Below are 55,058 nucleotides of genomic sequence, written 5' to 3'. Positions count from 1 at the left end.
GGCGAACTGGTCGAACGGCAGTGAGGCCTCGCCGAACCGCTCGCCGTTGCCCGCGGTGGAGACGACGACGCCGTCACCCCAGTCCTGGCCGCTGTCGTTGTTCGGGTTGAAGAAGTACACCCGCATGACGTCCTGCGGGTCCGGCGCGGCCCGCAGGATCGTGATCGCGTGCCAGCCGACGTAGCGGGCGGCGCTGTCGGTGACGGCGACGCCGGCCGGCTGCGGATGGATCAGCGGCTGCCCGCCGTTGTAGGAGGGGTGGTAGCTGGCGTGGAACTGCCGCAGGAACTCGTCGAGGTCGACCAGGTTTCCGGTCGCGACGTCGACGTTGATGTGGAACCCACGGGGCGCCCACCAGCCGTGGAACTCGGGGTTGATCCACCGGTGCGGGTCCCCCGGCCGCGCGGCGCAGCGCCGCCCCATCTCGGCGTAGATCCGGTCCAAATGGGGCACCACGAGCAGCGACACGGGGTCCAGGTCCATCGGCAGCGTGCTCGCGACTCCGCCCACGCTGTCCTTCGACGAGATCGGCTGACCCTCGAAATGCATGAGGATCTCGTCGTCGCGGGCCGCCCAGACCACCATTTGCAGCAGGTAGTCCGGGTCGTTGTACGACCACATCGACAGCGCGCGGGCCGACTGGCAGGTGGGGTTGTCGCCCTGGCCGACGCCGAGCGGCTGGCCCAGCATCGAGAGCACCCCCGCGACCAGACGTGCCTGCGGTCCCGGCGCATCGCCGAAAACCGTCGTCAGCCGCTCCTGCGCGACCGGGGAGAGCTCGAGCGCCAGTTGGCGCCACAGCGCGGGCACCAGCGGCGGCTCGTAGAGGATGCCGCGGTCGAGCAGCAGCGCGAGCCCGTAGACGCTTTGCGCGGTCTGCGGGTGTACCGCCACCTCGATCAGCCGGTGCACCAGTTGGCTGTAGCGCAGCAAGCAGTTCCGGCCGGTGTCGGAGAGACCGAGCGCCTCACCGACGAGGTAGTCGCTCTCGCGCAGGAGGAACCGGAGCAGCTCCGCGTGGTAGGGCGACACCAGGCCGGTGTCGTGCATCGCCCGCGCGAACCCCGTCGCCTCGTACTGCAGGCCGCCGGTGTCCATCGCCTCGAGCCGGGAGCGGAAGACGTCGACGCCCGGGTCGTCCCGGCACGCCTCGGTGGTCCCGAACAGACTGGTGATGAGCCGGTCGATGCCCTGCCCGGACGACACGCCGAGAGCGACGTCCGGGTCGTTGCGGTAGACCGCGATCCGGGTGATCAGGGACTGCACCGCCTCGACCTGGATCGGACGCTGGCGCAGGATTCGCCAGATCTCGTCGACCAGGTTGTCCAGGACGCTGTCGTAACCGATCTCGTCGGCGAGATGGCGGAACAGGTCCCGGATCAGCTGTGCGGTCCGGCCCTGCTGGGTTCGCTCCGCCTCGCTGGGCGGGGTGAACAGGAGCTCCAGGTTCGTCGCCAGTACCTGGGACAGGAACTGGCGGGCGTCCTCGGCGGGCAGCGTCGGATGCGCGAAGTCGCCACGGGCGACAGCGAGCATCCGCAGCTCGCTGGTCGCCTCCATGACTACGGTGTCCGCTTCTCCGCTGTGCAGGCTCGCGCTGACCAACGCCGGGATGAGGATCTCCGGTGAGGCCCAGTCCGTTCCCTGGAAGAGTCCGGCTTCCTCAAGGGCCTGCGCCCTGGCCTGGACCGCCGCGGCACCGCCCGGCTGAACGAGCACCCGCCGCAATGCTTCCAGGACCCGCCGCAGCTTCGTGTGCTTGCCGAAGTCGCGGGTTTCGGCCATGGCCTGGATGGCGTCGTCGAGTGAGGTCACGCGCTTGTCCAGCGTCGTGGCCGCATCGCTGACGTCGACAGTCGGTTTCAAAGGGTTCCCTCTGGTTGGCCTCCTGCGTCCACGGGGTCGTCAGACGTAGAAGTCGAGCTCTTCCTGCTTCTTCAACAGGTCGCGCATCCGGTAGGGGTCATCACCGAAGAAGTACACCAGGCCCCAGTGGGTGCCGAACGCGGTCCTCTTGGTGACAGTCTCCTCGATCGGCGTCGAGAGGTCGTGCGACTCGTAGTAGTCGTCGTCCGCGGTTTCCTCCGGGATCTCCAGGGCGCTGACGACGCGGCGGCGCGGGTAGACCCCGAAGCAGCCGGCGACTCCGGACGCATCGACGACCTCACGCGGGAAGAAGGCGTCGATCTCCTCCTCGGTCGTCTTCGGGTCGAACGCCAGTACCAGCCCATGGTAGGCGTTGAACCCGTAGGCCCGCTCCAGCAGCTCGAACACCTTGAAGCCCGGCGGCCGGTAGGCGACCTCGCCGAAGTACATCTCGCCGTCACTGGTGACGAAATACTCCGGGTGTACGAAGCCGAACTCGATGTCGAACGTCTTGATGAGCTTCTCGATCTGCGCCGTGATCTGCGGCCGGTACCGCTCCAGTTCCGGGGTTGCCGGCACGAATACCGAGTATCCCAGCGTGACGTACTCGGAGATGTTGAGGAACTTGATCTTCCCGTTGTGTACCCACGCCTCGACCGCGAACTCCCAGCCGTCGAGATGGGATTCCATGAGAACCGGGAACTCTTCCTCCGGAATCGTGTCGACCTCGTCCGGGGTGCGGATGACGCGGTGTCCGAGGCATCCTGCCTTGTCGAACGCCTTGAGATGGATCGGGTCGTTCGGGTCGCCGTCCAGCTTGAGCAAGGTCTGATTGACGCGCTTGAGGAAGCGGGTCACGTCGTCCCGGTCGTGGGCTTCCTCGAAGATGCCGACCCGGATGCCGCCGAGTTGAGCGCGGCGCTTCATCAGAGCCTTGTCCCGCAGCAGCATGGCCTGACCGTACAGACGCGGGTTGTCGAGGAGGACGGAGTTGATCGCCCCTGCCCATTCGACCGTCTCCTCGTACAGCGGGATCGCGACGTCGACACCCTCGTTCTGAAGGGTCTCGGCGATCTCCATGGAGCGATCGTTGAGCCGTTCGAAATTCCACGGCACGTAGGGGATGTCGTGTTCGACGCAGTACTTCTCGGCCCACTCCGGCGCCACGACGATGTATCGCCGGTCGAACCGGTCGAGGGCTTCCACCGCGTTGAGACTCCAGCCAAGAAGCGCTACATAGCCTTTGTCCTGGTTCTTGGTGGCCGGTTCGCCCTGTGTCATAGACGGTTTCTCCTTCGGCGCAAGCGCTCGTCGACGGCGTGGCTGGCACGGCCGTGCCCGGCCATCTGCCGCGCAAGCACCTCCTGCCCGAGGTCGGGCACCTCATTCCCACGTCATTCCCACGTCATTCCGAGGCGAACGACCACTGCGGTTCCGGCGGCTTCGGGCTCACCTCCGGCAGCCGGCAGTTCGGCCCCGTGCTCAGCAACTGACGGCAAGTCCCACCCTGGCCGTATCCGTTCGGCGTGACGGCGCGATTCGTACGCCCCACTACCCGGCGCCGCCGCAGGTCGGCGTCGTCGTACGCCAGGTCCAGGAGGACAGGCTTCGCCGCCGACTTCGGTGAGGACTCGCGCCTTGCCATGAGGCTGGTGATCCGGCTTGCCCGCACCCATCTGGGCCAGCAAGCACCTCGGGAACCCCGACACACGCCGGGGTTCTACGCTCTTGACATGAGTGAACAGGGCCCGGCAGACGAACAGATACAGACCGACCGCCTCTCACTGCAACGACCGGCCGAAGCCGACATCGACACGATCCTCTCGATCCACAGCGACCCCGAGACCTGCCGCCACAACCCCTCCGACGCACTCGCCCGGCTCGACGAGGCGAAGATGCTCTATCAGCGCTGGGACGCTCAGTGGCAGCAGTACGGCTACGGGTACTGGGTCGTGCGCCGCCACAATTCGCCCCAGAACCTGGGGTTTTGCGGATTCAAAACGATGGAGCTGCACGGCATGAAGACCCTCAACCTCTTCTACCGATTCGCCCCATCGGCATGGGGCCACGGCTTCGCCACCGAGGCCGCAACCGCGATCGTTGCCTGGGCGTCCCAGGACGTTCCCCACCTACCGCTGATCGCCCGCGTCCGACCGGCCAACATCGCATCCCAACGCGTGGCCATACGCGCCGGCCTGACCCGCGCGCCACACCTCGACACCACTGGATACGACGGCCTCGACTGGATCTACGCGGCGAAGCACCTCTCCCCCAGCAGGGAAGCCCCTTCAGAGGGACCACCGGGGACGGGCACTCCCCTGACAGACGCGGACGCTCCCCCACTACCAGCGGGGCCGCACGCAGCTCGAGACCACGCAGGGTCGAACCCGCGCAGCGACGGGCAGAGATGAGGAGACGAGTACCCTATTTCCGCGTGCCCGGGCCCCGCACGTACAGGAGTTGACCCATGCTCAGCAGCAGCCGTCCCCATCTCACCCTGGAGCAGCACGCGCGAGACGGCGCATGGGTCGTGGTGGTCCGCGGCGAGGTGGACGCTGAGACCATTTTCCCGTTGCACCGGGCAACGCGGGCGGCGGCTGCGGCAGTGCCTACCCTCGTACTCGACCTCGGCGCAGTGACGTTCGCGGATTCCTCCGCGCTGAACCTGCTCATCACTCTCCACCACACCACCACGCTGCGCGTCGCCGCTCCGCAACCCCAGCTGCTGCACTTGCTGAGCGTCACCGGCGCCGACCAGATCCTGAACATCTACCCGACGACAGATCACGCCTGCGCGCCCACGGCCCGATGACGTGCGGTGCGGCAGCGTTGCCCTACCGAGCCGCAACGCCGGAGCGTCATCTACGGTGCGGGTGCGGGTGCGGGTGCCGGCGGTTTGGTCCCTGGTGGCGGTAAGCGGCCTCAACACGTCACGCGACCGAGAAGCGGCCCAGGCGGCATCCGTGCTTTGCTCGACGCGGGAGTCAGGTGCCGACCGTGCCCCGGTGCACCCTGGCTCATCGGCGCGGCCTGTGCGATGACTCCGCAGGTCTGTCAGCAGCCCGTTCTCTGGCCGTGGCGTGGGCCGGGGCACCCTGCGCCGGTCATCCCGTGAGCCTTCTGCGCCAGTTCAGTTCCGTGATCTCGATGGCTTTGTCCGCGGATCCGTCCCACTGCGCGGACAGCCCGGCCCTCGTGAGGGCGCCGACGACTTCTCGGCCGATACGTGTCGTCTGCTCGGCGGTGCCGTCGAACCCTCCGTAGTAGAGCGAGAGTCCGCCGCCGTCGGCCGCGGCCTCGGTGCCCTGCGCGTGGAAGAAGACAAAGCCCCGCGCGTCCGCGGGACCGCTCCCGCCGATCTCCGCGAGACCGCAGCCGCGGCAGCAGGTGAAGTTCTCCCGCGCCGTGATGCCGCTCGACTCCAGCGCGGCGAAGGCCTCTTGCAGACGGTCCGGGTCCATCGGGCCCGCCCACTGCGCCTGCTCGTCGAGGCGTTCCAGCCAGAGCTGGTCCACGAGCAGGCGCGCCTGGGGCCGGGACACGGGCCGCTCGTCGCCGTCGACCAGCCACTCCTCGGCGGCCTCGGTGAGCTCCCGCCGCGCGAGGTAGCCGCAGCGCAGCAGCGTCCGTACCCGCTCCTCGACCGCGCGCCGCACCTCGGGGCCGAGCTCCGGCACCTCGGTCCGCGGCGGGTCTTCAAGCCGCGCCCATTCGATGCCGGCGTCCCAACCGCTCTCCTGCCGGGCCCAGCCGATCATCGCGTCCGCGACGGTGCCGGGCTCCGGCACCCGCGTGACGAACAGGTGCCCGGCGTCCATGCCGGTGCGGTGCTGGAATTCATAGGGCCCGCCGGGCTCGTGGGCGACCTGGATGAAGACGTCCGGCAGGTCGGGCACTCGCTGGACCACCAAGAACTGGTCGCCCGCACCTCCGATGCGGCACACCAGATCACGCAGCCGCTCCGCGGAAATACGCGTGTGCGTCTGCCAGTTCTCCGTCTCGACCTTGATCTCCAGCATGGCGCCAAGCCTGCCACGGACACCGCGCAACGACAGGGGCGGCCCCTCGGCCAGAGCCCTGCGTGCATGCCTGTCTCGTCCACGTCTTCGCCATCACGCGGCTCTCCCACGGCCTGCTGGGGAGCCTGGACTGGCCCAGGGCCGCCCAGACCGCAGTACTTCTACGGGAATCATCGTTACGGCAGTTGGCGACGAGCTCGTCGTCGAGAACCCCAACGGCCACACGCGTTTGACCACTGCGCTGGTTCTGGCGGCGGGCCCGATGCCCTTGGGGAGCACCTGCGTCGAAAGGGCGCGTTCAGGTGCTCGGCACCGGGACCGGCCTGGCCAGCACCTGGTCCAGGACCTCGGTGAGGAACCGTGCCGGATCCGTCGCCGGCTCCGTGGCGCGCATCGCGACGATCCCGTCCGGACGGACGAGCAGCGCCCCTGCGTCCGGGAGCCACGGAACCGCGACGCGCTGCACGGGCAGTCCGACGTCCGCCGCGGCGCTGACCCAGCGGTCCCCGGCGGCGCCCGCCAGCAGGGTCCACCGGGACGCCACCAGGTCGAGCGTGGAAACCCCGTCGATCCACGCGTGAGGCACCCGTGAACCCGGCGATCCGTCCAGGACCAGATTCAGGTCCACTGTGGACGGGAGTTGCGGCCGCGGGGCGACAATGGCGGCCGAGTCGTACCTCTGGCCGAGGTGCACGACCGGCGCCGCCCACACCCCCGATGCCGCCCGGGCGGCGTCGGCCTTGGGCCCGCGTCCCCAGTGCAGCTCCGGGTCGGCTTGCCTGCGCATCGCCTGGTCCAGCGTCGTCGCGGCCACCGGTTCACGTTCGTGCGCGTAGGTGTCGAGCAGTCCGGCCCCGGCCTCGCCGTGGTGGACGGCGGCCAGCTTCCACGCCAGGTTGTGTGCGTCGGCGATCCCGGTGTTGAGGCCGAACGCGCCCAGGGGCGACACGGTGTGCGCGGCGTCGCCCACGAGGAACACGCGGCCGACAGCGAAACGTTCGGCCGCTGCGCTCCGGGGCCGCCATGGGAGCACGCTGCGCACCTCGACGTCGAGGGCCGGATCGCCCACCGCCAGCCGGACGACCGCGGCGCAGCGCTCGTACGTGAAATCGTCGGGGTGTTCGCCGCCATCGACGTCGCAGGAGACGTGGAAGACCCAGTTCGTCTCGCCGTCCACGGTGGCTAGCAAGCCGGGCGCCTCCGGCGTGGTGATCGTGCAGGTGGCGAAGGACATTCCCCGCAGGTGCGGTCGGAGGTCGGCACGGAACAGTATGTTGATCTTCGACTTGCCCAGGTCGCCCGGCCCGGAGGTGCCCACACCGAGTGCGGTTCGCACGGTGCTGTGCGTGCCGTCGGCGGCGACTACACGCGCGCACCGCAGCGAGTAGCGACCGTCAGGCCCCTCCAGTTCGACGTCGACCCCGTCGGCATCCTGCGCGATGTCGACCAAGCGGGTCGTCCAGCGCAGGTCCGCGCCGCGGACTGCCAGGTCGGCTGCTACGACGGCGTCGAGCCGGTCCTGGGCGCAGACACCGCGCAGTCTGAACGGCGTCACGTCCAGTTCGTCTGCGGACGGGGTCGGCATGGGCACGGTCGCGACGTCACCCGCACCCATCTCGACGACGGTCCGCGCCACCGCCTTCCCCGTGGCGCCCCGGAGGTCGACCGCGGCGGCGTCGACGGCGGCGTCGAGCCCGAGTTCGCGCAGGACCTCGACGGAACGCGGGCCGATGCCGGTGGCCCGTGGGTGCGCCGATGGCCCGGACCGGCGTTCGACGAGCACCGCGGGGACGCCGTGGTGGGTGAGCAGTGCCGCGGTGAGCAGGCCGACGCTGCCGCCGCCGACCACGAGCACCGGCACCGGCACCGGCCCTTCTGGGTACATCGTTCCCGTCATGGCTACACCGTAGCCAGAAGGTAGGATGCGGGTCAACGAGGAAAGGAACCGCCTCCGATGACCGAACCCGTTCCCTCGTCGGTGTGGACCCGGCCACGCCCCGAGCCGCGTCGACGCGCGCCTGGAGTGGACCAGTACGTGGCCGCCGCGCTGGCCGTCGCGGACGCGGAGGGATTGGCGGCGGTGTCGATGCGGCGGGTCGCGGGCGACCTCGGTTCCGGGACCGCCTCGCTCTACCGGTACATCACCAACCGCGACGAGCTCGTGGACCTGATGGTCGATGCGGCGCAGGGCGAGGATCCCCTGCCCGAGCCCACCGAGGACTGGCGTGCCGATCTCGGTGCGGTCGCGCACGCGTCGCGCACGACGCTGCTGCGGCATCCCTGGTTGGCGGGTGAACTGGCGGGGAGGCCCGCGCTCGGCCCCAACTCGTTGCGGCGGTCCGAAGCCGCCCTGCGCGCCGCTGTCGCCCTCACGCCCGACATCACCCTCGCCTCGCAGGCGCTCAGCGCTGTGCACTCCTACGTACTGGGTTCGGTCGCCGCCCAGCAGGCCCTGCGCCGGGCGGAGCAGCGCACCGGGCTCAGCGAGGAGGAGTGGCAGCGCAGCGTCGGCCCCTACATCAGCGAGGTCCTCGCGGCGGGCCAACACCCGATGCTCGCCCGCCGCGTCCTCGAAGCCGAGGAGCTGGACCCCGACGTCGACTTCACCTTCGGCCTTGACTGCCTGCTCGACGGGCTGGCGGCCCGGCTGGACCGCTGAGCGGTCGGTGGGCGTAGCCGTTCACGGCCCCCGAGGTGGCGGACACGGCACGGGCCGCCTGCCAGGCTGACGGGCGGGCGGGGACGCGCCGACCGCAGCGAGCGGACGGCGACACCCCGACACCGCGCTCGTAGGATGCCGGGGTGCCCAAGCCGATACCGATGAGCCGTCGCAGGTGGATTGCCGCGTGGGCGGTGCTGTGCGCCGGCGGCCTCGCCGCCACCGCCGGACTGAACTCCTCCGCGCCACGGGACCCGCTGCCGGAGGAGACCGTCAGCGCCGAGTGCGCCGAGCAGATCGCGGACATCGAGCAGCAGCTGGCCAAGGCCGAGCAGGAAGGCAAGGAAGACGGAGTGCTGGCCTTCTCACGAGTCCACGACGCCAGTGACGACTGCGACGACGAGCTCCGCAAGCACTTCGGCGGCGATCGGTGAGCCGCGGCACCTGGCTCGCCGCGTTGGCGGGGATGTCCCTCGTCGTTGCCGTGGCGCTCATCGCCGAAGGCACAACGTCGCAACCGGAGCCGCGGCCCACGCCCCCGCGGGTCTACTCCTCCTGCCTGGTGGCGGACACCGATCCGATGCCCGCAGACGACGACCCGTGCGAAGGCCGCTGACAACCCATCTTGCAACCTCAGAATCGAAGGTTCTGCTGTGGTTGGCAGCCAGGATCTTCCCGGCGAGTTCGCGGGGGTCTGACGGTGTGATGTCCTCTGCGCGGGTCAGGCTGCTCTTCGTGCCGCGTCGTGCAGGTGCTTGACCATCCAGAACTCCTCGACGCGGGCGCCGTCCCCGGTCATCGCCGTGACCAAGGAGCTGAGGATGTCCGGGAGATCGTCCGTTGGGGTGGGCAGATGGTTGGCGACGCACTGGGCGAGAACATCGAAGACGATGGCCTGGCGGAAGACGAGGTGGGAGGGGCGTTCCCACTCGGGTTCGAAGTCTTCCGGCTCGCCGATCAGCAGTGCGCGAGCCCTAGGGTGCGCTTGGTCGCGTGCGGCAGTGAGGTCCTCGCGCAGCCGCAGTCTCGCACTGGCTGGGAGGGTGGCGGCTGTCAGCGCTGCTGAGGCCAGGGGATGTTCGCGTAGGCCGGCATGTGCGAGGGCCAGGTCCAGGGCGTGGCGCCGCATCGGCTGCAGCAGCGAGGGTCCCAGTCCGGCCAGATAGCTGATGAAGGGCTCCCGCTTGAGCAGGGGTGAGTCGATGAGGCCCTGCCCCAGCAGGTACTCCGGCACCCGCGTGATCTCCACAGCGCGGTGTGGGCCGCATACCCAAGAGTTGTCGAATCGTGCACCGGTCGCGCGCTCGACAGCCGCCAGACCGGCGCCCCACAGGTTGTCGTCGTCTTCCAGGTTCAGGCCTTCCAGCAGGGGCTTCCAGGCGTCGGGGCGCGCTCCGAATGTGTCCTCGGGCACGAGCATCTCGAAGGCGGAGGAGATCAGTCCGTCCTCGGCCAGGCTGAGTTGGGAGACCGCGTTGACGTTCCAGTAGGCGCTGGCGGTGCGGCCGTGCCGGGAGAGCGGGCGCAGCACCTCCTCGCGAGACCCTTGATGGTTGTTGTTCTCCACGACGATGACGGCAGGTCCTGACCGGGAGACCAGGATGAGCTCCCTCTCGTAGTGCTCGCGCAGTTCCTCCAGTCGCAGGGGGCGGCACTGCTCGGGGCTGCCGCCGAAGAGCCGGATGACGGCGTCCTCGTCGCCGCCGTGCACAGCCGTGAACGTGGCAGCCTCCGCTAGTCCTAAATCGGTGAGGAGGCCCTGGAGATGCTGGGGTGAGGTCATACGGGGATTGTCGACTGCGCCACTGACAGTCGGGACCCGGTCTCGTCGAGCGCGCTGACCTCGTCAGGAATGTGGGGCACTCCTCGGAGGCGTCTTGAACCTTTGATCCGGAGGTTCCGAGACGGTGTCTGAAGGTCTGCGCGACCGTCCCAGCCGCAGGATGGCGAAGCCCTCGAACCGATATCGGCGAGTAGGCAGCCGAGCCCTCCAGATCGGCGGGCACCCGTCTCGACTCGACGCAGGTCGGCGATGCCTTAGCGGCGTTCGGTGAAATCTCCCCCCGTCCGGAACAGCCCGGAACAGTCCGGAAGTGTCCGACCTCGGGCGTTCGCCCTGCCAGGTTGCCTTCATTCTGCTGCCGTGCGCTGCTGCGCCAAGTCAGTGGCGACGAGCCAAGGAGGAACCGTGACCGAACACCGAGGCACTGCTCATTCCTTTCCCGCTCCTCATCCCCACGGCAGGAAAGTGGTCTTCAGCGAGTCGATCTGGGAGACGCAGATGGGCTACGCGCGAGGCATGCGCCATGGCGACCAGATCTTCATTGCCGGCACCGTCGCCGCGGATGGTGCCGGTGAGCCCCAGGGCGACGACGCCTACGAGCAGACGCGTTTCATCATCCACAAGATCCAGCGCGCCCTGCGCGAGCTGGGCGCGGATCTTGACGACGTGGTCAGCACGGTGACCCATCTCGCCGATTTCACCTACTTCGACGACTACTCCCGGGCCTTCAAAGAGTCGTTCGGCGTCATCACGCCGGTGAACACCACGGTCCAAGCCGCCCTCGTACGCCCGCAGTTGCTCGTCGAGATAACCGCGACCGCCGTCGGCTCGGACGCGACATGACGGAGATTCTCATTCATCCGCCGCGATCCGCCCCCACGGGCGCGGTCCGGGTGCCGTACTCCAAGCCCCATATGCAGCGTGCGATCCTGTTCAGCCTCCTGGCCAACGCCCCCAGCGTCGTGGTGCACCCGGCCTGGTCGTCCGAGGCCGAGAGCCTGCTCCGGGCCGCGCAGGCATTCGGCCTCGACGTCGGGCAGCGCGACGACCATCGGCTGGTCCTCACCGGGGTCGGCAAGTCCCTCTCCCGCCACAAGGCACCGTCGCCGCTCTCGATGGAGGGCTCGGCGTTCAACTTCCGTACCGTAGCGGCGCTCGCCTGTCTGCTCAGTGAGGAGTCAGTGCTCGAAGCCGACGCCTCCATGCTCGCCCGGCCCGTCCTGGAGCACCTGCGTTTCGTGAAGGATCTCGGCGCCGACCTCGAAGACCTCAGTGACGCCTCCCATCTGCGGGTGCGGGTGTCCGGCGGCAGCGGGCTGGGCGGCGAGACGACCGTCGACACCCTGCACAGCTCCCAGGTTCTGACCTCGGTCCTGCTCATCGCACCGCTCGCCGAGCGCCCCGTCCGCATCCACAGCACCGGCCCTCGGCCGGTGGGCTCCGGATATGTCGACCTGACCCTCGCGATGATGCGAGAGCACGGCATCGACGTCACGACCGACGGCGGGAGCTATACCGTCCACCCCGGGTCGTACCAGTCAAGGCTCTACCATCTGGCCTCCGACTTCACCGCCCTGTCCTACCCGGCGTGCGCCGTACTGACCGGAGGCGGCGGCGCCGTCACCATCCTCGACTACACCCCCTCCACCCTGAGTTCGGAGGGGGAATTCCTGACCGTACTGAACCGGCTCGGCATCTCCGCCCGGCACGACCCGGTCGAGCAGACTCTGCGGTTCGCGTGCACGGCACCGGAGGGGCGGCACGTCGAGATCGACGGACGCAACATCCCCACGGTCGTGCCCACCCTCGCCGCGGTCGCCCCGTTCGTGGACGCCCGGGTGACCCTGCGCAACGCGGCACACGTGAACAACCACAAGAGCCGCCGCATCGAGGTGATGCTCGACGAGCTCCGCAAACTGGGGTGCGAGATCTCACCGACGTACGACCGCACGGGCAGCGTCGACGGCTTCACCACGCCGGGACGCCGGCGCCCGGCCGGGGGCGTCCCGCTCAGCGGCCACGGCGACCACCGCATCTTCATGAGTCTGGCCACGGCCGCGCTCGGTGCGCAGCGGCCGACGCCGGTGGACGGGGCCGAGTACCTGCACGCGAGTTACCCCGGCTACCTCCGATCGCTCGACTCTCTCGGGATCCGCTGGGAGTGGACCGAGCCCGAGCTCGGCACCGCACAGCGCACCAGCTCCTGATCCGTTGGAACCCAACACACCACGAAGGGAAGGAAGTCGGCGTGGAGGACTTTCTCCAGTACAAGGAAGTGCACGTACACCCAGTGGGCAAGCTCGGCGGCACCCTCACCCCGCCGGCGTCCAAGAGCTATTCGGCCCGTGCGGTGCTCGCGGCCACCCTGGCTCCGGGCACCAGCCGCATCGACAACCTCGCCGACAGCCTCAACGTCCGCGCCATGATGGACTGTTGTGAGGCGCTGGGCGCGCGGATCCGCCGCACGGACACCGGCGCCTTCGACGTCACCGGACCGGACCGGCTGCGCGACGGCACCACCCTCTCCCCCGGCAACTCCGGCATCGTCCTGCGCCTCCTGCTCGGTGCGACCGCGCACCTGCGCCGGACCACCTTCATGACCCCGTACGTCGAATCGCTGGGCCGGCGCTCCAACCAGGAGATGGTCGACGCGCTGCGCACGCTCGGAGTGCGCTGCACCCTGGACGGCGACCACGGCCGACTGCCGATCACCCTGGACGGTTCGGGCGTGCACGGCGGCACGGTCGCCGTCTCCGGGCGCCGCAGTTCGCAGTTCCTCAGTGGCCTGCTCTACCTCGGCGCGCTGCTCGACGCACCGCTCGAAGTGCGGGTCGACGACGAGTTGAAGGCCCGGCCCATGGTGCGGACGACGCTGCGGGTGCTGCGGTCCGCGGGCATCCGGATCGACACCGACGAGGAGCTGATGCACTACCGCATACCCGCCGACACCGGCTACCACCCGGCGCAGTACGTCGTGGGCAGCGACCCGGCGAGCACCGCGGCCCTCCTCGCTGTCGCCGCCGCCGTCGACTCCAGCGTCGAGATCCGGCACAACGGCCTGGAGGAACTGGGCGGCGTGCTGGAGTACTTGGCGCAGATCGGAGTGCCGGTGACCGCGCACGAGAGCAGCCTGAAGGTACACGGCGGCGGCGACCTGGGCCCGTGCGACTTCGACGGCTCGAAGGCGCCCGACGCGGTGCTGCCGCTGGCGGCGCTCGCCGCGCACGCCGACGGCACCAGCCGCTTCTACAACATCGAGCATCTGCGGTACAAGGAGTGCGACCGCATCAGCGACTTCCGGCGGGAACTGCAGCGCGCGGGCATCTCGGCCGAGGAGGAGCGGGACACCCTCATCGTGCATGGATCGCGCGCGGGCTCACCCGGCGACGCCGTGGTGGACAGCCACTACGACCACGCCGTCGTCATGGCCATGAGTGTCATCGCGCTGCGCAGCAGGTCGGGAATGACCATCAGCGATCCGCAGTACGTCGCGCAGACCTATCCGGGCTTCTTCGACGACCTGCAGCGCGTGGGCGGCACGGTCACCGCCTAGGACCTGTCGGGAAGGAGTGGTTCGGCATGTGTGGAATCGCGGCAATCATGGACCTCCACCGGGACACCGAGAGCGCCGGTCGGACGGCGGCCCGGGAGGATGTCCTGGTGTCGATGCTCGACCGGATCCGATATCGGGGGGATCCGGAGAACTTCGCCGAACGCTGGAGCGGTCCTGGCGTGGCCCTGGGCACCAACCGCCTGGCGATCGTCGACCGGGCGCACGGCCGCCAGCCGCAGTGCGATCCCAGCGGACAGGTGCAGCTCGTCTACAACGGCGAGCTGTACGGCTTCGGTCGGCTGCGCGATCAACTGCGGTCCCGCGGCCATGAGTTCCGTACCTGTTCGGACACCGAAGTCGTGCTGCACGCCTACCTGGAGTGGGGTGACAGCTGCGTGGCCAGGCTGGACGGCATGTTCGCCTTCGTCCTTTACGACGGTCGGCGCCGCCACTTCCTGGCGGCCCGCGACCACGTGGGCATCAAACCGCTCTATTACGCGGCCGAGGAGGGGACGCACTGCTTCGCCTCCGAGCAGAAATGCCTGCTCGAGCACGGCACCCAGATCCGCACCGTGCTGCCGGGCACCTATGTGACCGAGACCGGGACCACCCGCTATTACGGCCTCGGGGAGCCGGCGGGCAGTCCGCTGCCGAAGCGTCAGGCGGTGGCACGCTACCGGGAATTGTTCGACGACGCCGTACGCAAACAGGTCGACACGGACCTCCCGGTGGCGGTGACCTTCAGCGGGGGTGTCGACAGCGCGGCCGTACTGCACACCGCGATGAAGTACCACCCCGACGTCACCGCGGTCACCATCGGCCTGGAGGGTGCCGCCGATGTCGAGGTCGCCCAGCGGTACTGCAAGGAGTTCGACGTCCCGCACCTGGTGGCGCGGTTGGACCGGGCGGCACTGATCGACGTCATCGACGACGTCGTGTACGGGGCGGAGTTCTTCGAGCCGATCGACGCGATGGACACCTGTGTCGGCTACTTCGCCTTCCTGCTGGCCAAGGAGAACGGCTTCAAGCTCGCGCTGTGCGGTGAAGGCAGCGACGAGGTGATGGCCGGATACGACCTCTTTCGCAGCCACCCGGATCCGCAGGACCTGATGCGCTACCGGGTGGGCAATCTGCACCGCACGGACCTCCAACGGGTGGACCGGTCGAGCATGCTCAACTCGGTCGAGACCCGCGTGCCGTTCATGGACCGCGCGCTGCTGGAGTTCGCCTACGCCCTGCCGATGAGCCTGAAGATGCACGAAGGGCAGGAGAAGTGGCTGCTCCGGGCGGCCTTCGCGGACAGCCTGCCGGACTACGTCAGGCAGCGCCCGAAGGTGCGGATGCCGGACGGCAGCGGGATGCAGAACACCCTCGTCGAGTACGCACGCGAGGCGATGACCGCCACCACCGGACCGGGCTCTCCGCACCCGGACGCCACCGGGCCACACGCCGGCGGTGACGGCCCGGACATGCAGACCCCGGAGGGCGTCTTCTTCCTGAGCAAGTATCTGGCCGCCGGGTTCCCCATGCCGAAGGAACGGTTCAAGCGGGCCGGATTCGACTATTCGGCCAACGGCTACTTCGAGTTCATCTCCTGACCGCCACGACCGGAACTGAGGAAGGAAGGGCCCATGCCCGTGCCAGGACAGGCCATCGCCATCGTGGACCCGGTGTCGGGGGCGGTGCCATACGGCGCAGAGACGACGGCCATGGGGCTGCGGCCGCTCGCCGTCATGACCCAGGAGTTCCGCACTCCGTACGTCGCCGACTCGTTCCTCGGGAACACCTTCAGCGAGATCCACCGCCACACATCGGTGGCCGACACTCTCGCCTTCCTCAAGGACCGGGGGGTCGCCGCCGTCGTCCCGGGCACCCAGACCGCCCTGGACGTCACCGACCTGCTCGCCGAGGGACTGGGGCTCATCGGCAACCCCGTGGCGAGCATCCGGGCACGTACGGACAAGCGGGTCATGAAGGAGTACTGGCGGGAGCACGGAGTGGCCTGCGCCGACCACATGGAGTCCACCAGCCTGCCCGCCGTGCTCTCCTGGGCGGAGGCGACGGGCTATCCGATCGTCCTCAAGCCCCCTGCCTCCTCCGGGGCCTCGCACGTCTATGTCTGCACCGACGAGCGTGAGGTGGCCGGGGCTTTTCGCACCATCCTCGACTCCCCCGATCTCTACGACCGCACGCCCGATGCCGTGCTGGCCGAGGAGTATCTGGACGGCGACGAGTACTTCATGAACCTGCTGCACGACGGCACCCCCGAGGCCGCCCTCGTGTCGGTTGCCCGCTACGAGAAGATCCAGCGGGACGGCCACCCCAGCATCTACCGCACCTTCAAGTCACTGCCCCTGGACGACCCGTTGGCGCAGGATGTGCTGCCCTATATCCGGTCGGTGAACAGCGCGATCGGTGTGCGGTACGGCATCAACGACACCGAGTTCAAGATGACCTCTCGCGGCCCCCGGGTCATCGAGGTCAACAACCGGCTCCCCGGCGCCAGTACCCCGTTGATGATCCAGAAGTGCTCCGGTCTCAACACCTTCCAGGACAGCGTCCGCATCTTCCTCGGCGCATACACCCGGCCGCCCGAGTACCGCTTCCACCGGCACTACTGCGTCTGCTGCCTGATCAACCACCGGCCCGGCCGGGTCCTCGGCCACCAGGGCGCGGCGGAGGTCGCGAAGCTGCCCTCGTACGACGGCCACCGGATGATCGCGAAGGTCGGCGCGCACTGGCCGGTCACCCGGGACATGGTCACGGCCTGGGGTCTGGTCCGCCTCGTACACGAAGACCCGGCGCAGCTGGACCGGGACGCGGAGGCGGTGCACGCCCTGATGCGGCTGCGTGTCGAGTGAAAGCCGACCGGGGCACGCGCGAACCCGCGGAGCTGACACTCATGGCGGTCGCTCTCGGCTTCGCCATCGGACTCGCCCTGACGGGGGCGATCACCTATCTCGCCCTCTACTCCGGTCTGGCCGTGTCCGCCGCGATTCCCGCCGCTCTCATCTGCACGGGTGTCATCCGGGTGGTACGACGCCGAACGACCCTCCTGGAGAACAACCTCGCCCAGACCATCGCGTCCTCGGGAGAGGCGCTTGCCGTGGGCGTCGTCTTCACCGCTCCCGCACTCGTCCTGAGCGGAGTCCGCCAGGACCTCGACTACTGGGAGGTGAGCCTGGCGGCCGTGCTCGGCGGCGTGTTCGGCGTGCTGTGTGTGATCCCGCTGCGGCGTTCGCTGACACGCCTCTCTCCCGAGCTGCGCTTTCCCGAGAGCGAGGCCAGCGCCAAGGTCTCACGGGCCGGGGCGGCGGGCCGCCACAGTCTGCGCCCGGCCATGCTCGCCGTCCTCGGCGGCGCGGTGTTCAAGGCACTGCAGAGCTTCGCCGGCGTCGTCGTCGGCACGGTGGAAGGGGCGGCCAGGATCGGCGGCCGGGTCTTCTACGGCGGGATCGACCTGTCACTGGCGCTGGTGGGCGTCGGCCTCATCGTGGAACTGCGGTTCGCCTCCCTCCTGTTGATGGGCGGCACGCTGTCCTGGCTGGTCGCCATTCCGCTGGTCGCCGACCCCGCCGGCGTACCGCACACGGAACTGGTCGGGCTCGCCCGGCAGACCTGGAGCTCCGACATCCGGTTCGTCGGCATCGGCGCCATGATCGTCGGCGGCTGCTGGTCGATCGTGCAGGCCAGGACATCGATCGGACTCGGTGTCAGAGCCGGTTTCGCGGGCCTTCGCCCGGCCCGTGACAGGGTACGGGAGCGCACGGACACCGATCTGCCGATGGGAGCCGTACTGACGGGAATCGCGCTGACCACGCTCGCCACCTTTGTGTTCCTCTGGTGGGCGGTGGGCTCCCCGTCACTGGCCCTGGCCACGGCCATCGTCATCCTGGTGCTCGTCTTCGCCTTCGCCGCGGTCTCCGGCTACATCGTCGGCCAGTTGGGCAGCTCCAACAATCCGATCTCCGGGATGGCCATCAGCGCCTTCTTCCTTTTCACCCTCGTGTTCGTGGTGGCCAGAGCCGATCTCGACGCCCGCCTCGCCCTGTGCGCGCTGCTGACCTCCGTGTTCGTCTGCACGGCGACGGCAACGGCGGGTGATACCGCCCAACACCTGGCCACGGGAGCCATGTTGGGGGCGACACCGCGACGACAGCAGCTCGCCCAGCTCCTGGGGGTCGTCGCCTTTGCCTTCGTCGTCGCGCCGATCGTGGTGCTGCTGCAGCGCGGCTACGGCATCGGCACCACGGACCCCGACGCCCTCAAGGCACCGCAGTCGGCCATCTTCGCGCACCTGGCCAACGGGGTCTTCGACGCGGGCCACTTCCCGCAGCGGATGCTGTGGACCGGCGTCGCCATCGGGGCCGCACTCGTCGTCGCGGACTGGGTGCTCAAGCGGTACGGCAGCTCGTTCCGGCTCTTCGTCATGCCCATCGCCATCGGGATGTATCTGCCCTTCAGCCTCTCCGTGCCGCTGTTCGTCGGTGGTCTGCTCGGCTTCTTCCTGCGGCGGGCAGCGCGACGGCGGGCCGATCGCGGTCCCGGTGGCGATAGGGGATCTGGTGGCGAGGCGCCGTCACCGGACCGCGCCGCGAAGGCGTCCCGCGACCGCGCCGTGCTGCTCAGTTCGGGCATCATCACCGGCGAATCCCTGGTCGGCCTGTTGGCCGCGGTGCCCAACTGGGCGGGCTGGGACGTACCTTGGACGTCCCCCGACACTCCGCTGCTCTCACTCGCGGTATTCGGTCTGTGTCTGGCGGCGGTCTTCTCCTACTCACAGCGAGCCGCGACGGCCACCGCTCAGTCTGAGTCCGCGCCGCCGCCCGCCGAAGACTCCCTCGGCACGTGACTCTTCCCGCACCTGACTTGGAGAGAGGACAACATCCCATGGGTACTCCCCCGGCGGCCTACCCGGCGCACCCCGGCAGCAGCACCGACATCGACAAGGCCTTCTACGACAGCCTCGCCCAGGACGTTCGGGACCATCGTCGGCCGGTACGAGAACTGGAGGTGCCCATTCGCTCCGGCCGGGCCTGGGAGGTACCGGCAGGCCACGTCTGCCGCATCCTCACCGTACAGGGGCCACAGGTCGGCGACCTCAACCTGTGGCATCGGGACAATCCGCGCGAACGGTTCTGGGCCGCTCGAACCCGCCAGCTGCAACGCGCGCATGTCTCCCGGTACGACCGGCTGTGGTCGACGCTGCCGTATCTGCGGCCCATGGCCACGATCACGCACGACACCCTGGAGTCCTACGGCCAGGACGCCGAAGGCGGTCGCGTACACGATCTGCTCGGCACCCGCTGCGATCCCTATGTGAACCGGATGCTGGGCGGCGGGGACTTCGACTACCAGTGTCACTCCAATCTCGTGCGCGCCGTACTGCCGTACGGGCTGACCGAGTTCGACGTCCACGACGTACTGAACGTCTTCCAGTGCACGGGCCTCAACGACGAGGACCGCTACTTCATGAAGGCATGCCCCGCACGGCCCGGCGACTTCTTCGAGTTCTTCGCCGAGATCGACCTGCTGTGCGCGCTGTCCACCTGCCCGGGCGGGGATCTGTCGATCCCGCTGTGGGGGCCGGGCGCCCGTGATGCCGTCGAGGTGTGCCATCCGCTGGGAGTGGAGATCTACGCGCCCGATCCGGCACTCACGAAGAAGTGGAAGTCCCCACAACCCGCCGCCTATCGACGGGTCCACGGGCTGCGCGCCCCGGAGTGGGGCGACGCTGACGCTTCGCCTTTGGAGGGCAACTGATCTGGTCCTGGCCGACCAGGCCGGGCCGGGCCGGGACCCGCGATCCCTGGAAACGGACGCCCTCCCAAGGATCGCGCGGCGCAACAGTGCGTGGGCGCCGGGGAGGTAGCGCTGACGGCTGCCTCGCACCACGGGGTGCTCGAAGCCGAGGACTTGGGCCCAAGGGGCAAACCCCTGGCGCGTGAGCGTCTCATCCGTTTTCGGCGGACAGAGCGGCGTATGGGTAGTGCCGCCTTCGGCGACCGAAGTGGGGAGCACTCCCCGCTTCATGTTACGGTCATCTCGACGTGTAAACGGGGAGTGATCCCCACTTCTGTCCGGGAGCCGTCCATGCGCACCCAGCGCCCCACCGTTCAACTCGCCACCCTCACCGACGACTTCACAGCCGACCCCTACTCCGCCTTCACCGCACTGCGCTCGCAGGGGCCGGTCCACCACGTGCGCTTCCCCACCGGGGACGAAGCGTGGCTGGTGGTCGGGCACGCGGAAGCGCGCACCGCGTTCGTCGACCCAAGGCTGCGCAATGACGTGCGGCACTCCGCCGACTTCAAGGACGACGGGCTCTACTCCGTGGGCAGCAACATGCTCCAGGTCGATCCGCCCGACCACACCCGCCTGCGGACGCTGGTGGCCCGCGAGTTCACCGCGCGTCGCGTCCAGGCGCTGCGGCCCCGCGTTCAGGAGGCGGCCGATGCGCTGCTGGACGCCGTGGCCGCCGACGGCCGTGCCGACCTGGTGGCCGCGTACGCCTATCCGCTGCCGCTCACCATCATCTGTGAACTGCTCGGCGTGCCAGAAGCGGACCGTGGCGCCTTCCGGGAGTGGTCGACGAAGGTCGTCTCCCTCGACGATGCGGAGCAGTCCGCCCGCGCCTCGCAAGAAATGGCCGTCTACCTGGCGGGGCTCGCAGAGGAGAAGCGGCGGCTGCCGGACGCGGCGGAGAGCGACTTGCTGCACGCCCTGGTCCGCGCCCACGACGGGGACGGCGGGGACCGCCTCGCTCCGGAGGAACTGCTCGGCATGGCTTTCCTGCTGCTGGTCGCAGGGCACGAGACCACCGTCAACCTCATCGCAAGCGCCGTCCATCTGCTGCTCAGCCATCCCGAGCAGCTCGCCGCGCTCCGCGCCGACCCCGAGTTGCTGCAGGGCGCCGTGGAAGAGACGCTCCGTGTCGAGTCGCCCGCGCCCGCGGGGACTTACCGCTATGCCGCCGAACCGATCGACCTCGGCGGCGTACGGATACCGGCGGGCGCCCGCGTCGTTCTCTCCATCGCCGCGGCGAACCGTGACCCCGAGCGCTTCCCCTCCCCCGACCGGTTCGACATCCGCCGCGATCCGGCCGCGACCCGCGCCCACCTCGCCTTCGGGCACGGCCTGCACCACTGCCTGGGCGCCCCGCTGGCCCGCCTGGAGGCAACCATGGCCCTGCGCATCCTGCTGGACCGCTTCCCCCGCCTGGCCTTCGACGGTGACGGCACGCCACAGTGGCGCACCAGCCTCATGCGGAGTCTGCGAGAGCTGCCGGTGCGCTGGTAGGCGTGACCAGTTTCTGGGCGATGTCCTCAAGGGCCGTCAGGTCGGCGGGCGTCAGGCGGTCGACGAAGTACCGGCGAACCGATGCGACGTGGGCAGGGGCAGCCTCCGTGAGGCTTTCCAGGCCCTGCTCGGTGAGCAGAAGCAGACAGCCACGGCCGTCGGCGGGGTCAGGTGCGCGTCGGATGAGGCCACGCGTCTCCATTCGGGTGGCGTGGCGCGACAGGCGGCTGCGCGACCAGCCCATCTTGGCGGCCTGCTCATGGAGCGTGCTGGTGTATTCGGGGCGTTCCGACAGGGTGCTCAGCACCTCGTAGTCGGGCTCGGAAAGTCCGGCTGCGGCCAAGTCGCGTGCCGTGCCGGTCTGGACAGCGATCACCATGCGGCGAAAAGCCCGCCAGGCGCGCTCCTCTTCGGGGTCGAGCCAGGCCGGCGTGCCGCCCGACGTTTTCATTGACATGTAATCAAAATAGCAGCTACGTTCGTTTCCATGTCAACGACATCGCCTTCGCCATCGCCATTTCCATCGCCATCGACGCGGATCCTTGTCCTGGTGTGCAGCACGCGCCCCGGCGCCCTGGGCCCAGCGATCGGGACGTGGCTCACCCAAACGCTCACGTCCCGGGCAACACAGCTGCAGGCCGAACTCGTGACCGTCCGCCTGAGCGACCTCGCGCTTCCGTTCCTCGACGAGGAGGAACATCCGTCCTCCGGTATCTACCAGCACGAACACACCCGCCGGTGGAGCGCGATGGTGAGTGCGGCGGACGGCTTCATCGTCGTCACACCGGAGTACAACTACGGAATGCCGGCGACCTTGAAGAACGCCCTGGACTACCTCGGCAGCGAATGGGCGTGGAAGCCGGTCGGTTTCGTCAGCTACGGCAACACCTCGGCCGGCACCCGCGCCGTCCAGCACGCCAAGCAGGTAGCGACCACCTTGCGCCTGGTGCCACTGGGCGCCACAGTCGCGATGCGCATCACCGACGCCACGGCGCACGGCAAGGTGATCCCTGATCCCGCCCGAGACGCCGCGGCGGCCCGCGTACTGGACGAACTCGTCCAAGTCACCCACGCGCTGCGGCCGTTGCGCGAGGCGGCCCGAGCCGGATCGACGCCCGGACCGCTGCCCGGGTCCTACACAAGACAGCTGCTCCCTCAGGACGCACCCGAGGTCACGGTGTTGCAGCGCTGCTGCTGGGTGGATGAGGCACTCGCCAACAACACCCTGACCGTGCCGGCCCTGCACGAGTCACCGGACCAGGTCCGCGCATGGCTGAGGGAGTGGCACACCACCGGCCTGTGGCGCAACGGTCGGCTGCTCGCACTGGTGCGAGCACGCCGCGTCGGCACCGACTGGCACATAGGCCGCCTGGGGGTGGCACCCGACCTGCGCGGTCACGGCCTGGCCCGCCGGCTCCTGCACATCGCCGAGCGCGCCGCCCCGCCGGAATGCCGCCGCATCGTGCTGTCCACCGGCTCCCACAGCCACCGCAACATCGCGTTCTACGAGAACGCGGGGTATCGCCCGATCCAGCCGACCGAAGACGACGGAACCATCACCCTCGTCAAAAGTGCCGCCGAGCCGCAGTGCTCCACCTCAGCACGCGGTGACGCAGGGACGGGCGACCTCATCGCCGGGCGCAATGAGGCTCAAGCCGTGGATGGCGCGGGGCAGTTGGGGGCGTCAGCCTTGGCCGAGACCACGCACGGAAGCGGACAGTGAGCGCACACGACGACGGGCACACCATCGCGGGCTGGGCCGGAGCACTGGTCGCCACGGCCGCAGCACTGGCCATCGGCGTGGGAATCAGCGGCTGACGCCCGGGGCTCTGGCTAGGTCTGGCCTCCCTGGTGGGGTAGGTCCTGCTGACGTGGAGCCTGCCCCTGGCGGGCTGGGGCAAGCCGCCAGGGATGCGCCCTCATGACCAGCGCGCGGTTATGACACGAGACAGAAGCGCACGCCACGGCCACCCCAAGTGCCTCGCCTGCCTGGATGCAGCGCAGCCTGGCTGGTGGGCCGCGACGACAGTAGAGGCGGCGCCGTACAACGGACGCACATGTCCGGGAACCACCCCGGCCCGGTCAGCCGTACATCGCCACCCGATACAGAGCCTCGAGCGCGTCGTCGATGGGGTGGGGCTGGGGCTTGCCGGAGGAGTCGAACCTGTTCCACCTCTGCAGGTTCACCGCGACCGCCATCTGGCGCTTGCCGTCGGCGCGGGTCATGGCCAGCGCTCCACCACCCCAGACCGTGCCGCCGTGGCCCCAGAAGGTGCCCTGCCCGGGACCCTCCATCGGGTACAGGCCGAGGCCATAGTCGATCGTCTTTCCCTCTTGGGAGACGACTGTGACAGTGCGCTGCATCTGCGCCAGCGACGACAGGCTGATGATCTTCCCGGCCAGCAGCAGGCCGAAGAAGCGGTTGAGGTCCGCGACGGTCGATATCAGCGAGGCCGACGGCCCCGCGTACGACATGTCGAAGACGCTGTAGTCGCGCGGCGGGTCGATCATGCCGAACCACGCCTCGTAGAGCTGCGAGTGCGGCCCGTTGATGTGCGGTCCGGTGGGGAATTCGGTGTCCCGGAGCCCGGCGCGCTCGATGACGTTCCGGGTGATGCACAGCTCGGCCGTTGTGCCGCTCACCTCCTCCAGGAGTTGGGCGAGCAGAAGGTAGTTGGTGTTGGAGTACAGCCCCGGAGTGCCGCCCGGGGCGGCGAAGGCCGGTGCGGTGACCCCCATCTCGATCAGTTCGGCGGGATCGAACCGCGTGTACCGGTGGTCGTCCAGGCTCTGGGGCCTGGTGTCCGCGAGTACGGGGAACGACTTGAGGGACGGGTAGGCGTACGGGAGGTACTCGGCGAGGCCGCTGGTGTGGTTGATCAGCATCCGGACCGTGATCGCGTTGCCGCGTTCTCCGGGAACCAGCTTCGGCAGGTACTGACCGATCGGGGTGTCGAGGCCGATCCGACCGCTCTCGACCTGCTGCAGGACCGCTGCGGCGGTGAAGGTCTTCGTGACGCTGCCGACGCGGTGCCGCATGTCCGCGGTGACGGGGCGGCCGGTGGCGACATCGGCGACTCCGGCGGCGCCGCGCCAGACCTGGTCGCCGTCTCGCACCTCGGCGAACAGGCCCGGCACTCCGGCGTGGTGGACGTTTTCGATGGCGGCGTGCAGCGCCGCGGAATCCAGTGGGTTCTTCACGACATGCGTCCTTTCGTGTTCCGGGGAGGGCTCCGCATCGGTTGCCTGACCCGGACAACAGGGCACGAGTGGCATGCCGGCCCGTCCGGCATACTCATGTCCTCATTATGCACGCGGTGCGTGCAACACCAAGTGCACGGGTAGGATGAGATCCGGCGAGAGGAGCAAGATGGCAGGCCGAAGGCGTTGGTCAACCGAAGAGATCCTGGACGCGGCGGCGGAGTTGCTGCGCACGAGCGACGCGGATTCGTTCAGCGTGCGCAAGCTGGCAGCGGCCCTCGGGACCGATTCCTCCAGCCTCTACCGGCACTTCCGCAGCAAGACAGAACTACTGCGCGCGGTCGCCGACCGGATTCTCCTGGCTTCCATGGACGGCTACCGCGCCGAGGGCGACTGGAAGCAGCGCATCACGTCCCTGGCCCTTCGCGTGCGGGAGGCGTTCGGTCAGCAGCCCCAGCTCGCCGCGGTCTGGGGACGCTACGCGTCGGGCGGCGCCGGTTCCCGGCTGATCGTGGAAGAGGTGCTGCAGGCCCTGCGCGTGTCGGGACTGCCCGACGAGGAGATCCCGGCGCGCTACCACCGGCTCGCGGTCCTCATCGCCGCACTGGTCGCCTCCGAGGCCGGGGTCAGCACCATCACGTCGGACGAGTACGAACAAGGCATGGAGCTGTTCCGCGTCACAGTGCTCGGCGCCGATCCCGAACGCTTCCCCGCCCTGGCCCACTTCGCCCGCGACGTCCGCCCCCTCGGAGTGGATCGCCGCGCCGCGTTCGAAGAGATCCTCGCCGCCCACCTCGCCCACATCGAGGCCGCGATCGGCCCGGCCTAGCCCTCACGCCTGTCCGGCGAGGGGTTGCCTTCACGTCTCGGCGCGGTGCGGTGCGGTGCGGTGCGGTGGACCCTACGGTTTGTGGGTTACCCAGAGCAGTTCCGCCGGCCAGTGGTGTGCCCAGTCGGGAGGGTCGGTTTCGTTGTAGCCGTTGGGTGTTCCGAGTTCGGGCCGCGGCTCGATGAGGTCGTCGATGACCAGACCCGCGCCGCGCAGGACCTTGACCCAGTCGCCGTAGGTGAGCTGATAGCTGGTCGCGCCGTCGTCTTCGGCGATGGTGTTCAGTCCGAAGTAGTCCTGCCGCAGCGTCGTGGTCACGCGGCCGGCGGCTTCGTCGTAGCAAGCTTCGAACCATGGGCTGGCGACGTTGAACACCAGGCGCCCACCTCGGCCCAAGACGCGTGCGGCCTGCGGCACAGCCACGTGCGGGGGCGCCCAGCTGAGCCCACCGAAGTCGCAGAACACCAGGTCGAAGCTGTCGGCGGCGAAGGGGAGCTGTTCGGCGGCGCCTTGCACCAGCGGGTAGCGGTCAGCTCCCATCGCGCGGGCCGCTGCGGCGAGTTGGGCTTCGGACAGGTCGAGCCCGACCACGGTGGCGCCCTCGGCGGCAAGCGCCCTGGACCACTGTCCGGCGCCGCAGCCGAGTTCGAGGACGCGCTTGCCGGTGACGTCGCCCAGGGCGTGCAGGTGCGCGTCGGGGATGGAGTACATGCCCCACAGCCGGGGTGCGGCGCCGATTTGCGGGTCGTGCTCGTGCTGGTAGGCGCCGCTGATCTGGTTCCAGAGCCGCCGGTTGGCGGGGATGCTGTCCACGTGCCGACTCCAGCACTGCCTGCCCGGAGCGGTCAACACGATTAGGGCACCGGCCGGCCCTCGCCTCGGTCCGGCCCTGGCTCGGCGCACGATCCGCCGGACGAGCGCTAGCCGACCGGCTCGGGTGTATCGGCAAATGAGGCGCCCTCGTTCGACGACAGCGACACGCAGCCGGAGGGCTGTCCGGACCCGCCGTGCCCCGGGGAGGGTGTAGCGCTCTGTTGCCTTGCGACCGACGGGGCCCGGTCAGTGGATGGGTCAGTGGATGAGGGCTGGGCTCATCCCCTGGTCATCCCCTGGTCATCCCCTGGCCATCCCCTGAATGGTGATCTCGAGCAGGTGGTTGGCGTGAGCGAGGGGGGCCGCCTGGTGTTCCGTGGCCAGGGCGATCCCGACGGTCAGCGTGATCAGGTCGTGGAAGGTGAGATCAATTCGGACCGCGCCGTCGTCGATGGCGCGGCGCAACAGCGGGGCGCCTGCGGCTTCCAGGACGGAGCCGCAGGAGTCCGGCGCGGTGTCCGTGCCCGGCGGTTGGTAGGTGAGGGCGTCGGCGAGGCCGCGCGCGGAGACGGCGTAGGCGAGGAGGTCGTGTACCCAGGCAAGCAGTGCCGCGCGGCTGTCCTTCGCGGCGGCGCCGGTACGGGCCTGTTCGGCGAGGGCCTGGATGCGCTCGTGGAACACGGCTTCGAGGAGGACCTGGCGGGTGGGGAAGTGCCGGCGCACGGTCGCCGAGCCGACGCCTGCGGTGCGGGCGATCTGCTCCAGGGAGGCTTCCGCACCGCGGGCGGCCACTTCCGCTTCCGCGACTTCCAGGATGCGGGCGTAGTTGCGGCGTGCGTCCGAGCGCTGACCAGGCATGATTCCCCTTGCTTGCTAAGTGGCGGGCCACGCCATATCGTAACGGAACGCAGAAACGGCGGCCCCCGCCATTTCTGCGTTCCGCGACGTACAAAGGAGATCCGACCATGCCTGACGACGCCCCTGCACCCGTTCTGGTGACCGGCGGCACGGGCCGCCAGGGCGGTGCGACCGTCCGGGCCCTGCTCGCCGGACAGACACCGGTCCGGGCGCTGGTCCGCGACCCGCACACGGACGGAGCCAAAGCCATTCAGGCCCTGGGCGCCGAGCTGATCACCGGTGATCTCACCGACCCGGCCTCGCTGACCCGCGCCACCCAGGGAGCCCGCGCGGTCTTCTCGGTCCAGATGCCGCCGTTCACCGAGGACGGCATCGACTTCGCCGGCGAACTCGCCCAGGCAACCAACCTGATCGAGGCAGCCCGCCGGGCGGGCGTAAGCCAGTTCGTGCAGTCCTCCACCAGCGGGGTCGGCGCACACACCGAGGCACCCGGTTGGGACGAAGGCCGCTGGGCACCCATGCAGCCCTACTTCGAGACCAAGCAGGCAATCCTGGACGCGGTACGACGCGCGGCCTTCCCGCGCTGGACCGTGGTCAAGCCCGCGTTCTTCATGGAGAATCTCCCCGCGCTCGCACCCCACGGGCCCGAAGGCGGCCTTGCGACCGTCGTCAAGCCGGATACGGAACTGGCCCTGGTCGCACGGGAGGACATCGGCGCGGCAGTGGCCCACGCCATCGTCGACCCGGACCGCTTCCACGAAGTCGAGCTGGAACTGGCCAGCGACCGGCTCACCATGAAGCAGATCGCGCTGGTCCTCTCGGAGGTGTGGGGCGTGCCGGTCACCGCCCCGACGATGAGCCTCGACGAGGCGCTCGCGGCGGGCATGCCGAGCTGGGGAGCCGGACACGACTGGAACAACCTCGTCGACCAGCCCGCCCGCCCCGCATACGCCCAGGCCATGGGCATCCCCCTGACCTCCTTCGCCGACTGGGCCCGCACACACCTCGCGGCGGCGTAGTCGGCCCCGTGGCCAAGAGCGCGGCTCCCTCGCCGGGGAACCGGGCCAAGGAGGACAGGCCGTACGGGGGCTGCCGCGTCGTTCGTCGAGCTCCCCGAGGTCGCCGCAGCCTGCCCCCGCCCCCTTCGTTCAAGCCACATTCCTTGCCCCTTGCCTGCTCCACTACCGCACCTGCGCAGGCGGATCGGAACCGGCAAGGGCCACCTGCGGGATGACCACGGGCTCCGCCGTCTGACGGAGGTAGAGGCCCCCTGAAGCTGACGCGTGTCGGCGGGGCGATGCCCAAGGCTGGAGTCCTTGCCGAGGAAGGGGCATCCAGATGGAACGCTGGGAGCGGGTCGGGAGGTTCGCGGGGTACGGGGCGGCCCTTGCGCTGTCACCCTATTTGTTGATCAAGGTGGCGTGGGTTGCCGGCTCTCTGCTGGGCCTGGCACCGATCGGGGAGGGCTTCAGCCTGGCCGGTTGGGTACTCCTCAACACCGTGACCATCGGCATGGCGGGAATCGGGATCGCCTTGGCGCTCGCTCTGGTCCGGCCTTGGGGCATGCGGATACCGGGGTTCCTGGTGGCTTTCTGCGCCTGGACGGGGGCGGGATTCCTGGTGTCGATCCTGCCGTACGCCGTGCTCAGTACGGTGCTCGACGCCGGGCGCGGCCCAGCGGCCGACAGCGGGGGCGATGATCCTTCCATGCCCGGCTGGGAAGGCGCGCTGATCCAGTTCAGCTTCATCGGGATGGGATTGGGGCTGGCCCTCGCGATCCCGTTTTACCTGCGCCGGCGCTGGCCGGAGGCATTCACCCGTCAGGCCGGGGACGCTACGCCCACCGTTCCGAGGTGGGCGGCAGCCCTCGCAGGCACCGTCGGTCTTGTCTGGGCGTACTGGGCGGTCGGCGGCACCCTCGGCATCGCGAGACCTGCCGCACGGGACACCAACTGGTACCTGCTGACGAGCGTTAGCGCGCTCTGGGCCCTCGCCGGTGCCGCCGCCAGCTGGACACTCGCCCGGAAGCGTCCGGTCTGGGTGCCTCATCGGCTGCTGCTGGCGCTCGGCTGGCTGGGATCGGGTTCGCTCTTCGCCTGGAGCGGCTGGAAACTGCCGCTAACCTTGTTCGTCGCCGTGGCTGACCCCGCCGACGTCAAACTGCCGGAGAACCTCGCTGTCGCCCCCGTGTTGCACCTCGCCGCTGTCGTGGCGGGGGTCGGCATGGTGAGAACACTGGTCCGCCCGCGCCCACGCACCGCGCCCAGCGCGATGCTCGTACACGATCCGACGATCGTCCACGAGTAGACCCTGGGTGACACAGACGGCGCAGCCCGCCACTTGAGACGACTGGCCACACCCTGCGACGCTACAAGATCACGCGATTGCGCAACGGCCCTGTGCCGGGGCCTGCCATGCTGAGCAGGTTCGTTTCGATCCTCATATCTTGGAGGTTCAGATGCGTGCAGGCGTCGTTGTCGCCGCGCAGCCCGGTGTGGAGGAACTCGCCGTGCGGGCAGAGGAGTTGGGCTTGCACAGCTTCTGGGTCAACGACACCCCCATGGTCCACGGCGATCCCTTCGTAGCCCTGAGCCTGTGTGCGAAGGCCACCAGCCGCATCAGGCTCGGCATCGGCGTGACCTCACCGGCGCTGCGCTCGGCCCCGGCCGCCGCGAGCGGGCTCGCAAGCCTCAACGCCCTGGCGCCGGGCCGGATCATCTGCGCGGTCGGCACGGGAAACACCGCTCGGCGCACCCTGGGCATGCGGCCGACCACGGCGGCCCGGTTGGAGAACTTCACCGTCGCACTGCAGGACCTCTGCGCCGGACGTTCCACCGAGTACCGCGAAGGTGACCGGGTCCGCGACGTACGGTTCCTCCACGCCGGGGCGCATGTGAACACCGCCGACCCGATCGAGTTCGTCGTGGCCGCACTGCTCGGACCGAAGGCAGCCGCCGTCGCCGGCCGCCGCGGAACCGGCCTCATCTCCTTCGGCCTACTGGACCCCACCGCATGGCACGCGCTGCACGACACCCGCCGCCATGCCGCCGCCCAAGGCACACCCCTCGCCACCGACTCCCACACGGACAACCGGGCGGACTCCTACGTGGTCACCGCCCTCCACCTGCTCGACGAGGGCGAGGACCCCCACGGCGACGCGGCCCGGGACGCGACGGGCCACCTCGTCCTGTCGCTGCTGGCGTTCGCCGCCGATACGGCCGCCGATACGCCCGCCTTCGCCGAGCAACTCGGCCCCGAGGAACGCGAGGCGGTGCGGCGGCTCCTCGACCGGCGCGACACCACCGCCACCGCGCCGGACCGGCACACCAAGCTCTACCCCAACTACCTCGGCCGCATCGCACCGCAGGACCGGGACCTGGTTGTGCCCTCGCTGATGAACACCCTGGCCCTGGTCGGCAGCCGCGACGACCTCCTCGCCCGCATCACCACCCTGGAGCAGGCCGGCGTAGACGAACTCCTCATCCAGCCGGTGATCGACCCGCCCACCGAGATGGCCCTGCTGGCGAAATTCCTCACCTGAGCTGGCCTCCTGCCGCACGACCTTGACCTCATGCACGAGAGCCGACCGGGGAACTCAGGGTCACCCTGGCCGGGGCGGCGCGCATCAATCCGTCCGCGCCCCGAGCCGCTCGGTCAGGAAGGCGATGATCTCGTCCCGGGCTTGCATGGTGGGGTGGCCCTCTTGGTTGACGAGGTGTGCCGTAACAACGCTGTGGGCGCAGCCGACGACGTCACGGAAGAAGGGCGGAGGGTCGGTGTTCGCGGTCTCGGCTTCGAGTACTCGCCCGTCGAATGCGTCCCCGAGCAGCGCACGGTAGGCGGCGAACCGCCGGCCGGTGCACCAACTGTCGTTCTCGAAGCGGTAGGCGAGAACCTTCAAGCCGTCGCGCGTTACGCGCTCGGCCACCGCGGCAGCATCCTCCTTGCTGATCTCCAGACCGGCGGGATCGTCGAGCGGAAGCGACGGGTGGTTGACCACGGGGGCGATGACAGCGGGTTCGAGCGCCATGGTCAAGGCGAAGTTGCCGGTAAAACACAGACCGACGGCGCCGACACCGGGCCCGCCGTGCTCGGCGTGCGCCAGGCGGGCCAGACCACGCAGCCATGTGACGACGGGGCTGGTACCGCCCCCGGCGAACGCCCTGAACTCTGCGCTGACACAGGCGCGTCGAACGACGCTCTCGCGTGCCTCGGCGAGCGGATAGGCGCCGTCGACGCCGAAGAGAGAAGGCAGGTACACCGTAAAACCGGCATCACGCACCCATCGCGCAAACCGGGCGACGTCGGGACTGATGCCCGGCATCTCGGGCATCAGGACGACGGCCGGCCCGAACCCGGCAACGTACACGGTCTTGTCGACGTCATCGACGCTGACGTCCCTCCGTAAGAAGTCGTCGAGAGGGTCACGCTGGCCTCGCACGATTGTCATGAGCGAGATACTGCTGGGTGGCCGTCCTCCTGAGAAGCGGCGACATCGCCAGGTATCCCGGTAATATCGCCACCCTTCAGCGGTGCGGAGGGGGATCGCATGAGTCCGCTACGAGTTGGTGTGCTGGCCTACCCCGGCTGCTTCGCGTCGGAGGTATTCGGCGTGCCCGACCTGCTGACGATGGCAACTCACGTCGCCGCGGCACACGGAGCGGACCAGCCGGCCTACGAGTCGTTGGTCGTCTCGCCCCGGAGGCAAGTGATCGCGTCCGCGGGCTCGGTCCTCAACGTCTCGTCGATGCGTCCCCTGGACGTCCTGATCGTGCCGGGCTTCGAGTCGTCGCCGACAATCGATCTCGACGCGACGATCGCAAATCTGGGGCCGGAAGTCTCGGCGATCCGCTCGCAGGCGGCCTCGGGAACCGCTGTCGTCTCGATCTGCGTGGGCGCCTTCCTCGTAGCTGAAGCCGGACTGCTCAGCGGACGCGAAGCAACCACGTCCTGGCTCTTCGCGGACCGGTTCGCTCGCCGCTACACCGATGTCCACCTCCGGCCGGAACGCTTGGTCGTGACCGATCGGGGGGTCACGACCACCGCGGCCTTCAGCGCGATGTACGACTTCGCGCTGCAGTTCATCCGCGAGCACGACGGCCCGCGCGTCGCCCGTAGTACCGCGCGCATCGCGCTAGTTGACGATGCGCGCTCCACCCAAGCTCCCTACGTCGACTCAGGGCTCATACCAACTCTGGGCAGGGAGTTCTCACTCAGCGTCAAGCGGTGGCTCGACCAGAACCTCACTGCACGCTATGACCTGCCCACCCTGGCCCAGGAGTTCCACGTCAGCACGAGAACCATGCTCCGTCGCTTCGGCCAGGAAGCCGGTGAGACGCCACTCGCCTACTTGCAGACGTCCCGGGTTCGCCGAGCCAGACACCTCTTGGAAACCACCGAGAAGACCGTCGCCTCCATCGCTGCCGACGTCGGATACCGCGACCCTGGAACATTCAGCGGCATCTTCGCCAGGACCACGGGCCAGCGACCGAGGGAATACCGCGCGAAATTCCACCGTCATCATGATCGCCACGGTGCGATCCAGCGAACGGAGCGCTGAGGCCGGGGCGCGGCCCTCCCCGATCCTGCGGGGCCGATCATCGCGTGCGGGGCGGAGGCCGTCGGGCACCCCCTCATGGGCCACGCCACCACTCACGAATACAGCGTGCTGAGCCAGTGGGAGTACGAACGCACATGTGGCCGGAAGTCTGCCAGCATGAGTACCACGCCGCCACCAGGCCCCCGCCAGGCTGGACAAGGGGCCCGCGATGCATGCCAGGCCTAGCCACACCAGCGGGAAGGTGAGGCTCCCCCATGGCGTCCCGCCCGAACTCGGCGTAGCCGGAGTACCCGACCACCAGCCCACCCTCCGTGAGCGCACCGGCCAGGGCGAGGTGTAGGCGATCGTCGGCGCGGGGCGACGAGCAATGCCCCGGCAGCGAAAGCCGCCACGGCCCACACTCCGCCGGAGTTCGCGAGTTGGCTCCACGGCCAGGGCAGTCACCCCTGAAGCAGGTTCGTCAGTACACCCAACGTGAGGCCGGCTGCACCGAAACCGGCTAGCCGCGCTGTCTGCCGGACCGAGCACGTGGCCGGTGCGCGTTGGCTGGGACAGGATGGCCACACGCTCGCCGAGGTCGCGGGTCTGCCAGCGCTCTGGCCCACCGGCAGTGCGTGACAGCACAGGAGGCAACTGGCTGTCAGGGCAGCATCCCCCCGTCTGCCTCTACACGGGCGGATGAAGCCAGGCGCCCCACTCTCGAACGCGAAGTCGAGGCGCACCACGCTCATCGCCAGAGCGTTCTAGGTGCCGGCCAACCTCAGGCTGGAGACGCAGCGGCTCGTACCCGCCAGGAGCTGCCTATCGGGATTCATCAGACCTCCGCCTTGCAGGCCATCTACCGTACGAGCACACCGTGTTACCCATCACGGTCGCCCGAGGAGGACCCTGTGTCATCACCCTGCGACCCCGAGTACGCTCCCGTCGGCGATGTGGGCGCGGCGCTCATGATCATCGATTCCCGACTGAAAGGGATTCACGACACCAAGAGCGGGACCGACCCCGAACAAGAGGCACTGACCCACCACTTCACCGCTTCCTTGGGCCCCAGTGAAGTCGACGGCCTGCTGGACGGCGCGTGCACGCTCATCTACATGTTCATGACCTGGCTGCGCAACACCCACGAAGACCACGGCAAGGACGTCATCGAGTACGTGGTGCCCACCCTCGTGGCCACGATGCGCATGATGCCCAAGAGCGTCCGCCCCGAGGCCATCCCCACCATGGCCGGCCTCGTCATCGCCGCGGGCACCGGCCTGAGCCCCAACCTGTGGCGCAAACAGTACGGAGACTGGACCCGGGCGGAGATGAATCCCCTGGAAGCCACCGCCTTCCTCCTCGCCGAGCACATCAACCGCATCACCGAGGACCCCGACTTCGCCACCCGCCTCATCACCGAAGCCCTGTCGAGTGCAGACGAAGACTGATCCCGCGTCCCTGCTCTCATCTCCGGCCCGTGCTGCGAGCCTGGCCAGCACATGTCGTGGAGGCAGCGATGAGGCGTGCATCGGGGTATGCACCAGCGCCGCGTTCGGGAACGCCGTGGCCAGCCGGTAGGTGGCCTCTGTGCGGCGGTGGGAGGAACCGTTGTCCACGAGCCGTGTTGGCCGCGCCTTCCCGGCATCAGCTGGGCAGCGGGCCAACCTCTGACCGAACGGCACGCATCTGCGGCTAGATACCGAGACCGCCCACGACGTGCGTCTCCTGACGGGTGAACTCGCCCGTCAGGAACGGCATTACCTTGCCTATGGCAGCCTTCGCCTCGGGCAACTGCAACGACGCCTCGTGATGCTCCTTGCTCTCCCACACCTCGCTCACCCACACGGTGTCTTCGTCGGTGGCCGATTCGGTCACGACATAGAGCTCACATCCCGCTTTGCGTAGACCGTCCGCGCCGGCGACCAGTACTGCGACCACCTCCGCTCGGTGACCGGGTTTGACCTTCATCGAGCCGATGTAGCCGTAGCGCATGACACTCCTCGTGAGCACGAACGAGATCCGCGCGCGAGCTTAGCGGGGTCCGACGGGAGCTTGGCCGGGGTGCGGCGAACGGGCGACGGGGTGGATCGGCAGTACGCCACGCCTCAACGTCCCCGGAGTCAGCCTCCGATGGAACTTACCCCTGGGGAATAGCGCGTGGGGAATAACGCGATCGTCCGCAGTCAAAGGTGTAGGTGGCGGGGCGATCTACCGGTGTCGGGCTTCTTGTCCGCGAGCGTCAGGTGTGGGTTAATCGCGGGAATTGCGCGTACGGAACAATTCCATCGAGGGGGCAACAGGCGATGATTAAGCGCAGAGTTGGATCGGTCGCGTTGGCCGGAGTAAGCATTTTCGGGTTAATGGCATATGCCGGAGCCACGTCGGCTTCGGCGACTCCTGATGCCAAGCCATGCGCCTACTCGGAGTCAGGCGGAAGGGCCTGGTACAACCACTGCACGAGTGATGGGTCCAGTGTCCAGATCATGGTGACCCTGACAATCGGGGGCGATGTGGGCCCTATCTGTGTGCACCCCGGGGAAACCGATCTGGGCCCATCGTGGAGAACCAAAGGCGCCCATTACAACGGGAAACTTTGCTGAAATCCTGAATCCGCTTCAGCATCAGCATGCGGATCCTCGTAACCTCCGCATGCGGGCACCCCGGCCTCCAGGAGCCGCTTCGTCAGGTTGATCAATTTGGTGTAGCGCCCGCCGTCTCCAAGGGCGGGCGGCGGGCCTACACGGGAGGTCGCGGATGACCCGGGTCGGAAGGCCTGCGTCCAGCAGTGCGCGAATGCGGCGGACCACGGCGGGTGCGCTGTCGTCGTAGCGACGGTGGCCGCTGGCGAGGCGGTGGGACGCCAGGAGGCCCGGCGCATCCTCTCCTCCTTCGTGGAACCCACCCGGCAAGAGCCCGGCAACCTGCAGTACCACCTCCACGAGCACGAGGACGGCCGCTTCTTCCTGTATGAGGTCTGGCGCTCACAGGAAGACCTGGACCAGCACAACGCGACGCCCCCGCTACGCGCCTTCCTCGAGAACCTGTCGACCTTCCTGGAGGGAACCCCGGAGGGTTACTTCGACACCATGCTCAGCCCGTACCCCGAGGTCGAACCGCTTCCCGCCTGAGAGCTGCATCAGAGCTTGCGCGAGACCCGCCACGCCATGGGCCGCCCTGCTCTCGCCCGCGCGGCTTGGCAGCAGGCCGTGACGCTGCATCGGGTCCAGAACTGCACCGCACAGGCCGAACAGGGTGGCCGCACCACCTCCCGAACTTGCCGTAATAGCAAGCTGAATTGCTGGACCTCTCGGGTCGAGTGCACCATCCAGACCACCGACCCCACCAGCCGGTCCGCGGCTGAAGGGCGTGGGCGGTGACGCACCGTACGACGGCCGGCCGTTCGTGGCCGTGCTGCGGCGGCCGGCGAACGGCCGTCGAACCGGTCGAGGATTCCGGCCGGCGGTGAGTCCTGACGGCGGTCGCGGGTGACCGCCACTTTGGAGAGGAGAGCACTGTGTCCAGCCAATGCTTCGATGACGACAACACGTTGACCGGGTACGACAGTTGGCGCCGGAGCCGGTGGGAGGAGATGGCGGGACCGGACGGAAAGGCGGGTCGCGTGGCCTATCGGCTGATCACGGAACCGGGGCAGGAAGTCCCCGAGGTTCCGGGGCGGTGGACGTCCACCGGCTTCGCCGGGAGCCTGACGCTGACAGCAGCCCATGCGGAGGGCGTATCCGTCGATGGCCAAGCCGTGGACGGCACGGTGGAACTGACCAGCGCCAGCAGCCTGTTCTTCCCCGGCGGACGGCGCGGCACCATCGAGGAACTGCGGGGAGCCCATGTCCTGGTCGTGTGGGATCCCGCCGCGCCCACCCTCGTCGGCCTGCGCGGGATCGACGCGTGGCCATGGGATCCGACCTGGGCCGTCGAGGCGGAGTACCGTCCGGCGGATGCCGGGCGTCTGCTGGAAGTGACCCGGCTGACCAGCCCGAGTATGCGCGACACCCTCCCGGCCCCAGGTGACTTCGTCTTCGATCTGCGAGGCGAGCGGCACAAGCTCCGGGCGTTCGGTGTGGGCGGCGACACCCTGCTGATCACTTTCACCGACGGCACGAGCGGCACGGACACGCCCGGCATGGGCCGTTGGCTGATCCTGACCCGGCCCAAGGACGCCACGGGCATGGCCCGTATCGACTTCAACCGGGCTGTGGTCCCCCATCACATCTTCTCGGCGGCCTTCCCCTGCCCGCTGCCTCCCCGGGAGAACCACCTCCCCCTACGCATCGAAGCGGGGGAACGCTCCCCCGTCTTCGCAGCAGGAACGCCGACCGACACCGCGACCTGCCCCGCCGTCTGACATTCGCCGCAGCCTGCACACCCCAAAAGGAATACCGATGACACCTGACCAGGACCTTCGCGCAGCAGCAGTGCACTATCTCCGACAGTGGGAGGCACGGGACTACGTCACGATGCGATCCCTGTGCACCGACACCGCCACCGTGTGGCACAACGACGGAAGCGGCGCCCAGCCGATCGACGAGAACATGGAGCTGCTCAAGCGACTGGCCGCAGACGTCGACACCCTCCGGTACGACATCGTGCGGCAGTTCCAGGACGACGACGCGGTGCTCCAGCAGCAGGTACTCCACCTGACCGCGACCGACGGCTCCCGCAGTGACGTGCACGCGGCGATGTACTTCCGGTTCGACGGCGGCCTCATCGACCGCATCGAGGAGTACTTCAACGTCGTACCCATCGACGCGTCCATGCCGTCGCCGGGATCATCCGACCAGGGCTGACCGCGGCCGCCACCCCCGCGAAGCGGCCGGTCGACCGATCGACCGGCCGCGGCAGGGCGCACGTCCAGCACCCCTCTGAGCCCGGCGCTACGAAACCAGCGATGCGTGCCGGGCGCCGGACAGGACCGACTGGTCCTCAAGGGTGCACTCCGGCTGGCTGATCTCGGCCCAGACCGCGTCGAGGGACAGGCCCAGAGTGTTGGCGATGGCCGCGATCGTCGGGAAGGCGGGGGTGGCCACGCGGCCGGATTCGATCTTCCGAAGAGTCTCGGGCGAAATGTGCGAAGCGAGTGCCACGTCGAGCATCGAGCGGCAGCCCCGCGCTCGGCGGAGCAGGGCGCCGAGGCGCTGTCCGCGTTCTACCTCGGCGGGGGTGAGCGGCAACCTGACCATGTACCCATTCTAATACCGGTACAGTTAGACCGGGATAGTTATTGGACGTACGTGAGAGGTCCCCATGATTGAGATCCTGAACTCCGCGCGAATCGAGCGGGCGAGGGGCACCGGCGCCCTGGTCGGAGACATCCTGCACACGCTGAAGCAGCGCAGCGCGGTCGGGACGAACCTGCTGGACATCGACCAGTGGGCCAAAGAAATGATCACCGAGGCGGGCGCGCAGTCCTGCTACGTCGACTACGCGCCGTCCTTCGGGCGCGGCCCGTTCGGTCACTACATCTGCACGGCGGTCAACGACGGCGTACTCCACGGACGGCCCCACAACTACACGCTGGCCGACGGGGACCTGCTGACCCTCGACCTGGCCGTCGCCAGGGGCGGGGTGGCCGCGGACGCCGCGATCAGCTTCCTGGTGGGCAAGGCCCGGCCCGCGGAGAGCGTCGCGATGATCGAGACGACCGAACGGGCGCTCGCCGCCGGCATCGCCGCCGCGAAGCCGGGAGCGCGCATCGGCGACCTCTCCCACGCCATCGGCACGGTCCTCAGCGATGCGGGTTACCCGATCAACACCGAGTTCGGAGGCCATGGCATCGGCTCGACCATGCACCAGGACCCGCACATCGCGAACACCGGACGCCCCGGGCGCGGATACAAGCTGCGCACCGGCCTGCTGCTCGCCCTGGAGCCCTGGATCATGGCCGACACCGCCACGCTCGTCACCGACGCGGACGGCTGGACGCTGCGCAGCGCGACGGGCTGCCGGACCGCACACAGCGAGCACACCATCGCCATCACCGACGACGGAGCCGAGATCCTCACCCTGCCTTCGCAGGCGCGGCCCTGAAGGGTGCGGGTCCTCTTAAGTGACGGTCGGGGTCGTGCGGTGAGGCGGTAGTCCTGCTGGTCGGGGCTGGGGTGAAGGCCCCAGCCTGTCCTCCCGGCCGACCGCACCTGCGATCCGTCGCCACTACCGGATCAGAGGGACGCAAGCCAGGCCGTGGTGTCGCTGGGGTGGCTGAAGCGGAGCGTGTCGAGTGGGGCGAAGCGCGGGTCGCGGATCCGACGCCCGATGGCGTGGCGGCGTGACGCGTGCTGGGACCAGGCCCACCAGGCCGGATGTTCCCTGCTCAGCCAGTCCCTCCAGGTTTCCCGGTTGCCGCCGAAGAGCACCTCGCGCGTGACGGTGCGGCGCAAGGACCGGCGCAGGACTCGGGGCATGACGACGCGTTTCGGATAGTCCAGCCAGAGCACCGTGTCGGCCCGCACCCACAGCAGATCGCGGACTTCAGGAGTTCCGAGGGAGTCAAAAATCCAGCGCGGTTCGGACGTCAGCCTTGATACGTCCTCGGCCAGCCTGTTGTTCGTGGCCCAGTTGGGGCCGTTGTAGTGCAGCGCATCCATCTCGCGGTACGGCAGGTCCAGCCGACTGCTCAGGGCGCGGGCCAGCGTCGATTTACCCGCACCCGTGGCGCCCACCACCAAGATCCGCTCCACAGGGCGCAACGTATCCCAGCCAAGGCGGCGCCTGCGAGGACAATGGCGGCGAGTACGTGCTGTGCCGCTGCCGGATTGGGGCGGCGGCGCCTGGGCACCGGGCACTCGTACGCAGGAACTTCCTGTCGGCGCAGGACGAACGAAGCAGGGGCGGGCCATGGGCACGGCGACGACGGTTCCCGAGACGCGGGACATGGAGGGCGAAGAGCTCTCCGGCGACGAGGCGTTCGTGGCGCTGCGTCACTACGGAGGGTGGCGGCTGTTCCGCGACGCCTTCGTGCGGTTCCGCTACGCGGACGGGTTCAGCCACTCCCGGGCACTGGCGCTGCAGACGGTTCTCGCGGTCGTCCCGCTCGCGATCGTGTTCGTCGGCCTGTCGACCGCGCTGCACACTCAGGACGTCGGCCGGTTCGCCGAGGTGGTCATCCACCGTATGGCACGGGGGCCGAGCGCCGATGTCGTCGACGAGGCACTGACCCGCAGCCGCCGAACCGCGGGCAGCGGCACGCAGGTCACCCTCTGGTTCGGGCTCATATTCTCCTTGGCCAACGTCACGACGGCGATGTGCCAGATCGAACGCGGCGCCAACCGGATCTACGGCAACGAGCGCGACCGGCCCTTCCACCGGAAGTATCTGCGTGGCCTCGCCATGGCCGCTGTCGCGGGGCTCCCCCTGGGGCTGGGTTTCGTCGTGATGGTGGCCGGCCGGGATCTGGCGGCCGCGGCGGTGGAGGTCTTCGGTGTCGGGCACGGGGTGAGTAGCGCGTTCGGGTCGGTGCGCTGGCCGCTGGGCTTCGTGCTGGCGCTCGTCTCCGCGAGCATCATCTTCCGGTGGTCCCCCCGGCGCCGGCAACCTGGTTACACCTGGCTGGCGTTCGGCGCGGCGCTCTACCTTCTGCTGTGGACGGGTCTGACCGGCCTGCTGAGCCTGTACCTCTCGCTCAGCGGCTCCTTCGACACCGTCTATGGTCCGCTCAGCGCCTTCATGTCCTTGCTGCTGTGGGCCTACCTGACCTCGATCGCCCTGTTCCTGGGTCTGGCCTTCGCCGCCCAACTGGAAGCGGCGCGGGCACTGAAGCCCGGTCCCGTCGAGGCGGACCCGGGAGTTTGACGCCGATTCCGCCGACTCTGATGTCGTCGCAGGTCTGCAGGGGCGGCCGTCGCCCCTGCAGACCTGTACGGGCCTTCGCGTCCGCTGGCGCCTAGGCCTCCCCGCCGGAGGCCCTGAAGCACCGCGATGCCCTCGCTCAGGAGCCGACCAGTGCCTCGTTGACGGCGCCGAGGAATGCGTCGAGGTCCTTCGGCGTCCGGGACGTGACCAGGGTGTAGCCGTTCGCGTCGTCGCTCACCACGGCTTCGTCGACCCAGTTCTTGGCGCCCGCGTTGACCACATCGGTGCGCACCGATGCGTAGGAGGTCAAAGTCTTGCCGTTCAAGACGTCGGCTTCCACCAGCGCCCACGGTCCGTGGCAGATCGCCGCGATCGGGCGGCCCGATGCCGCGAATTCCCGGATCGTCTCAAGGGCCTTGGGCTGCAGGCGGAGCTGGTCCGCGTTGATGGTGCCGCCGGGGATCAGCAGCAGTTGGTACGCGCCGGGATCCAGCGTCTCCAGCGTGGTGGTGGGCTCCAGCGTCTCGCCGGGGTCCCGGTCGCCCACCAGCGTCTGGACCGGGTCCGCGGTCACGGCCGCGACGGTGACGTCCGCGCCGTCCTCCCGCAGCCGGCGGACCGGCACCAGCAACTCGTCCTGTTCCACTCCGTAGTTGGTGACGAGTACCAGCACCCGGTGACCGTTGAGCGGCTTGTCGGACATGGTGATGCGCCTTTCCCTTGTTTGCTGCGGCGTTTGCTCCGGAGTTGATGTCAGTGGTCGACGGACTGCTTCGCGGCTTCCGTCTCGGTGGTGGCACCGGCCGTGGCGAGGGTGCCGCCCGCGGTCTCCAGGTGCGCGCGTACGAACCACTGGAACTGCTCGAGGTCACGCAGTTGCCCGATCAGCAGGTCCTCGGTGGCCGGGTCGATGTCACCCACCGTCTTGGTGGCGGCACGCAGGTCCTGGAGTATCCCGGTGTACACGATGTCGAGCGCGCCGAGGTGGGCGATGGCGTCGGCGCGGCCCACGCTGTAGTCCTCCCAGCTGCGCTCCTTGACCAGTGCGCCCGGAGTGCCGTGGGCGACGCCTCCCAGAGCAGCGAGACGCTCGGCGACGTCATCGGCCATGTCGCGAACGCGGTCGACCTGCGGGTCGAGCATCTCGTGCACCGCGATGAAGTGCGGGCCCACCACATTCCAGTGGACGTGCTTGAGCGTGAGGTGGAGATCGTTGAGGGCATGCAGACGCTGCTGCAGCAGCTCGATGACCGTGCCGGCGTCCTGCACCGTCAGGCCCGGGACGGTGTAGCGGGGAGTGGTGGAGGCGGCCTCGGAAGTCATAGTCATCTCTCCTGTCTTTGTACGGTTATGCCGCCTCCCGGTACCCGTGATCGGCGCACCCAATCACCGCAATCCCATCTGAGTCGGACAGGCCGAGTGTTTTCCGGTGTGTGCATTCGGGCCTCCTCACTGCCTGGCGTCAGGCCAGGCCCACGGGGTCCGGTGGCACGGGGCCGTGCATCGGAACGGGCGGATGCCATGTCGCGCGGTGCAGGGCCGCCAGGAGGTCGGCGAGACCTCCGGGGGCCCGCCCGCGCAAGCGGGCCGCGGTGTGCACGGGGTGCTGGTCGGTGCGGGCGATGCGGTGGCCCGTGGCGGACAGCCTGATCGCGAGGTCGCGGTCTTCGCCGCTGGGCAGGGGGGTGAAGCCGCCCACCCGCAGGTAGGCCGCGGCAGAGACGCCCAGGTTCGCGCCGTGCACATGCGGGTGCTCCCACCCCCGCCCCGCCTCACCGGGTCCGCGGGTGCGGAAGTAGTCGACGTCGTGCCGTGCCACCAAGAGCGCGCCGGCCGTGGCGGGGTCGAGGCGGATGGAGCCCAGAACGGCGTCATAACCCCGCCGCGCCAAGGCGGCCTGGTGGGTGAGCCAGGCCGCGGGCACCGTGGTGTCGGCGTCCGTCATGGCCAGCCACACGTCCGGGCCCGCACCTGCCAGCAGTTCCAGTGCGCGATCGGTGCCGGCCGCCCGCGCGGCTCCTACATTGCGGCCGGGGGTCTCCAGGACGTGCGCTCCCCCGCGGGCGGCCAGGTCCGCGGTGGCGTCCGTGCACGCGTCCGCCGCCACCACGATCACCACGGGCAGCGACGCCGCTCGAGCGGCGGCCACCCGCAGGCTGCGCAGGCAGGCAGCGATGCGGTCCTCCTCGTTGTGCGCGGGGACGACCACGGCCAGGGCTGAGGGCGTCACACGAGGCCTTCCGCGCGGGCCACGGAGAGCACCGGCCCCGGACCTGGGTTGCGTTCGTGGACGGTGAGGGTGAAGTCGGAGTCGTCGTAGCGGGCCAGTCGGCTCAGGCCCGTCAGGGTGTCGAGGTGGTCGGCGATCTCACGGCCCGTGCAGGTGTGTTCGGCCACCGGGTGGTTCCAGTGCACCGTGACCAGATGGCCGCCCTCGCTCAGGTTCTCCACGCTCTGGCGCAGGAGCCGCGTACGGGTGCCGGTGTCGAAGTAGTAGAGGATTTCCGACAGCATCACGAGGTCGAAGGGCTCCTCGGGCCACTGCTCGGGGACCGTCATCCGTCGCACCGTGACGTGGTCCAGTCCGGCGGTGCGCCGGGCCGTCGATTCGACGGCCGAGGCGATGCGGTCGGTGGAGAGCAGACGGTCGCAGCGGGCGGCCAGGAGTTCGGTCAGCACGCCGACCGAGCAGCCGGGCTCGAAGGCCCGCGCGTAGCGGGGCCGGGGCAGGGCCGCGGCGGTCAGGGTGTACTTGCGGCAGTCGTACCACCGCTCGCCGAGGTGCCAGGGATCGGCGGCGTGGGCGTACTGATCGTCGAAGTAGCTCGCGGGGGTGTTCACCGCAACACCGTCTCGAAGGCGCGGGTGTGGTGGGCGATCTCCTGCGCCGGCAGCACCGGCTCGATGCCCGGGCCCCGCAGCTCCAACTGGCTGGTGAACCGTGCCAGGGCCGCCTTCTTGCGGTCGAGTGCCGCTTCGGCGAGAGGGAGGACCGACGCCAGGTGCCACGGCACGCGGGGGTCGCGCGGGCGGGCCCAGTGCCACATCCACACCGGGTAGGACCACACCGGTGTGGAGGTGTCGCGGCCGGCGCCCGCGGCGGCTCGGCCCGCGGCCTCGTGGTCGCTGTGCAGGTCGCCCTCCCACGGCGCCACGCACACGGCGGCCCCGACGGCGTCCAGGAGCTCCCCGATCACGGCTCGGGCCTCCTTCTCGTGCGCGTCGATGGCGGTGTCGGGCAGAGCGGCGTGCACGGGGGCGGGCAGCTCGCCGAGCTCGCCCAGGGCTGAGGCCAGTTCGCCTCGGCGGCGGGCGGCCAGCTGTGCCCGGGCGAACGGCGTCGCCGGTCCGTGGGAGGCTTCCCCGTCGCTCAGGCACAAGGTGTGGACCGCCACCCCGGCCTGGAACAGGGCGGCGATGGTGCCGCCGAATCCCAGGACCTCGTCGTCGGGGTGGGCGGCCACCACGACGACGGGTCCTGTCGGGAGGGCCAGGTGCGGCAGGTGGTCCGCCAGCCGCGCCTGCTGCCACTCGGCCTCGTCGGTGCCCTGTGCGTCGATCGCCGCGGCAGCGGCCCGCCTCGCGGCGTCGGCGGTCCTCGGCGTGCTCATCGTGCCGCCTCCGCGCAGTCCGTGGTGGCGGTCGCCAGGCGGCCGAGCTCGGCCAGGTTCGCCTCCGCGTGGTGCTGACGTACGTAGACCGTCAGATCGGCCACGGCGCGAGCGTGCAGTTCGTCGTGGCACAGCGGCCCGGCGCCCGTGGCACGCCCCACGTGGTCAAGGACCTCGGTGCACACCTTCTCGGCCAGGGCCCGCACCCGCAGGCTGCGTACGACTGCTTCCTCGCGCTCGTCGAGGGGGTCGGCGTCGATGTCGTCGCCCGCCTGCCGCAGCACGGTGTCGGCGGTGTGCAGCAGCATGTCGACCGCCCCGAGGTGCGCCGCCGCGTGCTCGTTCAGCCGCCCCGCCGCCGCTCGCTCGTACAGGGGCGCGGCGACCGCGTGGGCGCCACCGACCCAGCAGGCCGCCACGCCGATGCCTCCATGCTGGAATCCGGGGCGCGTCAGATAGCCCTCCACCCCGCCGACCGCCCGCGCGGGCACGTCCGTGAACGACATCTCCAGGCTGTCGCTGCCGGCCATACCGATCGCCGGCCACGTCCCTTCCAGCGGCTTTGCGCCCGGGTGGTCGAGGGCGACGGCGAACAGTCGGTAGCCGTCGTCGGCGTCGGCGGTCACCAGGGCGTGGGTGCAGCTGCGGGCACCGGAGCAGTACGGCTTGTTGCCGCTGATCGTCCATCCCTGGCCGACGGGGATGGCGTGCGTGCCGGGTCCCGGTGGGCGCGCGGCCCAGACCCCCCACCGCTCTCCTTCGGCGGGCAGGGGGTGGTCCAGGTCGTACAGGATCGCCGCGGCGTCCAGGTGCCCCTCGGCGAGCCGTGCCAGGGACAGGTCGTGGCGTCCCAGAGCGGTGAGGGCGGCAAGGCGGCGTGCCGTCGACCGGCCCGGCAGCGGAACGCCGGGGGCCTCACGGTCGACGAAGGCGGCGAACAGATCTGCCGTGCGCCGCTCCGTGGTGCGGAGGTGGTCGGGTGCTTCGGGGGACGTGGCGATCACGCGGGCCTCCTGCGTCACTGCATCCCGCCGACGTCTTCGCCCGGGCTGCCCGGTGCACCTGCCGAGAGCCGATCAGGGACCGAATCGACGGGGCGTGACAGGCGCTTTCCATCGCCCAGCATCCGACAGCACACGGCCCGCCGCCACTTCGCGAGGTGCGCTCACCGGGTGGCCGACGCCGCGAGCGCTCCAGTGCGGGCACCGTGCGGAATCGGGTGATCGGTACTCTCAGGGACATGGGGCTGGACATCAGTGTGCTGATCGCTGACTGGTCGTGGCTGGGGGAAGTTCCGCCCGCGGAGAGACTGGCGCGGTTGAGGGGTGCCTGGTACGCCGACGAGACAGGGCTGTGGGATCTCGACGCGCCGGAGATCGAAAGCGGCTGGGACTGGCCACGAGGGCCTCACCGCGACGCCTTCGCCGTCTACGAGTTCCGGGGCACCCTTGGATCGTTCAAGGCGCACTTCTGGGCCGGGGAGCGATGGGAATCGGTACGGGACCATGCCGACCCGGTGGTACGGACCGACTTGGACGCTTTGCTGCTCGGGCTGGTCTGGGGAGGGCTGGACGGTGAGGCGGAGCACATGGATCCGGGCTTCTTCTGCGATGACCCCGCCGTCACGTATGGCGTGCTGCTCGCGCGGTCGCCGGACGGCGTGCGGGAACTGGCTGCCACGTGGGAGCGGGTCGGGCCCCGGCTCGACGCGCTGCGTGGGGCCTACAACGAGCATGCCGCGGAGCCCCAGGGGTGGGTCGGCGACTTCGACGCGTTCGTCGACCTGCTGGACGACTGGGGCCTTGTCCTGTCCGAAGCCGCCCGGCGGGGGTGGGGAGTCGTAGGGCTCAGCGAGTAGGGCTCAGCGAGTAGGCCTCGGCCGGGCCACCTCGCGCGCCGCTGATCGCTGCGGACATTGCCGCTCAGGGGCCACGCCGACGTGTACCGGTGCCCGGCGTCCGGCTCAGGTGTCCTGGGGGGGCATGTGGAGCAGGGGCGGCCATGCCGTGTCCACGATCTCGACGATCGAAGCGTCCGGTACGGCACCCATGTTCATGAGCATGTCGTGGCGCACCAGGTCGAAGGGCAGGTTCATCAGGCGTTCGGAGCGCTGGCTGCTGTCGCCGTCGCACCCCGGGAGACGGGCACCAACTTCAACGACCTGCGCGAACATTTGACCCCGGCCGGACAGTCATCCCCGTTCCAGCAGCTCATCACCCGGGCGAGCTTCCGGTGTTCATACACCGCACCGAACGCGGCATGTTCATCCTGCTGCCCCACGATCCGCAGCGCCCGCACGTCTTCACCACCGAGGGGGAGGACCGGCCTGCGGGCAACTACCCCGGCCCCGGCCCGGAGATGCCCCTGACCGAGATGGAGGACAGCATCGAACGCGCCCTCGGCATCCGCGTCCCGCTCTCCCCTCCGCCCCAGGGCGCGCCCGCTCAGCTCCGTCGGCTGTGCACCCGTAACTCCTGCCAGGCCGAAAGTTACCGCCACGGGCGTGTCTTCGTCGGCGGAGACGCCGCCCACGCCAGCCACGGTCCCACCCTGAACATCGCCCTGGGGGATGCGGCCAACCTGGGCTGGAAACTCGCCGCCGCTGCCCAGGGCCGGGCGCCCGAGGGCCTGTTGGACACCTACGCGAGCGAGCGCCGCCCGGTCGCCGCCCGCGGCCTTGTCCACACCCAGGCCGAGACCGCGCTGGCCTCTCCCTGCGCCGAGACCACCGCCCTGCGCGACCTGTGCGGCGAACTCCTCGGCCACACCGAGACCGTACGCACCCTCGCCGACGGGATGGTCGGCACCGCCACCCGCTACGACATGGGCGAGGACGACGCCGGCGCCCCGACCGGCTGGTTCGCACCGCCACTGACGGTGACCTGCGACGACGGACAGGTCTGCCGGCTCGCCGAGCGGCTGCACGACGCGCGCCCCCTGCTCCTCGACCTCACCGGCGACACCCACCTTGCCCCCATCGCCGAGCCGTTCAGCGACCGCGTGCACCGGATCAGCGCGAGCGCCGACCACGCGCCGTCCCCCGCCCTGCTCATTCGCCCCGACGGCTACGTCGCCTGGTCCGGCTCCGACCCCGATGGCCTCAAGACCGCCCTCACCCGGTGGTTCAGCCCCACCTGAGTCCTTCGTTCGGTCCTTCGGTCACACTCCGATGAAGCGCACTGTTTCTGTCATGTCCGCTCGCCCTGTACGCAGCCGCGGCACGCCCTCTTTCTCGAATCCCACCGAGACGCCGCAGAACAGCACGAGCCCGTCATCGGCCCCCACCACCTGGCCGACGCTCTTGCGATACATCGTCCACATCACCTGAGGGCAGCTGTGCAGCCCTTCCGCTCTCAGCAGCAGCATGACCGTCTGCAAGTACATCCCCGCATCACCCCACTGCCCGGGCCCCATCGCCTGGTCCAGGTAGCAGAACAGCACGACCGGCGCCCCGAACCCTTCCGTGTTCAAGGCGGCAATCTTCATGGGCCTGTCAGGGTCCTCACGCTCGATCCCCAGCGCCTTGTACCGCTGCGTGGCCGCGGCGGAGAACCGGTCCGCATACGGGGAGTCCAGTTCCGCCGGGTACATCGGATACTCCCGCTCATCACCCGGATCTCCCGCCAACGCCCTTGCCGTGGCACGCCTCTTCAGCTCGGCCAAGGGCTCGCCGCTCACGACAAAGACATGCCACGGCTGGAGATTCCCGCTCGACGGAGCCCGCGTCGCCGCGGCCAGCACCCGCTCGAGCACCTCTCGGGACACCGGCTCATCACTGAACGCCCGCGCGGCCCTGCGACTGTCCACGGCCTCATACACATCCACGTCTTCTCGACCTCTCACTCCAGAGCGGGCAGCGAAAACACCAGGGCGATGATCGCACCGGACGAGCAGACCCGGGCCGCACCGCCGCGCACCCGTGGTCTAGCGATCGCGCGCTGTCGGCGGCCGGGAATAGACCTAGTCGAACCGCTGACGCACACTTACCGTGCGCCTATGACTGAGCTGCGCACACGCAAGTACGAGCGGTGGTTCCACGCCGCAGACGTCGACGGCGACAGTGCGATATCGCGGCAGGACGTCGTCACGATGAGCGAACGCTACGTCCAGGCCAGGGGCATCGCCCCCGACTCCCCTCAGGCACGGCAGATGTACGAGACCATGCACGAATTCTGGGAGTCCGTGATCGCCCCCGCCGACGCCGACAAGGACGACAGGGTGAGCTCGACCGAGGTCGCACAGGCGTTCGCCGCCACCTTCACCGATCGCGCCCGCTACCCCGAGGAGCTCGCGCCGGTCGCCGACCGGTTCTTCGACCTCGCCGACGCCGACGGTGACGGGGCGATCAGCCGCACCGAGTTCACACACATCTTCGGGAGCACCGGACGGGCCGCCGACGAGGAGTGCGCCGAGGTGTTCAACGCGCTCGACCTCGACGCCTCCGGAGCCCTCTCGCGGAGCGAGTACCACAAAGCCGTCTCCGAGTTCTTCTACGGAAACGATCCCGACTCGCCGGCCAACCACATCTTCGGCCGTCTCGCGTAAGGGAATTGAGCCGCCCACCGTTCAAGGAGGTCACCATGGCGCAGAACAGCACCGAGCAGAAGTTCACCTTCCTGTTCACCTGGTTCGACCGCACCAACGACGGCTACCTCACCCGCGATGACTTCCAGCAGATCGGCGAGGTGTTCGCCGCTGTGGCACCGGACCAGAGCAACAAGAGCGCGCTGCGTGAGGCATTCATGCTCTGGTGGGACGTCCTGGGCGAGGCCGGCGCCCCGGACACCCAGGGGCGCATCGGGCGCCACCAGTTCATCACCGCCATGCGCTCCCACATCGCCGCCGACGCCAAGACCGTCGAACGCCTGGTGACGCCGATCATCGACGCCCTCATGCGTGCCCTGGACACCGACAAGAGCGGCACGCTCACCGCGGATGAGTACGTTCGCATGTACTACGCCCTCGGAATCGACCCGGCCACGTCCGGCGCGGCCTTCCAGCGCCTCGATCGGGACGGGAGCGGCACCATCAGCCACGACGAGTTCCGCACCGCCATCGAGGAGTTCTACCTCAGCACCGACACCGAGGCACCCGGCAACTGGCTGCTCGGCTCACCACTGCCGCGCGACTGACCGGTCCCGACCAGCACCCCGTCCTTGCCGAGAGCGCGGCCACGGCACCGTCGGGCAGTCGCTCGAAAGTCCGCCCGGGACGTTCCATGCGAGCAGCGCGCCACTCGCGAGGTGAATGCCGCCCGGATTTCGGGGCACATTCATGCACGTTGAATTTCAAGCCCAGGAACTGTGGAGTCGCTGCCCGGTCACCCCCTCACGGCGGCGTTCCCAGACCTGCGAAAACGTTAGACCCGGAATGACCGTGCGTATGCCTCGTGCGCACACCTGGCACACCTAGCACAACTGATCGACCGATCCACGTACTAGAAGAAGGCATGAAAGATGGCTGCCGCCTCATCTCATCCGCTCCATGTAGATGCGGTCTTGGGACTCGATCCTGTTCTGGTGCGTGTACGGGGTGAATTGGACCTGGACAGCGCGCCCTCGCTGACCAGCTTGCTGGCGCCCCTGCTGACCCGCACGATCGAGGTGGATCTCGCCGACGTCACTTTCATCGACTCTTCCGGTGTCAACGTACTGCTGTCGCATCAGGACCAATGCCGAGCAGTGGGGGGATGTTTCGTTGTGATCCAGCCTTCCTCGGTCGTTCGAAGAGTCCTCCAACTTCTGGGCGTGGACGGCCTACTACTGGAACGTTACGGGCCCGAGGGCAGGCACAATCGGGGAGACAACTTCCCAGGCCTGCCCTAGCCTCTTCTCGATCTCCTCTTGGACGACGCGATGGAACCAGGACCATCTCTTGCGGAACAGGGAGCAAAGACAAGCCGTGGATGCCGACCGACTGCCCCTTTTCTGCGACACCGCCCTGGCCCAGCGCATCGAGCGGGTCGAGGCACAGCTCATCGCCCAGGGCAGCGAGGCCGCCCACCGACGCAGGGCAGACACAGCAGGCTTCGTGTTCCCCTTCGCCGGCGGCGTCGCGAGTTTCGCCGAAGAGGACTCGCCGCTCAACAAGGTTGCGGGGCTCGGCTTCGGCGGCGTACCGAGCGCGACCGACCTTGACGAGGTCGAACGGGCCTTCTCCGCCCGCAAGTCCCCTGTGCAGATCGAGCTTGCCCACCTTGCCGATCCCACGATCGGCGCCTTGCTGACCGGACGGGGCTACCGGCTCACATCGTTCGAAAACGTGCTCGGTCTCAGGCTCACGGGCGAGCGCGAGCGCGTCATGCCGACCGGGATCACGGTCCGGCCAAGCGGAGACGACGAGTTCGAGCCCTGGCTCGACGTCGTGGCTGAGGGCTTCGCCTCCCCTGATGCACAAGGGGTCCCCTCACACGAAGAGTTTCCGCGCGAGGTCATCGCCAGGGCCGTACGCGATCTCACGGCGGCGGCTGGCGTCGTACGCCGCGTCGCGCTGCGCGACGGGGTCATCGTCGGCGGCGCCAGCTTCCGCATGGCAGAGGGCGTCGCGCAGCTCACCGGCGCGACGACCGCGCCCGCGCACCGTCGTCGGGGTGTGCAGACCGCGCTCCTCTCGTCCCGGCTCGCCGACGTGGCGGCCGCCGGCTGCGACGTCGCCGTCGTCACCACGCAGCCGGGGTCCAAGTCCCAGCAGAACGCGCAGCGTCAGGGCTTCGATCTGCTCTACACCCGCGCCATTTTGGTGAAGGAGGCCTGAGGGCCTTCGTAAGGCCTATGGATACATGGGTGCATGGGTACGCCGCCTGCCCCATCCCGCCGGGTGGTCCGCGACGACACCACGCACGGCCCTGGCGGTTGCGGGTATCCAGCCCTGCGGGCAGGACACCGTTCGCCGCGCGCTACTCGCACTCGCCGTCCAGGTCCACCGCCAGCTCGCCCAGGCTCCGGCCGGCCCATCCGGGCCAGGGCGGCTGCGGTGCGTCGTACGGCAGCATCTCCTCGACCGGCCCACGCCCTACGTAACGACCGCCCTCGAACGCCACCACGACATCCGCCACCGCCCGTACCGCGGGCAGATCATGGCTGACGAAGAGCAGGGCCGTCGCGGCAGGGGCGAGCAAGCTGGGCAGCATGCCAAGGACGGCTTCGCGCGATGCGGTGTCCAGGGCTGATGTCACTTCGTCGCAGAGCAGCAGCGCCGGGTGGGCTGTGAGGGCGCGTACCAGTGCGCACCGTTGCAGCTGGCCGCCGGACAGCCGATCAGGAGTGCGGCTCAGTTGCGCGCCGTCGAGCTGCAGCGCCACCGCTGTGTCCATCGCCTCGGCCGTCGCCTCCTCGCGTCGCAGCCCGCGCAAAAGGCCTGCGGTGTCGGCGAGTTGATGGATGAGCGGGCGGTGCCTTTCGAACGAGTCCGCGCTGTTCTGGTGGACGTACTGGACGGCGCGGCGCTGCACGGCGGTGCGTCGGTCGATGCGGGCGGGAAGCAGCACGCCATCGACGCGGACCTCGCCGGAGGTCGGGGTGGTGAGGCCTGCCAGTACCCGGGCGAACGTCGTCTTGCCCGAGCCCGAAGGGCCCAGCAGCGCGGTGGTGCTGCCCGGCGGGAAGGCCATCGACACCGGGCCGGTGAGGGGATCGGCGGAACGGCGGCGTACGACGACATCTCTTGCCACGACTCCGCTGGATTGCGGAGAATTCACTCCCGCCGACTTCAGTGACGTCCGCCGCGCCGGTTCCGGTGACGTCCGCCGCGCCGTATTCGTGCGGTGTTCCGCTGCGATGAGTTGCCGGGTCGTGTGATGGCGTATCGCGACGGACTCACCGGGGGTCGGCTCCGGTACTGGTTCCTCCGGGTGGTCGGCGTCGAGGACCTCGCCCGTGGGGCCGTCGTCCACCATCCGGCCGTGCTCCAGCACGATGACTCGGTCCGCCGTACGGCGCACCAGGGGCAGGTCGTGGCTGAGCAGCAGTATGCCCGCGCCCTCATCCGCGAGATGGCGCACCGTGCGGCCCAGGGCATGCGCGAGCGCGGGGTCCAAGCCGCTGGTCGGCTCGTCCAGTACGAGGAGGCGTGCGCCGGTGACCAGTGCGGATGCCAGGGCCAGGCGCTGCTGTTGGCCGCCGGAGAGCTGGTGCGGGAAGCGGCGGTGGGTACTCTGCCAGTCGAGTCCGGCCGCGGTCAGCGCCTCTGTGGCGGCGGCTTGCCGTGCGGCCCGGCCCCGACACCCCCCTAGTGTGGCCAGCTCTCTCAGCACTCCCCCGACGCGACGGACCGGGTCCAGCACCGTTTCGGGGTGCTGCGGCAGGTGGGCGGCTCGGCCCGCCCGGGTCGCACGGCGCTGGGCCGGGGCCAGGCTCACCAGATCCGTGCCCTCAAGGAGGACGCGTCCGGTCAGTCGCACCGCTTCGCGTGAGGCGCCGAGAGCCGCCAGGCCCAGCGTGGTCTTGCCGCTTCCCGAGGGGCCGACGACGGCGACCACTGTGCCCGGCCGCACCGTCAGCCCGACCTGGTCCAGCAGCGGGCGCGGAGCTCCCTCGGCGCAGGCCGAGATGTCCGCCATCTCCAACAGCGGTGCGGGGACGGCGCCGGTCACGGTCTTCTCCTCTGGCGGGCAAGGGCGTGGTCCACGAGCAGGTTGCCCCCGACGCACAGCGCCGTCAGCAGCCCCGCGGGCACCAGGACGGCGGCGGGCTGGGTGAAGAGGGCGTCGCTGTTGCGTTCGATGAGCACCGCCCAGTCCGGCGAGGAGGCGGGCAGCCCCAGACCAAGGAAGTTGGCGGACGCCAGCAGGTACAGCACGAGGGAGAACCGGCCGCCCGCGTCGGTGGCCAGCGGTGCGGCCAGCTCCCGGGCCAGATGCCGTAGATGGATGTACGCCCAGCCGTGCCCCTGCATCCTCAGGGCCTCGACGACACTCCGTGAGCCGGGTGCGAGCGCGGCGCCGCGCACCAGGCGTGCCACGGCCGGGACTTGGAGCACCCCCGCGACCGTCACCAGCCAGAACCAGTCGCGGTGGCCTGTCGCCGCCAGCGTCATCAGCACGAGCAGTCCGGGGAAGGCGAGGAGCAGGTCCATGGTGCGCATGACCGTCTCGTCGAGTTGCCGACGTGGTCCTGCGGCCAGCAGCCCCAGCGGTATGCCCAGCGCCGCCCCCACGGCGAGCGCGGCCAGGGAGCTGCCCACCACGGAGGCGCCGCCCCGCAGCACAAGCGCGAGCACGTCGCGGCCAAGGACGTCCGTGCCGAGCAGGTGTCCGGCGCCGGGCGGCTGTGAGGGCAGGGCGTCGTGGCGGGGCGCGTCGTCGCCGGCCACCGGCGGTCCCAGCAGGGCCAGGAGCACGGGCACACCCAGCAGGATCAGGGCGATCCAGGGGCGGCGGGGAGTTGTCGCGGCCGTGAGGGAGGACGTCGTAGGGGGCGGGGTCACGCGGTCACCTCTCGGCGGGGTGCGAGGCGGTGGGCGACCAGGTCGGCGATCAGGTTCACCAGGACAGCCGTCCCGGCGAACAGCAGCGCGTACGTCTGCACTTGCGGCAGGTCACGGTTCTGGACCGCCTCGACGAAGCCGTTGCCAAGGCCCCTGAATCCGAAGACCGCTTCCACCAGTACGGCGCCGCCGAGCAGCCCCTCCACGCAGCGGGCGTACTGCTGGGCCGCGGGGCCGAGCGCCCCCGGCAGCACGTGACGCAGCACCACCGTGCGCTCGCGCATGCCCAGGAGGCGCAGATGCCCGGCGACGGCGCCGTGCCGCTCGGCCGCCACACCCGCGCGGATCTGCCGCGCCAGATCGCACAGGTGCCGGGCCGTGAGCACGGTGACGGGGAGCACCAGGACGGCCGGCTGGGCGAGGAGTGCGGTGGTGTCCATGCCGACGGCGGTGGCGGGCAGCAGACCGGCCGTCAGCGACACCGAGGCGACCAGCAGCAGTCCCAGTACGAACTCCGGCACGGCGTGCAGCACGACCGCGGCCGTGTTCAGGGCGCGATCGACGCGGCTTCCCTCCCGCAGGCCCGACACGGTGCCCACCACAGGTGCGAGCACAGTGACGAGCACCAGCGCCGGTACACCCAGCAACAGGGTCACCCCCAAGCGTCGGCCGATGTCGTCGCCGACGGACACTCCGGTGGTCAGGGAGTGGCCCAGATCTCCGGTGAACAGGTGCCCCAGCCACTGCCAGAACCGGGTCCAGGCCGACTCGTCGAGACCCAACTGTGCACGCAGTGCGGCGACTTGCTCGGGCGTGCCCAGTTCACCGCGCAGCACATCGGCCGTGTCGCCGGGCAGCAGCGAGCCGACGGCGAACACGGCCACCAGCACCACCAGGCACTGCAGGAGAGCGAACAGCAAGCGTCGAAGAACGTAGCCGCGCACGTCGTCAGCTGATGCGGACCCGGTCGAAGCGGGCCCAGTCGTGTGAGTTCGGGGGCGCGGCGCGCAGGCCGCTGACCGACCGTGCGATGGCGTCGTTGGCGTCGGAGAACGCCCACACGAGTAGCCCCGACTCCTCACGGGCGATCTTCTGGGCACGGGAGAGGAGACCGAGGCGCTCCTGCTCGTCACGGCTGGTGCGGGCCCGGTCCAGCAGCGCGTCGAACTTCTTCGACGCGTACTGCGTCTGGTTACGGGCGGCCCCGCCGCGCACACGCTGCTGCAGGAAATCGGAGACCGGCAGGGTGGACGTGGTGTTGAACGCGGCGACGCCCTTGGTCCTGATCTCACTGAAGTAGGTGCTGGACGCGCGGGTGTTAGCCCTCAGCTTCAGCCCGACCTCGGCCAGCTGGCGTGCCATCAGATCAGCTGCGGGCTCCCACGCGGCATCCACGGAGCTGGTCTCCACGGTGATGTGCAGGCCGTCCGCTCCGGCGTCCTTCACCAGTCTCCGTGCCTCGTCGACGTCCCGCTCCCGGGGCTCCAGGTCCTCGGGGTAGCCGCGCAGGCCGAGGCCGAACAGGTCGTTGCCCACCTCGCCGTGCCCGGCGAGCGCGATCCGCACCAGCGCTTCACGGTCGAGCCCCAGCTGCACGGCACGGATCAGGCGGGAGTCGTCGAACGGCGCGCGTCCCGTGCGCAGAAGCAGCTGCTGCGTGGTCGCCCGCTCCGCGGTGAGCAGCCGCGTCGAGCCGTCCTTCTTCAGCCGTTCCACGGAGGAGCCGGACATGTCGGCACCGTAGTGCACCTGCCCGGACAGCAGGGCGTTGAGCCGAGCCGACTCCTCGTTGGCGGGGACGA

General features: G+C 69.4%; 59 protein-coding genes (2 of these 59 running past the window's edge). 32 read left to right on the top strand and 27 right to left on the bottom strand.

The window, feature by feature from the left end; translation table 11 throughout:
• Both ACFUPX_RS08960 and ACFUPX_RS08955 read right to left on the bottom strand, forming a co-directional pair.
• Positions 1 to 1,866, bottom strand: the 5' portion of a protein-coding gene (locus tag ACFUPX_RS08960) for a hypothetical protein (protein WP_383318366.1). The gene continues 165 nt to the left of window position 1, outside the view; only the first 1,866 of its 2,031 coding nucleotides appear in the window; the start codon lies at positions 1,864 to 1,866; its stop codon lies beyond the left edge, outside the window.
• A 39-nt stretch (positions 1,867 to 1,905) separates the two neighbouring features.
• Positions 1,906 to 3,147, bottom strand: a complete 1,242-nt coding sequence (locus ACFUPX_RS08955) for an acetyl-CoA carboxylase biotin carboxylase subunit family protein (RefSeq protein WP_383318363.1) — start codon at positions 3,145 to 3,147, stop codon at positions 1,906 to 1,908.
• A 38-nt stretch (positions 3,148 to 3,185) separates the two neighbouring features.
• Here ACFUPX_RS08955 and ACFUPX_RS08950 point away from each other — a divergent pair, with 38 nt between their 5' ends.
• The 3 genes from ACFUPX_RS08950 (at position 3,186) to ACFUPX_RS08940 (ending at position 4,678) form a co-directional block, all read left to right on the top strand.
• Positions 3,186 to 3,359: a hypothetical protein gene (locus tag ACFUPX_RS08950; RefSeq protein ID WP_383318360.1), complete on the top strand. Its 174-nt coding sequence runs from the start codon at positions 3,186 to 3,188 to the stop codon at positions 3,357 to 3,359.
• A 240-nt stretch (positions 3,360 to 3,599) separates the two neighbouring features.
• Complete coding sequence (locus ACFUPX_RS08945) at positions 3,600 to 4,277, top strand: GNAT family N-acetyltransferase (protein WP_383318357.1); 678 nt, start codon at positions 3,600 to 3,602, stop codon at positions 4,275 to 4,277.
• Between the two features lie 56 nt (positions 4,278 to 4,333).
• Complete coding sequence (locus ACFUPX_RS08940; protein WP_383318354.1) at positions 4,334 to 4,678, top strand: STAS domain-containing protein; 345 nt, start codon at positions 4,334 to 4,336, stop codon at positions 4,676 to 4,678.
• A gap of 292 nt (positions 4,679 to 4,970) precedes the next feature.
• On the opposite strand, the gene ACFUPX_RS08935 is transcribed toward ACFUPX_RS08940, so the two are convergent.
• On the bottom strand, positions 4,971 to 5,885 hold the full coding sequence (locus tag ACFUPX_RS08935; protein WP_383318352.1) for a DUF6891 domain-containing protein: 915 nt from the start codon (positions 5,883 to 5,885) through the stop codon (positions 4,971 to 4,973).
• Positions 5,886 to 6,183: 298 nt separating this feature from the next.
• The gene (locus ACFUPX_RS08930; protein ID WP_383318349.1) at positions 6,184 to 7,782 is read right to left on the bottom strand and encodes an FAD-dependent monooxygenase; all 1,599 of its coding nucleotides are present in this window, start codon (positions 7,780 to 7,782) and stop codon (positions 6,184 to 6,186) included.
• A 57-nt stretch (positions 7,783 to 7,839) separates the two neighbouring features.
• Here ACFUPX_RS08930 and ACFUPX_RS08925 point away from each other — a divergent pair, with 57 nt between their 5' ends.
• Positions 7,840 to 8,544, top strand: a complete 705-nt coding sequence (locus ACFUPX_RS08925) for a TetR/AcrR family transcriptional regulator C-terminal domain-containing protein (RefSeq protein WP_383318346.1) — start codon at positions 7,840 to 7,842, stop codon at positions 8,542 to 8,544.
• Positions 8,545 to 8,687: 143 nt separating this feature from the next.
• Positions 8,688 to 8,978: a hypothetical protein gene (locus ACFUPX_RS08920; protein ID WP_383318343.1), complete on the top strand. Its 291-nt coding sequence runs from the start codon at positions 8,688 to 8,690 to the stop codon at positions 8,976 to 8,978.
• 287 nt (positions 8,979 to 9,265) lie between these two features.
• On the opposite strand, the gene ACFUPX_RS08915 is transcribed toward ACFUPX_RS08920, so the two are convergent.
• Positions 9,266 to 10,327 carry a DUF6461 domain-containing protein gene (locus ACFUPX_RS08915; protein ID WP_383318340.1) on the bottom strand — a complete coding sequence of 354 codons (1,062 nt, stop codon included), beginning with the start codon at positions 10,325 to 10,327 and terminating at the stop codon, positions 9,266 to 9,268.
• Between the two features lie 405 nt (positions 10,328 to 10,732).
• Here ACFUPX_RS08915 and ACFUPX_RS08910 point away from each other — a divergent pair, with 405 nt between their 5' ends.
• From ACFUPX_RS08910 to ACFUPX_RS08875, 8 genes are all read left to right on the top strand, one after another.
• On the top strand, positions 10,733 to 11,170 hold the full coding sequence (locus ACFUPX_RS08910) for a RidA family protein (RefSeq protein WP_383318337.1): 438 nt from the start codon (positions 10,733 to 10,735) through the stop codon (positions 11,168 to 11,170).
• Complete coding sequence (locus ACFUPX_RS08905; protein ID WP_383318334.1) at positions 11,167 to 12,534, top strand: 3-phosphoshikimate 1-carboxyvinyltransferase; 1,368 nt, start codon at positions 11,167 to 11,169, stop codon at positions 12,532 to 12,534. The genes ACFUPX_RS08910 and ACFUPX_RS08905 overlap by 4 nt, the downstream gene beginning before the upstream one ends.
• 41 nt (positions 12,535 to 12,575) lie before the next feature.
• Complete coding sequence (aroA, locus tag ACFUPX_RS08900; RefSeq protein WP_383318332.1) at positions 12,576 to 13,880, top strand: 3-phosphoshikimate 1-carboxyvinyltransferase; 1,305 nt, start codon at positions 12,576 to 12,578, stop codon at positions 13,878 to 13,880.
• A 26-nt stretch (positions 13,881 to 13,906) separates the two neighbouring features.
• On the top strand, positions 13,907 to 15,478 hold the full coding sequence (locus tag ACFUPX_RS08895; RefSeq protein ID WP_383318328.1) for an asparagine synthetase B family protein: 1,572 nt from the start codon (positions 13,907 to 13,909) through the stop codon (positions 15,476 to 15,478).
• A 33-nt stretch (positions 15,479 to 15,511) separates the two neighbouring features.
• Positions 15,512 to 16,741, top strand: a complete 1,230-nt coding sequence (locus ACFUPX_RS08890; protein ID WP_383318325.1) for an ATP-grasp domain-containing protein — start codon at positions 15,512 to 15,514, stop codon at positions 16,739 to 16,741.
• Positions 16,738 to 18,732 carry an OPT family oligopeptide transporter gene (locus ACFUPX_RS08885; RefSeq protein ID WP_383318321.1) on the top strand — a complete coding sequence of 665 codons (1,995 nt, stop codon included), beginning with the start codon at positions 16,738 to 16,740 and terminating at the stop codon, positions 18,730 to 18,732. Before ACFUPX_RS08890 ends, ACFUPX_RS08885 begins: the two co-directional genes overlap by 4 nt.
• Before the next feature lie 38 nt (positions 18,733 to 18,770).
• The gene (locus ACFUPX_RS08880) at positions 18,771 to 19,643 is read left to right on the top strand and encodes an urea carboxylase-associated family protein (RefSeq protein ID WP_383318318.1); all 873 of its coding nucleotides are present in this window, start codon (positions 18,771 to 18,773) and stop codon (positions 19,641 to 19,643) included.
• Positions 19,644 to 19,973: 330 nt separating this feature from the next.
• Positions 19,974 to 21,179 (top strand): cytochrome P450, encoded by a 1,206-nt coding sequence (locus ACFUPX_RS08875; RefSeq protein ID WP_383318315.1) that lies wholly within the window; start codon positions 19,974 to 19,976, stop codon positions 21,177 to 21,179.
• Here ACFUPX_RS08875 and ACFUPX_RS08870 read toward each other — a convergent pair.
• Positions 21,142 to 21,636: a MarR family winged helix-turn-helix transcriptional regulator gene (locus ACFUPX_RS08870; RefSeq protein WP_383318312.1), complete on the bottom strand. Its 495-nt coding sequence runs from the start codon at positions 21,634 to 21,636 to the stop codon at positions 21,142 to 21,144. The genes ACFUPX_RS08875 and ACFUPX_RS08870 overlap by 38 nt on opposite strands.
• A 30-nt stretch (positions 21,637 to 21,666) precedes the next feature.
• Here ACFUPX_RS08870 and ACFUPX_RS08865 point away from each other — a divergent pair, with 30 nt between their 5' ends.
• A complete protein-coding gene (locus ACFUPX_RS08865; protein WP_383318309.1) occupies positions 21,667 to 22,902 on the top strand; it encodes a GNAT family N-acetyltransferase in 1,236 nt (411 codons plus the stop codon).
• A gap of 359 nt (positions 22,903 to 23,261) precedes the next feature.
• Here ACFUPX_RS08865 and ACFUPX_RS08860 read toward each other — a convergent pair whose 3' ends face one another.
• The gene (locus ACFUPX_RS08860; protein WP_383318306.1) at positions 23,262 to 24,380 is read right to left on the bottom strand and encodes a serine hydrolase domain-containing protein; all 1,119 of its coding nucleotides are present in this window, start codon (positions 24,378 to 24,380) and stop codon (positions 23,262 to 23,264) included.
• A gap of 169 nt (positions 24,381 to 24,549) precedes the next feature.
• Here ACFUPX_RS08860 and ACFUPX_RS08855 point away from each other — a divergent pair, with 169 nt between their 5' ends.
• Positions 24,550 to 25,209 carry a TetR/AcrR family transcriptional regulator gene (locus ACFUPX_RS08855; protein WP_383318303.1) on the top strand — a complete coding sequence of 220 codons (660 nt, stop codon included), beginning with the start codon at positions 24,550 to 24,552 and terminating at the stop codon, positions 25,207 to 25,209.
• Between the two features lie 72 nt (positions 25,210 to 25,281).
• On the opposite strand, the gene ACFUPX_RS08850 is transcribed toward ACFUPX_RS08855, so the two are convergent.
• Both ACFUPX_RS08850 and ACFUPX_RS08845 read right to left on the bottom strand, forming a co-directional pair.
• Entirely contained in the window at positions 25,282 to 26,022 is a 741-nt protein-coding gene (locus ACFUPX_RS08850) for a class I SAM-dependent methyltransferase (RefSeq protein WP_383318300.1), read from the bottom strand.
• 300 nt (positions 26,023 to 26,322) lie between these two features.
• Positions 26,323 to 26,880: a TetR/AcrR family transcriptional regulator gene (locus tag ACFUPX_RS08845; RefSeq protein WP_383318297.1), complete on the bottom strand. Its 558-nt coding sequence runs from the start codon at positions 26,878 to 26,880 to the stop codon at positions 26,323 to 26,325.
• 107 nt (positions 26,881 to 26,987) lie between these two features.
• Here ACFUPX_RS08845 and ACFUPX_RS08840 point away from each other — a divergent pair, with 107 nt between their 5' ends.
• The 3 genes from ACFUPX_RS08840 to ACFUPX_RS08830 all read left to right on the top strand — a co-directional run bounded on the left by ACFUPX_RS08840 (position 26,988) and on the right by ACFUPX_RS08830 (position 30,421).
• The gene (locus ACFUPX_RS08840; RefSeq protein ID WP_383318294.1) at positions 26,988 to 27,899 is read left to right on the top strand and encodes an NmrA/HSCARG family protein; all 912 of its coding nucleotides are present in this window, start codon (positions 26,988 to 26,990) and stop codon (positions 27,897 to 27,899) included.
• A gap of 319 nt (positions 27,900 to 28,218) precedes the next feature.
• Complete coding sequence (locus ACFUPX_RS08835; RefSeq protein WP_383318292.1) at positions 28,219 to 29,187, top strand: hypothetical protein; 969 nt, start codon at positions 28,219 to 28,221, stop codon at positions 29,185 to 29,187.
• Between the two features lie 151 nt (positions 29,188 to 29,338).
• Positions 29,339 to 30,421: an LLM class flavin-dependent oxidoreductase gene (locus ACFUPX_RS08830; RefSeq protein WP_383318289.1), complete on the top strand. Its 1,083-nt coding sequence runs from the start codon at positions 29,339 to 29,341 to the stop codon at positions 30,419 to 30,421.
• An 84-nt stretch (positions 30,422 to 30,505) separates the two neighbouring features.
• Here the strand turns inward: ACFUPX_RS08830 and ACFUPX_RS08825 are convergent, their stop codons facing one another.
• Complete coding sequence (locus ACFUPX_RS08825) at positions 30,506 to 31,321, bottom strand: dienelactone hydrolase family protein (RefSeq protein ID WP_383318286.1); 816 nt, start codon at positions 31,319 to 31,321, stop codon at positions 30,506 to 30,508.
• 108 nt (positions 31,322 to 31,429) lie between these two features.
• Here ACFUPX_RS08825 and ACFUPX_RS08820 point away from each other — a divergent pair, with 108 nt between their 5' ends.
• Positions 31,430 to 32,440, top strand: a complete 1,011-nt coding sequence (locus ACFUPX_RS08820; protein ID WP_383318283.1) for a GlxA family transcriptional regulator — start codon at positions 31,430 to 31,432, stop codon at positions 32,438 to 32,440.
• Positions 32,441 to 32,661: 221 nt separating this feature from the next.
• Here the strand turns inward: ACFUPX_RS08820 and ACFUPX_RS08815 are convergent, their stop codons facing one another.
• Positions 32,662 to 32,841, bottom strand: a complete 180-nt coding sequence (locus ACFUPX_RS08815; protein WP_383318280.1) for a hypothetical protein — start codon at positions 32,839 to 32,841, stop codon at positions 32,662 to 32,664.
• Between the two features lie 489 nt (positions 32,842 to 33,330).
• Here ACFUPX_RS08815 and ACFUPX_RS08810 point away from each other — a divergent pair, with 489 nt between their 5' ends.
• Entirely contained in the window at positions 33,331 to 33,867 is a 537-nt protein-coding gene (locus tag ACFUPX_RS08810) for a hypothetical protein (RefSeq protein WP_383318278.1), read from the top strand.
• Positions 33,868 to 34,111: 244 nt separating this feature from the next.
• On the opposite strand, the gene ACFUPX_RS08805 is transcribed toward ACFUPX_RS08810, so the two are convergent.
• Complete coding sequence (locus ACFUPX_RS08805; RefSeq protein ID WP_383318275.1) at positions 34,112 to 34,411, bottom strand: putative quinol monooxygenase; 300 nt, start codon at positions 34,409 to 34,411, stop codon at positions 34,112 to 34,114.
• 311 nt (positions 34,412 to 34,722) lie between these two features.
• On the opposite strand from ACFUPX_RS08805, the gene ACFUPX_RS08800 reads away from it, so the two are divergent.
• Positions 34,723 to 35,019 carry a DUF6355 family natural product biosynthesis protein gene (locus tag ACFUPX_RS08800; RefSeq protein WP_383318272.1) on the top strand — a complete coding sequence of 99 codons (297 nt, stop codon included), beginning with the start codon at positions 34,723 to 34,725 and terminating at the stop codon, positions 35,017 to 35,019.
• Between the two features lie 21 nt (positions 35,020 to 35,040).
• Here ACFUPX_RS08800 and ACFUPX_RS08795 read toward each other — a convergent pair whose 3' ends face one another.
• Positions 35,041 to 35,352: a MerR family transcriptional regulator gene (locus ACFUPX_RS08795; protein ID WP_383318598.1), complete on the bottom strand. Its 312-nt coding sequence runs from the start codon at positions 35,350 to 35,352 to the stop codon at positions 35,041 to 35,043.
• Here ACFUPX_RS08795 and ACFUPX_RS08790 point away from each other — a divergent pair.
• From ACFUPX_RS08790 to ACFUPX_RS08780, 3 genes are all read left to right on the top strand, one after another.
• On the top strand, positions 35,254 to 35,547 hold the full coding sequence (locus tag ACFUPX_RS08790; RefSeq protein WP_383318269.1) for a putative quinol monooxygenase: 294 nt from the start codon (positions 35,254 to 35,256) through the stop codon (positions 35,545 to 35,547). The genes ACFUPX_RS08795 and ACFUPX_RS08790 overlap by 99 nt on opposite strands.
• A 386-nt stretch (positions 35,548 to 35,933) precedes the next feature.
• Positions 35,934 to 36,779: a DUF1684 domain-containing protein gene (locus tag ACFUPX_RS08785; RefSeq protein ID WP_383318266.1), complete on the top strand. Its 846-nt coding sequence runs from the start codon at positions 35,934 to 35,936 to the stop codon at positions 36,777 to 36,779.
• A gap of 37 nt (positions 36,780 to 36,816) precedes the next feature.
• Positions 36,817 to 37,221, top strand: coding sequence for a nuclear transport factor 2 family protein (locus ACFUPX_RS08780; protein WP_383318263.1), 405 nt, complete (start codon positions 36,817 to 36,819; stop codon positions 37,219 to 37,221).
• An 87-nt stretch (positions 37,222 to 37,308) separates the two neighbouring features.
• Here the strand turns inward: ACFUPX_RS08780 and ACFUPX_RS08775 are convergent, their stop codons facing one another.
• Positions 37,309 to 37,614 (bottom strand): helix-turn-helix domain-containing protein, encoded by a 306-nt coding sequence (locus ACFUPX_RS08775; RefSeq protein ID WP_383318260.1) that lies wholly within the window; start codon positions 37,612 to 37,614, stop codon positions 37,309 to 37,311.
• 64 nt (positions 37,615 to 37,678) lie between these two features.
• Here ACFUPX_RS08775 and map point away from each other — a divergent pair, with 64 nt between their 5' ends.
• A complete protein-coding gene (map, locus tag ACFUPX_RS08770) occupies positions 37,679 to 38,461 on the top strand; it encodes a type I methionyl aminopeptidase (protein WP_383318257.1) in 783 nt (260 codons plus the stop codon).
• A gap of 131 nt (positions 38,462 to 38,592) precedes the next feature.
• Here map and ACFUPX_RS08765 read toward each other — a convergent pair whose 3' ends face one another.
• A complete protein-coding gene (locus ACFUPX_RS08765; protein ID WP_383318254.1) occupies positions 38,593 to 39,111 on the bottom strand; it encodes an adenylate kinase in 519 nt (172 codons plus the stop codon).
• 157 nt (positions 39,112 to 39,268) lie between these two features.
• On the opposite strand from ACFUPX_RS08765, the gene ACFUPX_RS08760 reads away from it, so the two are divergent.
• The gene (locus ACFUPX_RS08760; RefSeq protein WP_383318251.1) at positions 39,269 to 40,222 is read left to right on the top strand and encodes a YihY/virulence factor BrkB family protein; all 954 of its coding nucleotides are present in this window, start codon (positions 39,269 to 39,271) and stop codon (positions 40,220 to 40,222) included.
• 136 nt (positions 40,223 to 40,358) lie between these two features.
• On the opposite strand, the gene ACFUPX_RS08755 is transcribed toward ACFUPX_RS08760, so the two are convergent.
• From ACFUPX_RS08755 to ACFUPX_RS08730, 6 genes are all read right to left on the bottom strand, one after another.
• On the bottom strand, positions 40,359 to 40,925 hold the full coding sequence (locus ACFUPX_RS08755; RefSeq protein ID WP_383318248.1) for a DJ-1/PfpI/YhbO family deglycase/protease: 567 nt from the start codon (positions 40,923 to 40,925) through the stop codon (positions 40,359 to 40,361).
• 50 nt (positions 40,926 to 40,975) lie between these two features.
• Positions 40,976 to 41,545 (bottom strand): Dps family protein, encoded by a 570-nt coding sequence (locus ACFUPX_RS08750; protein ID WP_383318245.1) that lies wholly within the window; start codon positions 41,543 to 41,545, stop codon positions 40,976 to 40,978.
• 139 nt (positions 41,546 to 41,684) lie between these two features.
• Positions 41,685 to 42,452: a glycosyltransferase gene (locus tag ACFUPX_RS08745; RefSeq protein ID WP_383318242.1), complete on the bottom strand. Its 768-nt coding sequence runs from the start codon at positions 42,450 to 42,452 to the stop codon at positions 41,685 to 41,687.
• Positions 42,449 to 43,063, bottom strand: coding sequence for an SAM-dependent methyltransferase (locus ACFUPX_RS08740; protein WP_383318239.1), 615 nt, complete (start codon positions 43,061 to 43,063; stop codon positions 42,449 to 42,451). The genes ACFUPX_RS08745 and ACFUPX_RS08740 overlap by 4 nt, the downstream gene beginning before the upstream one ends.
• Positions 43,060 to 43,833, bottom strand: coding sequence for a PIG-L deacetylase family protein (locus ACFUPX_RS08735; RefSeq protein WP_383318236.1), 774 nt, complete (start codon positions 43,831 to 43,833; stop codon positions 43,060 to 43,062). The genes ACFUPX_RS08740 and ACFUPX_RS08735 overlap by 4 nt, the downstream gene beginning before the upstream one ends.
• The gene (locus tag ACFUPX_RS08730; RefSeq protein WP_383318233.1) at positions 43,830 to 44,837 is read right to left on the bottom strand and encodes an acyl-CoA dehydrogenase; all 1,008 of its coding nucleotides are present in this window, start codon (positions 44,835 to 44,837) and stop codon (positions 43,830 to 43,832) included. The genes ACFUPX_RS08735 and ACFUPX_RS08730 overlap by 4 nt, the downstream gene beginning before the upstream one ends.
• A 236-nt stretch (positions 44,838 to 45,073) precedes the next feature.
• Between ACFUPX_RS08730 and ACFUPX_RS08725 the strand changes: the two genes are divergently transcribed.
• A complete protein-coding gene (locus tag ACFUPX_RS08725) occupies positions 45,074 to 45,691 on the top strand; it encodes a hypothetical protein (protein ID WP_383318230.1) in 618 nt (205 codons plus the stop codon).
• A 105-nt stretch (positions 45,692 to 45,796) separates the two neighbouring features.
• On the opposite strand, the gene ACFUPX_RS08720 is transcribed toward ACFUPX_RS08725, so the two are convergent.
• A complete protein-coding gene (locus tag ACFUPX_RS08720; RefSeq protein WP_383318227.1) occupies positions 45,797 to 45,928 on the bottom strand; it encodes a hypothetical protein in 132 nt (43 codons plus the stop codon).
• Positions 45,929 to 46,065: 137 nt separating this feature from the next.
• On the opposite strand from ACFUPX_RS08720, the gene ACFUPX_RS08715 reads away from it, so the two are divergent.
• Positions 46,066 to 46,971 carry an FAD-dependent monooxygenase gene (locus tag ACFUPX_RS08715; protein WP_383318224.1) on the top strand — a complete coding sequence of 302 codons (906 nt, stop codon included), beginning with the start codon at positions 46,066 to 46,068 and terminating at the stop codon, positions 46,969 to 46,971.
• 21 nt (positions 46,972 to 46,992) lie between these two features.
• Here the strand turns inward: ACFUPX_RS08715 and ACFUPX_RS08710 are convergent, their stop codons facing one another.
• A complete protein-coding gene (locus ACFUPX_RS08710) occupies positions 46,993 to 47,658 on the bottom strand; it encodes a nitroreductase (protein WP_383318221.1) in 666 nt (221 codons plus the stop codon).
• 171 nt (positions 47,659 to 47,829) lie between these two features.
• On the opposite strand from ACFUPX_RS08710, the gene ACFUPX_RS08705 reads away from it, so the two are divergent.
• The 4 genes from ACFUPX_RS08705 (at position 47,830) to ACFUPX_RS08690 (ending at position 50,586) form a co-directional block, all read left to right on the top strand.
• On the top strand, positions 47,830 to 48,378 hold the full coding sequence (locus ACFUPX_RS08705; protein ID WP_383318218.1) for an EF-hand domain-containing protein: 549 nt from the start codon (positions 47,830 to 47,832) through the stop codon (positions 48,376 to 48,378).
• 35 nt (positions 48,379 to 48,413) lie between these two features.
• Entirely contained in the window at positions 48,414 to 48,965 is a 552-nt protein-coding gene (locus ACFUPX_RS08700) for an EF-hand domain-containing protein (RefSeq protein ID WP_383318215.1), read from the top strand.
• Positions 48,966 to 49,289: 324 nt separating this feature from the next.
• Complete coding sequence (locus ACFUPX_RS08695; protein WP_383318212.1) at positions 49,290 to 49,658, top strand: STAS domain-containing protein; 369 nt, start codon at positions 49,290 to 49,292, stop codon at positions 49,656 to 49,658.
• Positions 49,659 to 49,734: 76 nt separating this feature from the next.
• On the top strand, positions 49,735 to 50,586 hold the full coding sequence (locus tag ACFUPX_RS08690) for a GNAT family N-acetyltransferase (RefSeq protein WP_383318209.1): 852 nt from the start codon (positions 49,735 to 49,737) through the stop codon (positions 50,584 to 50,586).
• A 142-nt stretch (positions 50,587 to 50,728) separates the two neighbouring features.
• Here the strand turns inward: ACFUPX_RS08690 and ACFUPX_RS08685 are convergent, their stop codons facing one another.
• The 4 genes in view from ACFUPX_RS08685 to ACFUPX_RS08670 are tightly spaced (at most 4 nt apart) and all read right to left on the bottom strand, a layout consistent with a single transcriptional unit that may run on beyond the window.
• Positions 50,729 to 52,423 carry an ABC transporter ATP-binding protein gene (locus tag ACFUPX_RS08685; RefSeq protein WP_383318206.1) on the bottom strand — a complete coding sequence of 565 codons (1,695 nt, stop codon included), beginning with the start codon at positions 52,421 to 52,423 and terminating at the stop codon, positions 50,729 to 50,731.
• Positions 52,420 to 53,256, bottom strand: coding sequence for an ABC transporter permease (locus ACFUPX_RS08680; RefSeq protein WP_383318203.1), 837 nt, complete (start codon positions 53,254 to 53,256; stop codon positions 52,420 to 52,422). Before ACFUPX_RS08680 ends, ACFUPX_RS08685 begins: the two co-directional genes overlap by 4 nt.
• Entirely contained in the window at positions 53,253 to 54,200 is a 948-nt protein-coding gene (locus tag ACFUPX_RS08675; protein ID WP_383318200.1) for an ABC transporter permease, read from the bottom strand. The genes ACFUPX_RS08680 and ACFUPX_RS08675 overlap by 4 nt, the downstream gene beginning before the upstream one ends.
• 4 nt (positions 54,201 to 54,204) lie before the next feature.
• Positions 54,205 to 55,058, bottom strand: the 3' portion of a protein-coding gene (locus tag ACFUPX_RS08670; RefSeq protein ID WP_383318197.1) for an ABC transporter substrate-binding protein. It continues 709 nt past the right edge of the window; 854 of the gene's 1,563 nt are visible here — the last part of the coding sequence; its start codon lies beyond the right edge, outside the window; its stop codon occupies positions 54,205 to 54,207.

The organism is Streptomyces sp. NPDC057302 (assembly GCF_042667685.1).
GTDB lineage: Bacteria > Actinomycetota > Actinomycetes > Streptomycetales > Streptomycetaceae > Streptomyces.
This window is presented reverse-complemented; position numbering and strand designations above follow the sequence as displayed.

Bases quoted from the DNA above. Each gene is read 5' to 3' on its own strand.
- ACFUPX_RS08835 (WP_383318292.1), top strand. From the start codon at position 28,219: ATGGAACGCTGGGAGCGGGTCGGGAGGTTCGCGGGGTACGGGGCGGCC.
- ACFUPX_RS08880 (WP_383318318.1), top strand. From the start codon at position 18,771: ATGGGTACTCCCCCGGCGGCCTACCCGGCGCACCCCGGCAGCAGCACC.
- ACFUPX_RS08830 (WP_383318289.1), top strand. From the start codon at position 29,339: ATGCGTGCAGGCGTCGTTGTCGCCGCGCAGCCCGGTGTGGAGGAACTC.
- ACFUPX_RS08805 (WP_383318275.1), bottom strand. From the start codon at position 34,411: ATGCGCTACGGCTACATCGGCTCGATGAAGGTCAAACCCGGTCACCGA.
- ACFUPX_RS08915 (WP_383318340.1), bottom strand. From the start codon at position 10,327: ATGACCTCACCCCAGCATCTCCAGGGCCTCCTCACCGATTTAGGACTA.
- ACFUPX_RS08780 (WP_383318263.1), top strand. From the start codon at position 36,817: ATGACACCTGACCAGGACCTTCGCGCAGCAGCAGTGCACTATCTCCGA.
- map (WP_383318257.1), top strand. From the start codon at position 37,679: ATGATTGAGATCCTGAACTCCGCGCGAATCGAGCGGGCGAGGGGCACC.
- ACFUPX_RS08840 (WP_383318294.1), top strand. From the start codon at position 26,988: ATGCCTGACGACGCCCCTGCACCCGTTCTGGTGACCGGCGGCACGGGC.
- ACFUPX_RS08945 (WP_383318357.1), top strand. From the start codon at position 3,600: ATGAGTGAACAGGGCCCGGCAGACGAACAGATACAGACCGACCGCCTC.
- ACFUPX_RS08800 (WP_383318272.1), top strand. From the start codon at position 34,723: ATGATTAAGCGCAGAGTTGGATCGGTCGCGTTGGCCGGAGTAAGCATT.
- ACFUPX_RS08875 (WP_383318315.1), top strand. From the start codon at position 19,974: ATGCGCACCCAGCGCCCCACCGTTCAACTCGCCACCCTCACCGACGAC.
- ACFUPX_RS08905 (WP_383318334.1), top strand. From the start codon at position 11,167: ATGACGGAGATTCTCATTCATCCGCCGCGATCCGCCCCCACGGGCGCG.
- ACFUPX_RS08820 (WP_383318283.1), top strand. From the start codon at position 31,430: ATGAGTCCGCTACGAGTTGGTGTGCTGGCCTACCCCGGCTGCTTCGCG.
- ACFUPX_RS08940 (WP_383318354.1), top strand. From the start codon at position 4,334: ATGCTCAGCAGCAGCCGTCCCCATCTCACCCTGGAGCAGCACGCGCGA.
- ACFUPX_RS08930 (WP_383318349.1), bottom strand. From the start codon at position 7,782: ATGACGGGAACGATGTACCCAGAAGGGCCGGTGCCGGTGCCGGTGCTC.
- ACFUPX_RS08845 (WP_383318297.1), bottom strand. From the start codon at position 26,880: ATGCCTGGTCAGCGCTCGGACGCACGCCGCAACTACGCCCGCATCCTG.
- ACFUPX_RS08775 (WP_383318260.1), bottom strand. From the start codon at position 37,614: ATGGTCAGGTTGCCGCTCACCCCCGCCGAGGTAGAACGCGGACAGCGC.
- ACFUPX_RS08755 (WP_383318248.1), bottom strand. From the start codon at position 40,925: ATGTCCGACAAGCCGCTCAACGGTCACCGGGTGCTGGTACTCGTCACC.
- ACFUPX_RS08870 (WP_383318312.1), bottom strand. From the start codon at position 21,636: ATGTCAATGAAAACGTCGGGCGGCACGCCGGCCTGGCTCGACCCCGAA.
- ACFUPX_RS08855 (WP_383318303.1), top strand. From the start codon at position 24,550: ATGGCAGGCCGAAGGCGTTGGTCAACCGAAGAGATCCTGGACGCGGCG.
- ACFUPX_RS08760 (WP_383318251.1), top strand. From the start codon at position 39,269: ATGGGCACGGCGACGACGGTTCCCGAGACGCGGGACATGGAGGGCGAA.
- ACFUPX_RS08750 (WP_383318245.1), bottom strand. From the start codon at position 41,545: ATGACTTCCGAGGCCGCCTCCACCACTCCCCGCTACACCGTCCCGGGC.
- ACFUPX_RS08700 (WP_383318215.1), top strand. From the start codon at position 48,414: ATGGCGCAGAACAGCACCGAGCAGAAGTTCACCTTCCTGTTCACCTGG.
- ACFUPX_RS08720 (WP_383318227.1), bottom strand. From the start codon at position 45,928: ATGAACCTGCCCTTCGACCTGGTGCGCCACGACATGCTCATGAACATG.
- ACFUPX_RS08955 (WP_383318363.1), bottom strand. From the start codon at position 3,147: ATGACACAGGGCGAACCGGCCACCAAGAACCAGGACAAAGGCTATGTA.
- ACFUPX_RS08895 (WP_383318328.1), top strand. From the start codon at position 13,907: ATGTGTGGAATCGCGGCAATCATGGACCTCCACCGGGACACCGAGAGC.
- ACFUPX_RS08890 (WP_383318325.1), top strand. From the start codon at position 15,512: ATGCCCGTGCCAGGACAGGCCATCGCCATCGTGGACCCGGTGTCGGGG.
- ACFUPX_RS08695 (WP_383318212.1), top strand. From the start codon at position 49,290: ATGGCTGCCGCCTCATCTCATCCGCTCCATGTAGATGCGGTCTTGGGA.
- ACFUPX_RS08865 (WP_383318309.1), top strand. From the start codon at position 21,667: ATGTCAACGACATCGCCTTCGCCATCGCCATTTCCATCGCCATCGACG.
- ACFUPX_RS08735 (WP_383318236.1), bottom strand. From the start codon at position 43,833: ATGAGCACGCCGAGGACCGCCGACGCCGCGAGGCGGGCCGCTGCCGCG.
- ACFUPX_RS08725 (WP_383318230.1), top strand. From the start codon at position 45,074: ATGGGGCTGGACATCAGTGTGCTGATCGCTGACTGGTCGTGGCTGGGG.
- ACFUPX_RS08705 (WP_383318218.1), top strand. From the start codon at position 47,830: ATGACTGAGCTGCGCACACGCAAGTACGAGCGGTGGTTCCACGCCGCA.
- ACFUPX_RS08935 (WP_383318352.1), bottom strand. From the start codon at position 5,885: ATGCTGGAGATCAAGGTCGAGACGGAGAACTGGCAGACGCACACGCGT.
- ACFUPX_RS08925 (WP_383318346.1), top strand. From the start codon at position 7,840: ATGACCGAACCCGTTCCCTCGTCGGTGTGGACCCGGCCACGCCCCGAG.